This window comes from Marinobacter zhejiangensis, assembly GCF_900114775.1.
GTDB lineage: Bacteria > Pseudomonadota > Gammaproteobacteria > Pseudomonadales > Oleiphilaceae > Marinobacter > Marinobacter zhejiangensis.
In genome coordinates, this window is record NZ_FOUE01000004.1 from 1 (window position 1) to 56,888 (window position 56,888).

Here is a 56,888-nt window from a genome sequence, read left to right on the forward strand (position 1 = left end):
CCCTTCCAAGATGAGATCTCCCTAAGGCCTCGAGCCTTCTTAAGAGCCGTTCAAGACCAGGACGTTGATAGGCTGGGTGTGTAAGCGCTGTGAGGCGTTGAGCTAACCAGTACTAATTGCTCGTGCGGCTTGACTATATAACACCCAAGACAATTGCGGATAACGCGAAATCGCTAAGCTCTTTCTCATCCTTACCCAGTGATCATCAGTTTTGCCTGACGACCATAGCGGTCTGGAACCACCTGATCCCATCCCGAACTCAGAAGTGAAACAGTCCTGCGCCGATGGTAGTGTGGCGTTGCCCATGTGAGAGTAGGTCATCGTCAGGCTCCTAATACCGAAACCCCAGTACAGCAATGTGCTGGGGTTTTTTATTTTGGATCGAGGTCCAACTGTCCACTACCTCGGCCCCCATGTGACCAGCCTGCCAACGGCAGGCGCAGGACGTCGGAGCCTAGCGACACTACGGAGTGCAACCCTTCAGGGCTCCTTCTCTATAAGCTCGACCATGCCAGCAACAATTCGATGTAGCAGGCTCATTTGTTCATCAACCTGGTCTTCTAACTGGGACACATGGTCTTCAAGCTGGGATAGATGGCGCGACTGCCAGACCACCAGCGAGAGCAGCAGTACAACGCTTGCGAAAGAGGCGAAGCTGATCATGCGGAGTTTGGCTCGTTGACTGTGAAGCTCTTCATGAAACTGCTTTTGAAGGGCAGACACGGAGTGTCGCAAGCTGGTCAGTTCCTCGTCATTTTCCTCAAAGGCAACTTCAAGGGTGGACATCCGTCCAAACAGGCTGTTGGCACTTTGTTGGGACACGTCAGCCAACCAAGGGGCAGGGGATGTTGCTGAAAGCTCGGCGGCTGGCTCGGTGAGCGCGGCGGAATCCAGGATGCCGTCCAGAGTACGAAGAAGCTGAGCCCTATCAATCTGTTTGCCGACAACTCCTGCCGCACCCAGTGTTTTGGCTTCCCGCCGATAGCGTTCAGCATTCTGAGAGGTATACATGAATACCGGGATGCCTTTCGTCTCCGGCTGCCCCTTCAGCTTTTTCAGCGCCTCGAAGCCGTTCATGCCGGGAAGGAGGTGGTCCAGAAAGATGATGTCGAACGAGTTCTTTGCCAGCAGAGGGAAGGCCTCTTCCGCTGATGCCACACTGCTCGTGGTGAGATCTGCCCGTTCAAGAAGCCGGGACAGCATAATTCGGGCCGTGGATGAGTCGTCAACAATCAGAGCGTGACCGCGTGACACTATTCATTTCCTCCACCAAATCACGGCAACACCGGAACATCCGTGTTTTGTACTGTAGTTGATAGCACGGGTATCAGCACCAAGGGTGCTGTTTCCTGGGGGGCAGACTAACACCCCCGACCCTGACTTTACACTTGATGGCTCCACCGGTCCCGGGCAAACGCGGGAATGTGTGAGGGAGTTCCTTTTGGCGCTATGAGCGTTCTCCCCTTAGGGTAGCCATATCTCAAAGATGCCGCCCCCAAGCTCGCCACCGTTACGTACGCGGATGAATCCACTTCTATCTCCGTCGCGGTGAAGGCTGGCGACGGAAGATGCGAAGAACAGACCCAGGCTGGTACTGCCGCTGGCGAAGTTGAGTGACCTGAAGCTCACGGGGCCATCTTTCTGCATGTGTTCAGGATACCCCTCCCCATCGTCCTCAATCCCAATGACCAGATACCCATCCTGTTCCCGTGCCGTCAGTCGAACCCGGGTACGGGTATAGCGAATGGCGTTGTTCACTGTGTTATTGAGTACCCCAATCAATAAATCATCATCGAAGTAGCCATTGATATCGTCGGCAACGATGTCATACGCGATATCGTGGCCTGTGAGGAGAGGGCGGTGGCGTGCCAGTTGGCTGGCGAGAAAGTCGGGGACAAAGTGCTCTTCGATGTGCGCTGAGAGGGTTTGTTCGCCGAGTCGATAGATTCCCAACAGCTGAACCAGGTCACTGTGAACTCGTTCTGCCTCATATTGAAGAGTGTTGAAGCTACGGCTGTCCGAAAGGCTTTCCGAGTGCTCGTGACGGAGTTCGTCCAGCGAATTAAGCAGCATACCCAGGGAGTTTTTCATGTCGTGAACGGCTGAAGCGATAACCATGGAAAAGTCGATGGCTTGCTCTTTCGCTTCGGCTCGTCTGTTGTTTGAAACGTTGTCGGTCATGGCTGTAGAGACTCCAGCTTTTTCACCAGCGCCTTGTAGCGAGGGTATTGGCGGTGTTGCTCGGGGAGGTTGGCTACCCTGGCAAGACAAGTCTGGCACTCGGTGAGGCAAGCCTGACGATCGCCCCCGCTGTGGTACTGCTTCATAAGCACCTGAACCAGGTTAAGGTTCAGGGCCGTGTGAGAAGGGACAATGCTTAACGCCCTTCGAAATGCGTCGGCAGCGCCGTCAAGGCTACCTTCTTCAAAGGCCTGGATGCCGGACTTGTTTAGGTTCCGGGCCTCCATTTTCTGGCGGAACCCGACTGGCTCGTCAAAGAGGGCTTCAATTTGCTGAAGAACCTGATTGTCATGCTCAAAGCGTTGGGCCAGTCTGCCCAGAATCGATCTCGCCTTGTCGGCGTGGTTTATTCGGAATAGGGTCCGGGCGTAGTCGAGGCTTACATCGGCCGACAGTTCGTCCAGGTCGGCCAGCTCATTGGCGATTGACGACAGCGCTTGCTCTGCCTCCGTGATCTGTCCTTGGCCAGCGGACAGTCGCGCATCAATCAACTGGCTCCTCACGGAAGCTTCCGGTACATCAGGGAATCGTTGTTGCATCCTGGCGAGCGCGGATCGGGCTTCGTTGGCCTGTGCCTGGCCGGTGTCACTGGTGTCGCCATCACTCAGCTCGCACAGTACCGAACCGAGTGACAGGTAATGGCTGGCCTGGTCATGGATGGAATGAGCACCGAGCTGGACGGTCTTGCGCCAGGCCTGGGATGCCGTCGTCATATCGTGATTGGCTTGGGCTACCGTCGCCAACTGTTTTTGCCGAAGCAGTGCATGGGGAGAGAGTTCCGTGGCCTTTTGCAGGGTCTTCTGGGCGGGAGCCAAACGCCCCTGCTGGGTCTGCGCTTCAGCCAGCAGATCATACCCTTCCATATAGTCGGGATGATCCTCCACCAGCGCTTTCAGTACCTCTATTGCGTCATCAAAGCGTTGATCTGCGAGCAGGACTTTGCCTTTTCCGAGGCGCGCCCAAGACAGGTCCCGTTGTGCCAGAACGTCGGCATAGATCTTTCCCGCATGGCTAAGATCGCCCACCCGTTGATACAGGTCGGCCAGGGTTTTCAGCAGCCAGGTCTTATAGCGGGGAAATCTGGGTATCGATTGCAGGCACAGGGTAATGGCTTCCGGGTAGTTCTCCAGGTCAATGGCCCGGTTGATCGGAAGCAGGGCGCGGCGTTGTTCCACCAGACTGACAAGTCGCTTTTCCAGCATGGCCCGGTTGATTGGCTTGGTGAGGTAGGCGTCCGGCTGGTATTCCCGTGCGCCCATCACCATTTCCTTTGAGGTTTCCGCGGTAACCATCAGGAAAAGAGACGCTCGTTTCAGCAACTTCTTATGCCTCAGCTCCTCAAGAATGTGTTGACCATTCTTGCCTTCGCCGAGGTTGTAGTCACACAGGACAACGTCAAAATGCTCATAGGTGCAGCGCTGTATGGCGGCGGCGGCATTGTTGGCGACGTTAATGTGTTCGGCGCCAAAAGAACGGAGCATCTGGCGCATCGACAGCCGGAAACTTTCGAAGTCATCAATGATGAGGTATCGAAGTTTCTTGAATGGGTTGTCGTGTATGTAGCTTGACGATCCGGTCATGGTCTTCGCTGTTTCAGTAACTTGTTGACCAGCGCTCTTAGAGCCGCTGGTTTAACCGGTTTATATAGAACCTGATAGCCACGGACAAGTGCATCCTCCTTAACCTCTGCCCCCAGGTAACCGGTAATGAGAATGCCTGGCAAGTCTGGCTTCAGGGTGGAGCGGATGGCATCCATGGCATCGAGGCCATTCTTGTCATTGTCCAGCTGGTAGTCCGCCAGGATGATGTCGGGGGCTGTGTTGCCCAGCTTGGATTGGGCGTCTTCAAGGCTTTCTGCGGCCGTCACGCGGCATTCCCAGTTTGTCAGCAACGCCTGCATGCCTTGAAGTATCTTGGCATCGTTATCAATGCAAAGTACGTGCAAGCCCCTGAGCGTAGAGACGCCTCGTGGAGGGGCCTTCTGGCTAGGTTCGGCGGGTTTCTGGACATCGCAGGGCGCGATAGGGACGGTAATGCTGAAAACGCTTCCTTTGCCCTGTATCGAATGCACATTCACCGGATGATCCAGCATTCCGCTGATACGGTCGACAATGGCCAGCCCCAACCCCAAGCCTTTGCTGTCCTGGCCATGCTGCAGTCGCTTGAACTCTTCAAAAATGTGGGCCAGCTGGTCTTCGGGAATGCCGGGGCCGGTATCCCAGACTTCAATTCGCAGGAAGCCCTTCAATCGCCGGCAGCCCAGCAGAATTTTTCCTGTGGGTGTGTAACGAATGGCATTGGACAGTAGGTTCTGGATTACCCGCCTGAGTAATTTGGCGTCTGAACGGACCCAGGCGCTGCTGGTGACGACGTTCAGTTGTAGACCCCGGTCGGCAGCAATGGCTGAGAAGTCCGTGGTCAGATTTCGCAGCATATCGCTGATTGGAAAGCGGCTGATCATCGGTTCCAGGGCGCCGGCATCCAGCTTGGATATATCAAGCAGGGTACTGATGATTTCTTCGGCAGCGCTCAGTGAACTGTCGATATGCTCTACCAATTCCGCTGTTTCCGGGTTATGGGTTTTTCCCGACAACGCTGAGGTAAACAGGCGAGCGGCGTTGAGTGGCTGAAGCAGGTCATGGCTGGCCGATGCAAGAAACCGGGTTTTACTCTGGTTGGCCTGTTCAGCCACCGATTTCGCTTTGAGCATCTGTTCATTAATGACCTGCAGTTCCTGAGTACGCTCCTTGACCCGTTGCTCCAGGTAAATGTTGGTTTCTTTCAGGGCCAACTCGGTACGACGCATGGCGGTAATATCCTGAAATGTGGTCACGTAGCCTCCCCCTGGAATCGGGCTGCCTTCGACCTTGATGACCGTTCCGTCGGGCCTTTCCCGCTCGTAAGAAACCCGCTCGCCGTTGCGCATGCTTTCACTGCGGTTCTCGATAATCTCGTCGATCTTGCGCGCAGGCAGGTTTGAGCTGGTGAGGTTGTAGCGCATCAGCTCCTCAATCGGGCGCCCGACCCGGACAAACCCTCTTGGATAGGAGAATAGTTGCAGGTAACGCTGGTTCCAGACCACCACCTGTTGCTGATGATTGATCACCGCGACGCCCAGGCTGATGTTTTCAATCGCGGACTGTAGCAGTTCCCGGCTGAACGTCATGGCCTGAGAGGCTTCGTCAACAATGCTGACGACGTCCTCGATCTGCATGTCCCGGCCGGTGAGGGTGGACTCCAACACTACCCGGGCGGTGGACGCGCCAATAACTGAGGCCAGTTGCCGCTCAATGTATTTCATGAGATGGGTGGAGGCCGGCCGTTGTGGTGACAACCGAATGGCGTTGCGGCGCTCATAGTTACGAAATAGCGCGTCGGCCTTTTCTTCACCCATGAAACGGTCGGCCAGGGCTTGCAGGTCTGAGGTCAGGATCTCGCCTTCCCAGGCCTGGTGCTGTGGGGTTTCGGCCCGTGGCTGTGGGTCGTGGAAGAACGAAGCAATCTGGATTTTTTCCCGGACCCGCTGCCGGGTGACCAGGGAGAGGAAAACATAGATCGCCGTATTCAGCCCAAGGCTCCAGATAATCCCGTGGCTGATCCGGTCCATCTCCAGTCCCATCAGCGCGGTGGGGCGGGTCCACTCCAGGCCCAGGATGCCGTTCTCAATCAGGTTGACGTTGAGCCAGCCTGTGGACTCAAGCGCAGGAATCAACATGGTGTAAAACCACATCAGGAAGCCAATCAGCAGTCCCCAGAAAGCACCAGTGTGATTTCCGTTACGCCAGAGTGTCCCGCCGACGAGTGCCGGGCCAAACTGCGCTGCAGCGGCGAACGAAAGCAGCCCGAAGGCTGTCAGGCTGTAGTCTGCGCTTGCTAGCCGGTAGAACCCGTAGGCTGTCAACAAGACCCCGACAATGGCGATGCGGCGAATGCTCAACAGCAGGCGGCTGAGGTCGTCGCGCTGATTCATGCGTGGCCTGAAGAATTTCAACAAGGCCGGCATCACAATTTCGTTGCTCACCATGGTTGCGGTCGCAATGGAGCAGACGATAACCATGGCTGCAGCGGCTGAAACCCCGCCAAGGAACGCCAGGATGGCAAGCCAGTGCTCACCAGCAACCACGGGGAGGGTCAGAATCAGTGTGTCCGGGTTACTGCTTTCGGCGCCAGGGGAGAGCAGGCCTGCTGCAGCGATGGGAATGACAAAGGCGCTGGCAATCAGAAGGTAGGCGGGCATGGCCCAGCGCGCCACATTGAAGTCCCGGTGGTCGGTATTCTCAACCACCATGACATGAAACTGTCGGGGCAGGCAGAGAATGGCAAGACTGGCTACCAGGGTTTGGGTGAGGAAAGCGGTGGAGTCAAAGGTGCCTGTCGTGAGCTGGCTGGTGAACCCTGCCAGGGATACCTGGTGAAAAAGGTCACCAAAACCGTCGTAGAGACTGAAGCCGACAAAGAGCCCGACGGCGACAAAGGCGAGGAGTTTGATGAACGACTCAAAGGCGATAGCCTGGATCATGCCCCGGTGGTGCTCGGTGGACTCCAGGTGCCGTGTTCCGAACAGGATCGTGAAGGCGCCCAGAACCAGAGTGACATACCAGGCAGAGTCGGCCCAGGGCAATTGGCGCAATGTATTGTCGGAGAGGTCTGGGCTTGAGAGGACATTGAAGCCCATCGATATGGCTTTCAGCTGGAGTGATATGTAGGGCACGCTGCCAATCAACGCCACCAGGGCAATCAGCGCTGCCAGGGATTGGGATTTTCCGTAGCGAGAGGCAATGAAGTCAGCGATGGAGGTGCTGTTGTTGCGTTTGCTGATATAGATGATGCGCCGGATCAGTGGGGCGCCGAACAGGAATACAAGCAACGGCCCAAGATAAATCGGCAGAAAACCAATGCCTTCCTGCGTGGCCCGTCCCACGGCGCCGTAGAAGGTCCAGGAAGTGAAGTAGACGGCCAGGGACAGGGCGTAGATATTGGTTCGGGCAAAACGCTTACGGTAAAGCCCCGGGTGGCGGTCGCCCGCCCAGGCGATGGCAAACAACAGCGAAATGTACGTGATGGAAATGAGGACTAACAGCCAGCCGCTGAGCATAGTGGAGCGATCTCGTTACCCTGTCAGAAAATACGGAAGCCGGCCAGGGCCGGCAGGTTGTCAGAAGCAGGCTGCGATAAATAGCCGGTCGTCATCGGCAAGCTTTCGAAGCTGCTCTACCTGGGGGTTGCCTTCGTTGTCCAAAGGAATCAGTTCCTGGGTTGCGCAGTTCAGCAAGTGAACCTGCTTGCTTACCGCATCAGTATAGGACTGTTCGAAACGGTACAGGTAAAACATGTGAACATCACGATCGTTCGGTGATGTTTCGATGCTGTTGGTATCGATCACGGTAAATCCGGTCACTTGGGGGACCACGTAGGTCCAGGGGCGTAGGGGATTCTTCAACTGCTCCTGCCCGACGACCAGTGCTTCCGGGGGAAGCTGGGATGTCTTGTGCTCAAACCAGGTGTACTCCCCATGAACCAGGTAACCCAGCATGCCGAGCCCGGCAAACACCGGGATAAGCCACTTTGGGGCTCGTTTGCCTGTGATTGAGCGGATACCAAGTGCAATACCGGCAGCACCCAGGCCGGCAAACACCGTTGCCACAAATGTCCAAAACATAGTGATAACTTCCTTAAAAAAAACGGGCCTCCTCACTGAGGAAGCCCGTTTGGGGTCAGCAACTTATAGAGTGAACTCTAATGGATGCTGCATTATTGCTTAGTGATCGACTGCAGTGCCAGCCCCGCGGGGGTAGCGAACACTTTCGACCAGATCCTGAATTTCCTTAGGCGGTTCCTTGGTCATTGCGGAGACGCCGAAGGCGATCGCAAAGTTGACGACGGCACCGACTGCACCAATAGACAGCGGGGAAATGCCCAGGATCCAGTTGTCCGGGGTATCTGCCAGGTTGTTGGTGCCAGGAATAAAGAGCCAGCCTTTGTACATGAAGATGTACACCAGTGTGAAGATCAGACCGGACAGCATACCGGCTGTTGCTCCCACGTTGTTCACCCGCTTGGAGAAGATACCCATCATCAGGGCAGGGAACAGCGACGCTGCGGCAATACCGAAGGCCAGGGCAACCACCTGAGCCGCAAAGCCCGGCGGATTGGCACCCAGGTAAGTCGCAACCACGATGGCTACACCCATGGATATACGGGCAGCCAGAAGTTCGCCCTTATCCGAAATGCTCGGGTTGAAGCGTCCCTTGATCAAATCGTGACTTACCGCGGACGATATCGCCAGCAACAGGCCTGCTGCGGTGGAGAGCGCGGCGGCGAGACCACCGGCGGCAATCAGGCCGATGACCCAACCTGGCAGGTTGGCAATTTCAGGGTTGGCCAGTACCAGGATGTCCCGGTTCACAGTCAACTCATTGCCATTCCAGCCACGTGCCTGGGCTTCTGTTTCGAAAGCAGGGGTATCGTTGTAGAGCTGGATACGACCGTCTGCGTTTTTATCTTCAAACTTGATCAGCCCCGTGACTTCCCATTCTTTGACCCAGTTTGGACGGTCATCGTACTGGATCGGTTCGGCGCTCGTTCCGTCTGGGTAGATGGTGGTCATCAGGTTCAGACGTGCCATGGAAGCAACAGCCGGCGCAGTCAGGTACAGCAGGGCGATGAAAACCAGGGCCCAGCCGCCAGACCAGCGAGCGTCAGCTACTTTAGGGACGGTGAAGAAACGGATGATGACGTGGGGAAGACCGGCAGTACCGATCATCAGAGACAGCGTGAACAGGACCATGTTCAGTTTGTTATCGACGTCAGCGGTATATTCGTTGAAGCCGAGGTCTGTAATCACCTGGTTGAGTTTGGCCAGAAGCGGAATGCCGGACTCGGTGTGGGTGGAGAACATGCCCAATCCCGGAATCGGGTTACCGGTCAGTTGCAGGGAAATGAACACGGCAGGGATGGTGTACGCCACGATCAGTACGCAGTACTGGGCAACCTGAGTATAGGTGATGCCTTTCATGCCACCCAACACGGCGTACATGAAGACGACGACAGCGGCGATGATCAGGCCCATGGTTGAATCCACTTCCAGGAAGCGGGAGAACGCAACACCGGCTCCAGCCATCTGACCGATAACGTAGGTCACGGACGCTACGATCAGACAGATCACCGCAACCAGGCGGGCATTACTGCTGTAGTAGCGGTCACCGATAAACTCGGGAACCGTGAACTTGCCGAACTTACGCAGGTAGGGAGCCAGCAGCATGGCGAGCAGTACGTATCCCCCGGTCCATCCCATCAGGAAGGTTGAGTTTGCGTACCCACCGGCAGCAATCAGACCGGCCATGGAGATAAAGGATGCGGCTGACATCCAGTCTGCACCGATGGCCATTCCGTTAGTGACGGGGTGAACACCGCCACCGGCCACGTAGAAGTCCTTGGTGCTTCCGGCCTTCGCCCAGATCGCGATGCCGATGTAGAGGAGGAACGAGCCTCCAACGAACATGAGGTTAATGGCAAATTGACTCATTCGTACTTACTCCTCATGCACGCCGAATTTTTCGTCGATCTTGTTCATACGCCAGGCGTAATGGAAGATCAGTACGATAAAGGCCAGGATGGATCCCTGTTGCGCGAACCAGAAACCCAGGTCGGTTCCACCGACATGAATCCCTGCAAGCATGGGGCGAAGGAGAATGGCAAATCCATAGGATACGAGTGCCCAGACAACCAAGCTGCCTATTATTAGGCGAAGATTGGCTTTCCAGTACTGCTCGGAATCGTAGCTATGACCAGACATAACAGTAGTCCTCTCTTGTTGTTGTTAATACCGTTTTTATAGAGTTGTGCTACAGCGGCTAGCGGTTTTTATCTATTGATTATTTTCCACCGTTGACAGTTTCAGACTTTACCGGTCAACCGCCAGATCGGTATTGGCAAAAGGTCTAAACGCCGTAGCAGCGCCGGTTTGCGGGCGTTGACTAGTACTGCTTCATGCGGGAAAGCTTGCGCCAGTGACGCAGTTTTTCGTCAAGTTGGGAGAGTGTGAAGATGCCGTCTTTTAGCGCCTTATTGAGGACGATAAGCGTCAGTTCGGCGGTAACCATCGCATCGGCAGCGGCATGGTGACGGGTACTGGCCTGCAGTCCGAAGTGCTCCGACCAGTGATCGAGACCGCGGCCGCCGGTTTCTGCCTTGGGAAAAAAAGCGGGCAACAACTCGGCGACATCCAGCCAGGCGTGTCCCATGCTATAGCCCAGCTGCTGGCGAAGGGTCTTTTCCAGGAATTTTTTATCAAAGGCCGAGTGGTAGGCCAGTACCGGGTCGCCATCCAGCCATTCAATAAGATGGAGCAAGGCATCTTCGGTTTCGTGGCCTTTGGTGAGCGCCTCAGGGCCAATGCCGTGGATCAGCACGGTTTCCGTGATATCGAGTTCCGGGCGGCGCAGGATCAGGTCGAACTGGTCTCGGAGGTCGATGGCATTGCCGCGAATGGCGACCGCGCCAATAGCAATGACCTGGTCTTTGGCCGGGTTAAGCCCCGTAGTCTCAAGATCCAGAACCACCAGACGAGCCTGTTCCAGCGGTTGCTGCTGCAGTGCCTTCGGCTTAGGCATTTCGCCATGTTCAGGGTGAGACTGACGATAGCGGCTCAGCCAGGTCTTTACAGAATTCAGCATCGGGGCGTCCTACAGTTGGTATGTGACTTCCAGCTTTTGCTGGAGCCGCTGTGCCTGGCGGAAGGACTCCCGCAGAATCCGACGGTCCAATGGGTTCAGGTGGTCGGGGTTGATGTAGTTTGAAAGTGGCTGTTGTTTATCAAGCAAATCCTGGTGAGCTCGCATCCTGATGGCCTGAATCAGGCTGTATGCTTCTTTCCAGGCGTTTGCATCTTTGGTATCGAAAACGCCTTTCTTTGCCAGCTGATCGATCCTCTCAAGTGTATTTGCTGCGCCAACGCCGTGAGCCAGGGCGAACACCCGCACAGACTCCACGAAGGGCGAGAGCCCCTGGCGCTTGAGGTCTAGGGTGTGAGGCTCGCCGTCTGGTGCATAACGGAAGCTCCGGAACATGGTAAGTGGCGGCCGTCGGTTGAGGGCGTTCTCAGCCAGCATCTTTTGGAACAAGGCATTTTTCTGGATGCGGGTGAGCACTTTATCCAGCAACTCCGTCAAGGGCCCCATGGGCCCGTAAACCGCCCGCATATCCAGGAATATGGATGAATACACCAGGTTCTGAGGGGTGGATGCGTCGATGAAGCGGATAAACCAATCGTCCCATTCACGCCCGCTCAGGCATAGCTTGGGGTTGCTGGCCATGATGTTGCCTTTGCAGAGCGTAAAGCCGCATTCGGCCAGGTCCTTGTTAACGGACTCGGCGAAGGGCAGCAGTCTTTCGCGAACCTGATCCTCGGTCATTCCATCCGGCACGGAGAACAGAATGCCATTGTCCTGGTCGGTCAGCAGCGTCTGCTCCTGTCGACCCTCACTGCCGAAGGTCAGCCAGGTAAAGGATATTTCCGGGTCATGGCGCTGGCGGTTCAGCTCCAGCACCCGTCGCACCGTCACATCGTTCAGCGTAGTGATGATCTTGACCACCTGACCCGAATCCGCGCCATGGGCGAGCATGGTGTCCACCAGTCTGGACACATCGCTGCGCAGGCTTACCAGGGTCCGCAGGTGAGTTGCTGTGCCGATGGTGCGCGCCAGGTGAACCAGGTCGACTCGTTGCAATGAAAACAGGTCGCGTTCTGAGACCACGCCAATTAGCCGGTTCTCGCTGTCCTTGATGCAGACGTGTGCAAAATGATGCTCGGCCATCTTCATGGCGGCCTCGAACGCATCGGCGTGGGCAGGAAGGCAGGTGGGCTTGGCAGTCATGACCTGGCTAATGGGGGCTTCCAGCGGGGCGCTGGCCTCTGCCACAAGGGTTCTCAGGTCTCTCAACGTGAAAATGCCGATGGGCTTACGCTCGTCGTCGGTGATGATGATGCTGCCCACGCTGTTTTCATGCATCAACGCCACGGCTTTCCGGATTGGCGTGTCCGGGGAGCAGACAATGGGGTTACGCAAGGCAAAGCGGTCCAGTGGGGCATCCAGGGAGTGGCTGGTGCCGATCGACTCCATGGCTCCGCTGCGAATGTGTTGGTTAACCCGGTCTAGCAGGCTGCTGACGCCGCGCAGGCAGAAGTCCCTGAACGGGTCGCTTTCAGAAAACAGGGTGACAAAACTGTCATGATCCAGGCTTAGACAGAACGTGTCCCCGCTGGCACGGTGTAGGGTCCGGGTGGGGCGTTCACCGATCAGCGCGGCCAGCGGAAAACATTCACCCAGGCTGATTTCGAACGTGGTTTCGGCCTGGCCGTTTTTGGGGTTCGTACGCTCGCCCCTGATCCGGCCCTGCTTGACGATGTAAAAGTCGGTGACGGTGCCATCGTCCGGTGACAGGACTACATCGTTGTCGGCGTAAAAGCGCAGCGCGGCGTGTTCGGCAAAGTGAGCGAGGTGGGCCTCGTCCATGAATGAGAAGGGGGCATGCTCGCGCAGGAATCCCATGATCGCCCGGGTATTCTGCGGATGTTGATTGTCTGGAGAGTGAGTCATGGCCGGATCCATTGTTTTTATGATTGGGGTCCTCGAGCCCCAGTTTAGACCAAGGTCGGCCTGCACTGTCTTGGCCTTTGGTCGTATCGGGGGGCAGTCACCCCTGTTTCTTTATAGCCCCGTTACCCGGTGGTAAAGTGCAGGGGACACAGTATTCTGACCGGTTATTGTCATGACAACGAAAGAAGAGCGAATGACCTTCCTCCAAGAAATGGAAGGTGTACGGAAAATTCGCAAAACAAATCGTGCGGATGTCCGAAAGACCACGGAATTGACGCCCGGCCATTTGGAACGCCAGCGATCAGCGCAGGCTCAACCCCTGGTTGACCGTAACCCATTGACCGCTGATGTGGTGGAGCAACTGACCAGCCATGACGTATTGAGCTGGCAACGACCGGGTGTCCAGCACGGTGTATTTCGCAAGCTGCGATTAGGCCAGTATCCAATTGAGGCCAGATTGGACCTCCACCGCATGACCGTTGAAGATGCCCGGCGAGAGGTGTACCGGTTCATCCGGGACTGTGTGTATTATGGCGTCCGGTCTGCGCTGATCCTTCATGGGAAAGGGGAGCGCAATCCAGACGGTATTGCGCAGCTGAAAAGCTATCTTGCCAAGTGGTTGCCAGAGCTGGATGAGGTGTTGGCATTTCACTCCGCCCAGCGACACCACGGTGGTACCGGTGCGGTTTATGTAATGGTTAGAAAAAGCGAACGGCAGAAGAGCGAAAGCCGTGAGCGTAATACGGGGCGCTGACTGACGGCGGCTTGTGCCTGAGTATGAAAGATTGACCAGAAGATGGAGAAACGTGTGAGAAAAATTCTGATCGTTACCGTAGCGATGCTGGCCCTGGCTGGTTGTAAGGATCGCGTGCTTTGGAATAGTAACGGAGCCTATGACAACGCTGGCAACCAGGAGGTCTGGCAGACCAACGGGCAGGTGAACAATGGCGATAACCGGGTTATCTGGCGGCGTACCAATGGTGAGGATGTGATCAAGTAATTCAGGTCTGCAACGCCGGGTCGTGCATTCGGTGCATAAAAATACCAAGAACAAGCTGAGGGAGAAAATCCATGGCCATAAGCCTGATGGTAAACGGGCAGTCTCGTTCGTTTGAGATCGAGGCAGACACCCCGCTGTTGTGGGTTATCCGCGACGAACTGGGTCTCAAAGGTACGAAGTTTGGGTGCGGGGCAGCCTTATGTGGTGCCTGCACGGTGCATTTGAACGGTACCCCCATACGGTCGTGCTCCACCCCCGTCAGTGCTGTGGAAGGCCAGGAGATAACCACCATTGAGGGCATCAGTGGTTCCACCACGTTGCACAAGTTGCAGCAGGCCTGGGTTGATCATGGTGTGCCCCAGTGTGGTTACTGCCAGTCAGGTCAGTTGATGACCGCCGCTCACCTGTTGTCTTACAACGCGGCCCCGACCGAAGATGAAATCGCTGCGGCCATGAGCGGCAATATTTGCCGTTGTGGCACCTACAGCAACATGGTCGCTGCCATCCAGTCCGTTGCTGGCTCGCAGGGAGAGGCATGACATGACCATGAACCGACGTGATTTCCTGAAAGTTGCAACGGCCAGCTCTGGTGGCCTGTTGGTGTCCCTGAACCTTGCCGCCTGTGCCGGAACACCCACGGGATTCAGCGAAGACAGTGGCAGCTGGCAGCCAGACGCCTGGCTTGAGCTGAGCCAGGACAACCAGGTGTACTTCACGCTCGCCCGCGTCGAAATGGGGCAAGGCGCTTACACCGGGCTGACTACGCTGATTGCCGAGGAGCTGGGGGTTGCTCCTGAGCACATTCAGGTGCGCTTCTCACCCGTAGGTAAGGACTACATCAACCCGGCTATCGGATTACAGATGACCGGTGGCAGTACCAGTCTCGCCACCAGTTGGCAGCCCTTGCGGGTAGCCGGTGCCAGCGCCAGGGAGATGCTGGTGAGTGCCGCCGCCCGGGTCTGGAAGGTTGCTCCTGGCGATTGTTCGGTCAGCAATGGGCAGGTGCTGCACCCCAATGGTAGTGATGCCCTGAAGTTTGGTCAGCTGGTTGAGCTGGCGGCCAAAGAAACGGTTCCCGACGAGCCAGCACTCAAGCCGGCAGAAGAGTGGCAATACATTGGCAAGAGTCGCGGCCGCCTGGATGCAATGGCCAAATCAACCGGCACCGCCCAGTATGGTATTGATGTTGAGTTGCCTGGCATGGTTTACGCCGTGGTGACGAGGCCGCCCCGTTACGGTGCCAAGTTGGCATCGTTTGACGCGACACAGGCACTGGCTATGCCTGGGGTGCTGGATGTGTTTGCCATCGACCGTGGTGTTGCCCTGGTCGCTGACAAGTATTGGCGTGCCCGCAAAGCACAGCAAACGCTGAAGATCGAATGGAACAATGAGGAGGCGCTGGCTGTATCCAATGCCTCGGTTATGGAGTTTTATCGCAAGGCTGCTGAGGAAGACCCCGGCGTTAACGAGCGTGAGGAGGGGGATCCTGAAGGGGCTATCGAATCGGCTACTCGGGTTGTGGAAGTTGCCTACGAACAACCATACCTGGCCCATGCTGCCATGGAGCCGATGAATGCAACGGCGGTGTACCATGGCGACCGGATGGAGGTGTGGGCCCCGACCCAGGCGCCTGACCTGGGGCGTATCGCCGTTGCCCGGGTAACCGACCTGTCTCCTGGCGATGTGGATATTCATACAACATTCATGGGTGGCGGTTTTGGCCGACGGCTGACCCAGGACTTCATCGAAGAAGCTGCGGCGGTGGCCTATCAGGTCCGGAAGCCCGTTAAGCTGATCTGGTCCCGGGAAGAAGACACCCGTCACGGGCTCTATCGCCCGGCAATGCTGCATCGTATGAAAGCGAGCATCTCCGGTGACCAGTTAACAGGCTGGCACCACCAGATTGTTGGTCCCCAGATTCTGGATTGGTATGTGCGCAATGCGGCACCAGCCCAGTACCCCTGGGCCCCCAAGTTCCTCTACGACACCTTGGGTAAAGTTGGCCTTATGGCGGAAGGCATGGCCACGCCCAAGGACGTGTCGGCCATTGAAGGTGCGGTCGATTACCCCTATCAGGTTCCCAACATTGAGGTTCGGCATACCCATGTTGACCCCGGTGTGCCGATCACCTGGTGGCGCTCGGTTGGCTATTCTCACAATGGTTTCGCAGTAGAGACCTTCATGGATGAACTGGCCCATGAGTTGGGTCAGGATCCTTATCAGTTCCGTCGTGGGCTCCTTCAAAATGAGCCTCGCCACCTTGCGGTACTCGAGCGGGCTGCCGAGCTGGGCAACTGGTCAGCGCCAGTGCCGGAAGGGCGTGCCCGAGGCATTGCCGTGCACCGGAGCTTTGGGACCTATGTCGCCCAGGTGGTTGAAGCAAGTATTGAAGGCGGCAACATACGGGTTCACCGGGTTGCCTGTGCCGTTGACTGTGGTGAGGTCGTCAACCCCGATATCGTCAAGGACCAGATCGAAAGCGGCGTGATCTTTGGTATTACGGCCGCGCTCTATGGCAACGTGACGTTCGAGAATGGCGCGGTCAAGGAAAGCAACTTCCATGACTACCAGGTGTTAAGGAATCACCAGCGTCCTGAGGTCGAAGTGGCCATCATCGAGAGTCGCGAAATGCCGACAGGCGTTGGTGAGCCCGGTGTACCGCCGGTTATCCCGGCTCTGGGCAACGCGCTTTTCGCATTGACGGGGCAACGTCAGCGTGCGCTGCCGTTGAAGGCGTAATCGGGTGGTTGGATGCCCGCATCAGGCGGTGCTGTCGTCCATTCAGCAGTGGCTTGATGACGGCCAGCGGGTCTGGCTCAGTACCATTGTCCAGACCTGGGGCTCGTCACCCAGGCCCGCAGGGTCATGGTTGGCGGTGAATGAGTCAGGCCATTGGAGTGGCTCCGTCTCTGGCGGATGCCTGGAAGAGGATCTTCTGGCTCGCTGTGTTGAGCAGCGGCCAGAGGCGCCCGCGCTGCTGGATTATGGGGTGACCGATAACGACAGGGCGGCGTTTCAGCTGCCCTGCGGCGGTCGCATCCGCCTTTACGTTGAACCCCTGTTTCCAGGCCGCCACCAGGCCCATATCCGGGAGCTGCTGGCGGCGATGGAGGCGCGTAAGCCGGTATACCGGAGGATTGAGCTGGCCACCGGCGATGTGAGTTTGGGGGGAAGTGACACCAGGGAAACTGGCGAAACCCTGGGCCGTGGTGACCGCAGCCGGATTGTCGAGGACGAAGGGCATCTGCTCCACGCCTTGACGCCCGCCTGTAAACTCCTGCTGGTGGGCGCCGGGGAGGTTGCCCGTTATGTGTCATCCTTCGCTTTGGCGGCCGGGTTTGATGTGACCCTGTGTGAACCGCGGGAGGCCTTTTCACGGGGCTGGCAGGGTGAAGTTCCTCTGGTGAGGGCTTTGCCTGACGATCTGGTCAATGAACGCTTCAGTGACACCTGGAGTGGTGTGCTGGCACTGGCCCATGATCCCCGGGTTGATGATATGGCCCTGCTGGCCGCACTTAATAGTGATGCCTTTTATGTAGGGGCCATGGGGTCGGTACAAACGTCCCGAGCGCGGCGCGAACGGCTGGCTTCGCTGGGGCTTGGCGAATCCCAGTTGGCGCGTCTTCATGCCCCTATTGGTGTGAAAATTCCCAGTAAGACGCCGGCAGAAATTGCGATCGCCATTGTTGCCGATCTGATTCAGGCCCGGTGGGATATGCTGGCGTCGAAGCCCGCTTTATAATGGTCGGACTTATTCCGAATCATTCAGGGGACTCCCTTTGCCTGACTCCATGCCGTTTGATGTCACCCGCTACGCCAAGGCCGCTCAGTCCATAGTGGACGCAGGGCGTTTCCTGTACGCGCAGGGCTGGTCGCCAGCCACCAGCAGCAACTATTCCGAACGTATCGACTCACAGCACGTTGCCATTACCGTATCAGGGCGCCATAAAGGCCAGCTGGGAGCCGGCGATGTGATGGTGGTTGACCTTGCGGGGCGGCCAGTGCAGAGCCGGTGCCGCTCATCCGCTGAGACCCTGTTGCACACGGTCGTTTACGACCTGTTGCCGGACGTCGGCGCGGTATTGCACACCCATTCGGTCAAGGCGACAGTGCTGAGCCGTCTGTTACCTGGGTCTGAACCGTTGGTGTTGTCCGGTTATGAGCTGCAAAAGGCGTTTCCCGGGTTTGAAACCCATGAGTCCGAGCTGACTGTCCCGGTTTTCGAGAATACCCAGGATATGGATGAGCTGTCCGCCAAGGTGCGGCAGTGGCTGGAGGCAAACCCGGCGCAACCGGGCTATCTGATTCGGGGGCACGGTCTGTATACCTGGGGGGCGACCATGGCAGACTGCCTGCGCCATGTGGAAGCCTTCGAGTTTCTTTTTGAATGTGAACTGGAAACCATGAGAATTCGCTGATGACTACCCTGAGTATTTTTAACCAGAATGAGCCCCAAACTGCCCTGAGTGTGACCAATGACGCCGGAGAAATTCAGCGTCTGCTGGCGGAACAGGGGATTCGCTTTGAGCAGTGGTCGACGCGGGACCTGCCTGCGGATGCTTCCCAGGATGAGATTCTGGAGGCCTATGCCAACGAAGTGAGCCGATTGAAGTCGGAATGTGGTTTCCAGACAGCGGATGTGGTTAGCCTGAACCCGGATCACCCGGATAAGGATGCATTCCGTAAGAAGTTCCTCGACGAACATACCCACAGCGAAGACGAGGTTCGTTTCTTTGTGCGTGGGCAGGGGCTGTTCTACCTGCACCTGGGGGAGTTGGTCTATGCTGTGCTGTGTCAGCGAAATGACCTGATCAGCGTGCCGGATGGTACTCGTCACTGGTTCGACATGGGGCCGGAACCAGAGTTCACCTGCATTCGCCTGTTTTCCAACCCGGACGGTTGGGTGGCGGAGTTCACCGGAGAGGCCATTGCCAGTGAGTTGCCTCAATACGAGTCACTGGCGGGAGTTGCCTGATGATTCGGGTCATTCTTACCGATATTGAAGGAACCACCAGTTCCATTCGTTTTGTCCACGAAGTGCTGTTCCCGTACTCTGCAGAGCATATGGCGGAATTTGTCCGGGAGTACCATGACGATGACGTTGAGGTACGTGAGCAGTTGAAAGCCATCTCCGATAGCACGGGCGTGGCTATGGATGATGTAGATGGCTTGGTTGAAGTGCTCCAGCAATGGATCAAGGATGACCGCAAGGAAACGCCTCTCAAGGCGTTGCAGGGTATGTTATGGGAGCAGGGTTACCAGCATGGGCATTTCCACGGCCATGTGTACCCGGATGCCGCACACTACCTGAAGGTTTGGAGTGAGCGGGGGCTGCGTCTCTACGTCTACTCCTCCGGGTCAGTGAAAGCTCAAAAGCTGATTTTCGGATTCAGTGAGGAAGGGGATCTGACGCCTTGCTTCAGTGGTTATTTCGATACGCGGGTTGGCGCCAAGCGTGAGCCGGAAGCCTATCAGGCCATTATCGAAGAACTGGGTGTTGACCCAAAGACGGTGTTGTTCCTTTCTGACGTGGAAGCCGAGCTGGAAGCAGCCGAAGCGGTCGGTATTCGTACCGCATGGCTGGTCCGGGAAGGGGAAGCCCCAGAGGGTGGCCGCCCTGCCATGAGCAACTTTGACGACGTTGATACCTTGCTCCGGGAGTGTTTTCCTCTGTAAGGAAAGGTGATGGAGGTTGTCATGCTGACTATGCTGCGAACCCTGACGTCCGTCCTGGTCGCGGTCAGCATGGTTCTGCTCAGCGGCTGTAATCCGTTTTCCGAGGCTCAGCCGATGATGGATGAATACGTCGAGCGGGTGGCCCGGGTTCTGGAGCTGAACTATGAGCTGGATCCCGTCACCATCGGGCAGCAGATCCCGCGCCGACGTTACCGTCGCCTGGACCTGCCCGAGCAGGACATCAACATGCTGGATTTCCTGTCACTCTACGGCTGCGATCTGCAGTATGTCGTGGGTGAAAGAAATTCGGTAATGGGGAAAGTCATGCAGCCCCTCAACCGCTTGCGTTACGAGCAGCGGTTCATCGTCGCCGCGCGAGCGTGTTTACCTGAGATTGAGGCGGAAGATCTTCAGGTGGCGGTGCAGGCGGCCATCGATAGCAAAATTGCCAACCTACCACTGGCGTACTGGAATGCCAGTTGGGGCACTGAGGGAATGGAGTCCCTGGTGACGTTTGCCAAGGGGCCTTTGCCGGTTGACGCCGAACCCGATGCCATGGCCCAACTCGTCAGTGACCTGAACCTGGTGGCTGAGCGCCTGGAAACTATCCAGGATGGCGATTACCTCCAGCCTCTGGATGATTTGGGCGAGGTGCACCAGCGCTGGCAGAACACCCACTCGGTAGGCCAGCTCATTGTCAGTGCCTACCTCCTGATCCACCGCCTTGATGATGCGAGTCAGCTGATTGATCAGCGGGTTGACGGACAGCCGTTGTGCTTTCAGGGCAAAGCCGGAAGTCAGGCGAAGCTGGCGCAAGGGGTGCTGTTCAATGTCTATGGCAAGGAAGTTCAGCCCTACCTGGCCCGGGTACAGCGCTTTCGGGATGCGGTGATACCGGCGATGGCGAGGTTGGCGGACATGCAGTCACCGGTGATGCCTCAGGAAGTTCGCAACTGGTACCAGCGGTATCTGATCGTTGATCAGCCGGGCAGCCTCTGGGGAGACCTGGACGCGGCCATGGCGCGTCATACCAGAAGCTGGCAGACCCTGATGCAGCAGTGCGGTTTGATGCCGGCTAGCGCTGACTTTCAGGGGTAACCCTCAGGATTTCCTCAATGGTGGTCTGGCCTGATGCGACCTTCTGGGCGCCGCTCAGGCGCAGGGATTTCATGCCTTCCCGGTACGCTTTCACCCGGATCTGCTCCAGCTCACAGTGTTCGGTAATCTGGCTGGCCAGTTTGTTGTTCAGTGGCAGAATCTCGTACACCCCAATGCGCCCCATATAGCCAGTATTGCGGCACTCAAGGCAGCCCACCGGGTGGTAGATCTGCTTGGGTGCTGGTGCCTTCCATGGGCGGGTCAGGCTGTTCCATGCCTGCTCGTCCACTGGCCCTGGCTGCTTGCAGTGGGGGCAGAGGTTGCGAACCAGGCGCTGGGCCATGATGCCAAGTACGGTTGCACGGATGAGATAGGGCGGTATGCCCAACTCCAGCAAACGGGTAATCGCGCTGGGTGCGTCGTTGGTATGCAGAGACGAGACTACCAGGTGACCCGTCAAGGCTGCCTGGACGGCCATTTCCGCCGTCTCCAGGTCACGGATCTCCCCGATCATGATGATGTCCGGGTCTTGGCGGAGGAGGGCGCGAACACCGGACGCGAAGGAAAGCTCAATGTTGTGTTGCACCTGCATCTGGTTGAACATCGGCTCAACCATCTCGATCGGGTCTTCGATGGTGCAGATATTGACTTCCGGTGATGCCAGCTGCTTCAACGTTGAATACAGCGTTGTGGTCTTACCGGAGCCGGTTGGGCCCGTCACCAGGACAATGCCGTGGGGGTGGCTGGTGATCGTTTGCCAGCGCTCCTGATCGTCTTTTGAAAACCCCAGCTGCTCGAATGACTGCAGTAGAACATCGGGATCAAAGATGCGGAGCACCATCTTCTCGCCAAAGGCCGTTGGCATGGTGGCCAGACGCAGCTCGATTTCGCTGTTATCGGGTTTGCGGGTCTTGATCCGGCCGTCCTGTGGGCGACGCTTCTCGGCGACGTTGAGCCGGCCGAGGATTTTGAGGCGGCTGGTGACGGCAACGCCTACCTGGTCAGGAAATTCATACACATTGTGAAGTACCCCGTCGATCCGGAAGCGAACCTGGGTAATGGCCCGGCGCGGTTCGATATGAATGTCGCTGGCACGCTGGTCAAACGCATACTGCAGCAGCCAGTCAACGATACGAACCACATGCTGGTCGTTGGCGTCCGGGTTTTCGTTGCCCCCCAGATCCAGCAGCTGCTCAAAATTCTGGGCACCGTTGGTCGCGCCCTGGCCACTACTGGCTTTACTGACAGAACTTGCAAGCTGGTAGAACTCCACCGTATACCGGCGCAGGTCTTCCGGGTTGGCAACGACCCGCGTGATGTCCTTTTGCAGGACATGGCGGAGGTTGCTTTCCCAGTCACCCTTGAACGGCTCCGCGCTGGCGATCAGCACTTCGGCCGGGTGGATTTCCAGGGCAAGGATCTTGTGCCTTTGGGCGAACGCGTAGGACATCACCCGGGCAATAGCCGGAGTGTCAATTTTCAACGGATCAATGTGGTAATAAGGCTGGCCTGACCAGTCGGCCAGCCACTGGGTCAGTGACTCCAGCGTCAATGCCTTGCCCGATACCAGGCTTTTCAGGCCAGCCTTGGCGACCAGTTCCAGCGGGTGGTGGGCAGAGAGGTCTGCCCCCAGATTGGCCGTCAGCACCTGCTCGGCATCGTCCTGGTTGATTTCGCGGCTGCTCACCAAAGCGGAGCAGACATCGCGAAGGCTGAGTTCAGAGCGATGGGGGGCGGGAGGAAAGCTGTCGGCCATGGCAGGGTCCTGTTATCCGGTGCAGGCGTTTATTCAGTGGACGGTGCGGGTGCGCGGTTCACCTTGAGGTGCCACATTGCGAAGGTGAACAGCAGGAACGATTCAATCGTCAGCAGAACCTGGAGCCAGTCCCCTTCGGTCAACCAGCTGCTGACGACAAAGCGGGTAAAGTAGAACAGTACGACAAACCCGAGCCAGATGTAGCCGCGGTTATTGCCGCTCAGAACCGGCAGGGCGAGCAGCAGCAGCGGAATCAGTTTGACGCTGAGAATCAGGGCGATGGATACCCCTTCCACCGGGGCAGGGTAGAACGTGGTGATCACCAGGGTGACAACCAGTGCCAGGTAGCTGGCGATGGTCAGTAGGGCCGTGGTGCGGGCTTTTGGCGTGTTCAGTGCTTGCAGCATGTTAAACCTGTTTAACGAAGTTTCAGGGCCAACCCGGCGAGCCGGTGGCCAAAGGTCTGGCAGATCGTTCTTTCCTGGTCCGACAGCGGTTGTAGTTCCTCGCTGCCAGCCCAATGGGATGGGCCGTAAGGAGTTCCCCCGGATCTGGTGGTGTTCAGTGCGCTCTCGGAATAGGGCACGCCGCACAGCACCATGCCATGGTGGAGCAAAGGCACCATCATGGTCAGCAGGGTGGCTTCCTGTCCGCCATGAAGGCTTCCGGTGGAGGTGAACGCGCCTGCCGGCTTGCCGCTCAAGGCACCGCTCAGCCAGAGGTCGCCGGTACCGTCCAGGAAATGTTTCAGTGGCGCCGCCATGTTGCCAAAGCGGGTCGGACTGCCAAGCGCCAGGCCGGCACAATTCTTCAGGTCGTCCCGGGTGGCGTAGGGCGCGCCCTGATCTGGCACAGCCGGTAATGAGGCGTCGGTATCCGGTGAAACTGGCGGAACCGTGCGTACGCGGGCTTCAATGCCAGCCTGGCGGGCAATACCGCGAGCGATCTGGTTCGCCATTGCGGCGGTCTGGCCGCCACGGCTGTAGTAGAGCACGAGGACGTAGGGTGAGGCTTCAGGCATGGTGTGGTCTATCCGTCAGAGGATCTCAAGAACGTTTTCCGGCGGACGGCCCAGGACTGCTTTGCCGCCGTGAATCACGATGGGACGCTCGATCAACTTCGGGTTCTCGGCCATGGCCTGAATCAGTTCTTCCCGGCTGAGTTCCGGGTTAGCAAGGTTCAGTTCAGCGTACAGGTCTTCCTTAGTCCGCATCAGTTGCCGCGGCTCAACGCCCAGGAGGTCAAGAATGGTGTTCAGTTCCGCTTCGGTCGGAGGTGTTTCCAGGTAACGTATAATCTCCGGCTGAAGTCCTTTTTCTTCCAGTAGTGCGAGAGTTTGCCTGGATTTTGAGCAGCGTGGGTTGTGGAAAATTCGGGTCGGTTCTGTCATGGTTCCCTGTCTTTTCTAAGCTGTTTAGCACCCGTTTCAGGCAGAGGATGTTTGCGTCATCGCAATAGGATGCGCGGGTTCCTGTCCTGCGGGATGGTATACCGGGCAGGTAGTCTAACAGGAGGTCCCGTTGTGAAATACCCCGAAGCCAAACAAGTAAACCACCGGTCGGTTCGAGGGCTGCTGGTTGCTGGGGCACTGTTACTGGGCGGCTGTGGCAATTCACAGTTGCCAGTAGCCGAAGGCGGTAGTGTGGATTGGGATGATTTGCGGGGGCAGTGGGTCCTGGTCAATTACTGGGCGGAATGGTGTAAGCCGTGCCGTGAGGAAATTCCTGAGCTTAATGCGTTGGACGCCGACGCTGGTGTCACCGTGCTGGCGGTCAATTTTGATGACATTCAGGGCCAGGCACTGATTGACCTTGGCCAGGACATGGGTATTACCTACACCATGCTGACCCAAGACCCGGGCCCTGACTTTGGCTGGGACCTGCCGGTTGGACTGCCCGCCACCTTTATCGTGGATCCTCAGGGTGCGTTGGTCCAGGCCCGTTTTGGCCCCCAGACCGAAGAGCAACTCAGGGCGCTTATTTCCCAGTAAACCGGTAGAATGCCGCCACCACCCGACAAGCAGGAACACCCCGACGTTATGGCTCAGACTTTTGTACATCTCCGCGTTCATTCCGAATACTCAATGGTGGACGGACTGATTCGGGTAAAGCCGCTGATTGGCCGGGTGGCCGAGTTGGGGATGCCGGCGGTTGGCCTGACTGAGCAGTCCAACATGTGTTCCCTGGTACGTTTTTATAAAGCGGCGGTTGGTGCGGGAGTCAAGCCAATCATTGGTGCTGACCTGTGGCTGGACAACCCGGACGAACCGGAGAATCCGTTCCGGATCACGTTGCTCGCGCGCAACCAGGATGGCTACCTCCACCTGACGGAAATCATTTCCCGAGGCTTTACCGAGGGGCAGCGTTTTGGCAAGCCCATTGTTCAAAAGGAATGGCTGGAGGAAAAATCTGCGGGTCTGATTGCGCTCTCCGGCGCCAAGCTTGGGGACGTCGGTAAGGCGCTGCTGGCAGGTAAGGTTGAGCTGGCGCGTGAACGTGCCAGCTATTGGATGGCGCTGTATCCGGATTCGTATTATCTGGAACTTCAGCGTACCGGGCGGGCAGGGGATGAAGACTGCCTGCACCAGAGTGTGGCGCTGGCCCAGGATCTGGGCTGTCCGGTGGTTGCCACCAACGACGTCCACTTCCTCAATGCCGATGATTTTGAAGCCCACGAAGCCCGGGTCTGTATCGGTGAGAGCCGGACGCTGGATGACCCCCGGCGTGATCGACGCTTCAGTGAACAGCAGTACCTTCGTAGTACGGAGGACATGATCGAGCTGTTTTCAGATATTCCGGAAGCGGTCGAAAATACCGTTGAGATTGCCCGCCGCTGCTCGGTCAAGGTTCGCATGGGCGAGTACTTCCTGCCCAACTACCCCATCCCAGGCGGAATGGACATTAATGACTACTTCCGCCAGGTGTCTGAAGAAGGCCTGGAAGCGCGCCTCGAAACCATTCTCAACAAGGATGACCCCGAGTACGACAGCAAGCGCCAGGCGTACTTCGACCGCCTGAAATTCGAACTCGACATCATTATCCAGATGGGGTTCCCAGGTTACTTCCTCATCGTTATGGACTTTATCCAGTGGGCCAAAAACAACGGCGTGCCGGTGGGGCCCGGACGGGGTTCCGGTGCCGGCTCGCTGGTGGCCTATGTGCTGCTGATCACCGACCTTGATCCGCTTGAATACGACCTGCTGTTCGAGCGCTTCCTGAACCCGGAACGGGTATCCATGCCTGACTTTGACGTCGACTTCTGTATGGAAGGGCGGGACCGGGTCATTGCCTACACGGCCGAAAAATATGGCAGGGAAGCGGTTTCCCAGATCATTACCTTCGGAACCATGGCGGCCAAAGCGGTTGTGCGGGACGTTGCCCGGGTGCAGGGCAAGTCCTATGGTCTGGCAGATAAGCTGTCCAAACTGATTCCATTTGAAGTGGGCATGACGCTCAACAAGGCTATCGAACAGGAACCTCAGCTCAAGGACTTCCTGGAACAGGATGAGGAGGCCCAGGAAATCTGGGAGATGGCCCTCAAGCTCGAAGGTGTTTGCCGTAACGCGGGTAAGCACGCCGGGGGTGTGGTCATTGCCCCCACCAAGATCACGGACTTCTCGCCGCTGTACTGTGACGATGAGGGCGGCAGCCTGGTGACCCAGTTTGACAAGGGGGACGTGGAAGAAGCCGGACTGGTGAAGTTCGACTTCCTCGGTCTGCGGACCCTGACGATCATCAAATGGGCGCTGAGCATGATCAATCCACGGCGGGAGAAGCTGGGCAAGCCGCCGCTGGATATTGCCACCATTCCGCTGGACGATGCGGCGTCGTTCGAAATGCTCAAGCGGGCTGAGACCACCGCGGTATTCCAGCTTGAATCACGGGGAATGAAAGACCTGATCCGGCGGCTTCAGCCGGACTGCCTGGAAGATATGATCGCACTGGTGGCGTTGTTCCGTCCGGGTCCGCTGCAATCGGGCATGGTGGATGACTTCATCGACCGGAAGCATGGGCGAGCGCCGTTGTCCTATCCCCACCCGGATTATCAGTACGATGGTCTGCAGCCGGTTTTGGAGCCCACCTACGGGGTTATCCTCTACCAGGAGCAGGTCATGCAGATTGCCCAGGTGATGGCGGGATATACCCTGGGTGGCGCGGACATGCTGCGTCGGGCCATGGGTAAGAAAAAGCCCGAGGAAATGGCCAAGCAAAAAGCTGGTTTCATTGAAGGTTGTGTGCAAAACAATATCGCCGAGTCATTGGCGGAAAATATCTTCGATCTGGTAGAGAAGTTCGCCGGTTACGGTTTCAACAAATCCCACTCCGCGGCCTACGCCCTGGTGTCCTACCAGACTCTTTGGCTCAAGGCTCACTACCCGGCTGAGTTTATGGCGGCGGTATTGACCGCCGATATGCAGAACACCGACAAGGTGGTGACGCTGGTCGAAGAGTGCCGCAACATGAAGCTGGATCTGGTGCTGCCGGATGTCAGTACTTCGGAATATACCTTCACGGTTAATGATGAAGGCCAGATTGTTTACGGCCTCGGCGCCATCAAGGGGCTGGGTGAAGGGCCGATCCAGAGTGTGGTGGAGAGCCGGGGGGATGACGGTCCCTATAAAGATCTGTTTGATTTCTGTCGCCGGGTGGATCTGAAGAAGGTCAACAAGCGGGCGCTGGAAGCGATGATCCGTGCCGGGGCGATGGACAAACTGGGGCCTGGGCGTGCCCACCTGTTTGCAAGCATTGATAAGGCGTTGCAGCAGGCGAACCAGCAGTCCCGCAACGAATCGGCCGGTATGATCGATATGTTCGGTGAGATGCTGACCGGCGGCGACGGTGAAGATCTGTATGCCGATGTGGCGAATGTCCGGGAGTGGCCTGAAAAGGAGAGGCTGAAAGGCGAGAAGGATACCTTGGGCCTCTATCTGACCGGGCATCCGTTCGACGAGTACGAGAGGGAGGTGCGACGTTTCGTTCGCTGCTCCATCGCTGACCTCAAGCCAAACAAATCACCGCAGCGGGTTGCCGGATTGGTGGTAGCACAGCGCACCATGAAGACCAAGAGTGGATCGACCATGTGCTTTATCACCCTGGACGATCGAAGCGGCCGAATCGAGGCCACTCTGTTCTCAGAGGCGTTCTATGAAAATCGAGAGCTGCTCGGGTCCGACCAGGTGATCGTGGTGGAAGGGCAGGTCAGCCATGATGATTATTCCGGTCAGATGAAGATGCGGGTCAGTACGGTGATGGACGTCGCCACCGCCCGCCAGAAATTCAGCAAGGGGCTGAAATTGGCGCTGGTTTCAAGTCAGCTTCAGAATGGCATGCTGGACAAACTGGATGGTATCCTGCGCCCCTATCGCTGTGATGGCAGCCCGGTATGGATAGAATATCGAAGCGATCAGGCGCAAACGCGCATCGAACTGGGCGAATCATGGCGCATTCAGCCAAATGATGAGCTGTTACTGGAGCTAAAATACCTGGTGGGCGACCGGGCGGTCGAACTGGTCTATGATTGAGGGCGAGTTTCATTACGTTTTCATTAAGAAAAGCGTGAAACAGGCCGACTTATACCAATGTCCGCTTTAGGGGTGTCGAAGGCGCTGCTATCGTTAACGTAATTCTGGATTGAGGCGCATTCCCTCAGCAACATATTGATGGAACATCATGAATCCTAACTACCTGGACTTTGAACAGCCGATTGCCGATCTCGAAGCCAAAATTGAAGAGCTTCGCATGGTCGGTAATGACACCGACATCAACATCAGCGATGAAATCAACCGGCTTAAGAGCAAAAGCGTCAGCCTGACCGAGAGTATTTTTTCGGACCTGAAGCCCTGGGACGTTGCCCGTCTGGCGCGTCATCCGCGCAGGCCCTATACGTTGGACTACATCGACCTGATGTTCGAAGACTTCGACGAGCTGCATGGTGACCGCAAGTACGCTGACGATCTTTCGATTGTTGGCGGTACTGCCCGCCTGGATGGCAAGCCGGTGATGGTGATTGGCCACCAGAAAGGACGGGAAGTGCGTGACAAGGTCAAGCGTAACTTCGGCATGCCTCGTCCGGAAGGCTATCGCAAGGCCTTACGCCTGATGGAAATGGCTGAGCGTTTCAAGATGCCGATCCTGACCTTTATTGATACACCGGGCGCCTATCCGGGTATCGGTGCGGAAGAGCGCGGGCAGAGTGAGGCCATTGCCTTTAACCTGGCGGTCATGTCCCGGCTGAAAACCCCCGTCATTTCCACCGTAATCGGTGAGGGTGGTTCTGGTGGCGCTCTGGCAATCGGTGTCTGTGACCACCTGTACATGCTGCAGTATTCAACCTACGCGGTTATTTCGCCGGAAGGTTGTGCCTCTATTCTGTGGAAGAGTGCCGAGTATGCGGCCCAAGCGGCTGAGGCGATGGGGGTGACGGCTGACCGTCTCAAGGACCTGGGCTTGGCCGACCGAATTGTGTCTGAGCCCTTGGGTGGCGCGCATCGCAATCCTGAGGAAATGGCTCGCTCTCTGAAGGTGTCCCTGGCTGCTGGCCTGGATGAACTGCAACGGTTGCCCCTGGATGAGCTGGTAGCCCGCCGTTACGAGCGCCTGACCCGCTATGACACAGGGCGGTAAACGCCGTCCTGACGATCTCTCCTGGCCCGAAGCGCTGACCGAACCGGTTCAAGCGCTCCGGGCCGAACCTTCTCTTCTGGTTGCCCTCAGTGGTGGCCTCGATTCAATCGTGTTGCTTCATACCGTCCTGCATTGCCTGTCGGGTACGCAGGTTCGGCTCCGGGCTGTGCATATCAACCACCAACTCCAGGCCAATGCCGGTGATACCGAGGCATTCTGCCGTCAACTCTGCCAGCAGCTGGGTGTTGAGCTGGTAGTGGAGCGGGTAGCCGTGAGCGCGACTGACGGCCCCGCTGCTGGACTGGAAGCGGGGGCCAGGGCGGCCCGCTACGAGGTCTTTGAGCGTTTGCTTGCCAGCGGCGGCACCTTGTTGATGGCTCATCATCAGGACGATCAGGCGGAAACGGTCCTGTTTCGTCTTGTCCGGGGGAGCGGTTTTGGTGGCCTTGCCGGGATTCCTGCACGACGGCGTTTGGGTAAGGGGTGGCTGGTGCGGCCATTTCTGGCGGTGCCTCGTTGCGAGCTTAAACAATGGGCCGAAACGAGCGGGCTGGCCTGGGTGGATGATCCCAGCAATCAGGACCAGCGATTTGACCGAAACTTTCTTCGTCACGCTGTGATGCCGTTGCTGAAAGGGCGGTGGCCGAACCTTCTGGTACGCATCGGGCGGACCTCGGAAGGCTGCCGGGAAGGGGCTGAGCTGGCTCAGACTCTGGCGCAACTGCGCTTTGATCAGCTGTCGGGTGATGCTGGGGAGCTGAGCCTTGACGGCTTTAAGTCGCTTTCCCTGGCGGAGCAGAAAAACCTGCTACGCTGGTGGATAGCGCAATCTGGCTTTGCCGTTCCAGAGCGTGGAGACTGGGCGCAGGTGGTTTCGGAACTGGTGAATGCTGGCGCCGATCGAGAGCCGGAGCTGGCTGGCGCCGGTTTTGCCATTCGCCGCTTTCAATCAGCCCTGTATCTGGTCGACGAACGTACCCCGCCGCGAGGCGGTATCAGCACCTTGGTGCCGGAGCAGCCGCTGCGGTGGGGCGGGTATCGCATCACGCTTGTTCGGTGTGCTGGTGCGGATACGCAAATACCGAGAATTCAGGTTGGGGCCCGACAGGGCGGAGAGAGGCTCAGAGCACACCCAGAGGGGGTGTCGAAGCCCCTCAAGAAATGGCTTCAGGAGAAGGCCGTTCCGCCTTGGGAGCGGGCGCGGTTGCCACTTATGTCCCTTGACGGAGAGTTGATTGGCGTGGGCTTGATCTGGCTGTCCCCCCGGTTCCAGGGGGCGCTACCGGAGAGTGGCTGGCGGATCTTAGTGGAGCGGGAATTTGATTGAGAACGCAGCGCGGTTCTGGTAGTCTGGCGTCCCATCTTGAGATGACAATCTCCCTCCTTCACCGAACCAGATAAATCACACGGAATCTGCATGACGCGTTATATTTTCGTCACCGGCGGTGTTGTGTCCTCCTTGGGGAAAGGTATCGCTTCTGCCTCCCTGGCAGCGATCCTGGAGGCACGCGGCCTAAAGGTCACTATCCTCAAGCTGGACCCATACATTAACGTCGATCCCGGTACCATGAGTCCGTTCCAGCACGGTGAGGTTTTTGTCACCGAAGACGGAGCGGAAACGGACCTGGATCTGGGGCACTACGAGCGTTTCATTCGTACCCCGATGACCCGTCGCAACAATTTCACCAGCGGTCGTGTTTACGAAGAAGTCATCCGTAAGGAACGCCGTGGCGACTATCTGGGCGGTACAGTTCAGGTGATTCCCCATATTACCGACGAAATCAAACGCCGGGTGGTGGAAGGTGCGGCTGGTGCTGATGTGGCGCTGGTCGAGATCGGCGGAACCGTCGGGGATATTGAATCTCTGCCGTTCCTGGAAGCTACCCGCCAGCTCAAGGTCGAGGTGGGTTCCCAGCGGGCGCTGTTCATGCACCTGACTTTGGTTCCTTACATTGCGACAGCGGGCGAAATCAAGACCAAGCCGACCCAGCACTCCGTGAAGGAAATGCGCTCTATTGGCTTGCAGCCGGATATCCTGTTGTGTCGCTCCGAGCATGAAGTGGATGCCAGCTCCCGTCGCAAGATCGCGTTGTTCACCAACGTTGAAGAGCGGGCGGTGATTCCTCTCCAGGACGCCAAAACGATTTACGAAATTCCGCGCATGCTCCATGAGTTTGGTCTCGACCAGCTCATTATTGAACGCTTCAACCTGGAAGCCGGCGAAGCCGATCTGAGCGAGTGGGATGCTGTGGTTGACTCCCAGCTCAATCCGGAGCACGAAGTGACCATCGCCATGGTTGGTAAGTACATGGAGTTGCTGGACGCGTACAAGTCGTTGATTGAGTCGCTGCTTCACGCCGGTATCAAGACCCGGACCAAGGTCAAGATCAATTACATCGACTCCGAGGATATCGAACGCGACGGCGTTGGCGTCCTCGAATCCGCAGACGCCATACTGGTTCCGGGCGGCTTCGGTGAGCGTGGTGTTGAGGGCAAGATCCGCACGGTTCAGTATGCCCGTGAGAACAAAGTACCTTACCTGGGTATCTGCCTCGGTATGCAGGTGGCGGTGATTGAATACGCCCGTCATGTGGCTGGTCTTGCTGACGCCCACAGTACTGAATTCCGTGAGCACACCCCAAGCCCTGTGGTTGGCCTGATTACTGAGTGGCTTGACGCCAGTGGCGAGAAGGAAGAACGTACCAGCGAATCCGACCTGGGTGGCACCATGCGCCTGGGAGCCCAGGACTGTGTGCTGGCTGAGGACTCCACCATCGCCAAGTGTTACGGCAAGAAGGTGATTCGCGAGCGTCACCGTCACCGTTATGAAGTCAACAACCGCTTCCTGCCTCAGCTGGAAGAGGCGGGGCTGCGCATCTCCGGTCGTTCGACGGACGGCGCCCTGGTGGAAGTCGTGGAGGTTGCGGATCATCCATGGTTCGTGGCTTGCCAGTTCCACCCCGAGTTCACCTCTACACCCCGCGATGGCCATCCGCTGTTCCAGGGGTTTGTGGAAGCCGCCCTGGCTCGACGCAAGGGCTGACTTTCTGATAACGCCGGCACGGGAAACCGTGCCGGCGTTTTGATTGACCGGCAGGTGGCCGGAATCAGACAGGAAAACCGATAGTCATGGCTCAGAACCAAATTACCGTCGCCGATCTCACCATCGCCAACGACAAGCCGTTCGTTCTGTTTGGTGGTATGAACGTGCTTGAGTCCCGGGATCTTGCCTTTGAAGTTGCTGAGGCCTACGTCGAGGTCACTCGTAAGCTTGGCATTCCTTACGTCTTCAAGGCGTCATTCGATAAAGCAAACCGCTCATCCGTTACCTCGTTTCGTGGTCCCGGCCTCGATGAAGGCATGAAAATCCTTGCCGACATCAAGAGCCACTTTGGCGTGCCGATCATTACGGATGTTCATGAGCCGGACCAGGCCGCTGCTGCTGCTGAGGTTTGTGACATCATCCAGCTGCCTGCATTCCTGAGTCGCCAGACAGACCTGGTGGTGGCCATGGCGAAAACCGGTGCCGTGATCAATATCAAAAAGGCTCAGTTCCTGGCCCCTCAGGAAATGAAGCACATCATCCGCAAGTGCGAGGAAGCCGGGAATGACCGGATTATCCTCTGTGAGCGCGGAACCAGCTTCGGCTACAACAACCTGGTGGTGGACATGCTGGGCTTCGGCATCATGAAACAGATGAATGTGCCGGTGTTCTTTGATGTTACCCACGCCCTGCAGATGCCAGGCGGCCGTGCTGACTCTGCCGGTGGACGCCGTGCCCAGGTCACTGATCTGGCCAAGGCCGGGATGTCTCAAGGGTTGGCAGGATTGTTCCTGGAGGCCCATCCGGATCCCGAGCATGCGAAATGTGATGGCCCATGCGCCTTGCGGCTGAGCCAGCTTGAACCGTTCCTCAGTCAGGTCAAGGCCATTGACGACCTGGTGAAAAGTTTCCCGGCGATTGACACCGCCTGACCGGCAGTCACTATCCCCGGTTGCGAATATTATTGATTTGAATTGACAGCGTTGGAGAGTAAAAAGCATGACGACAATTGCCAACATCAAAGCCCGTGAAGTTCTGGATTCCCGTGGGAACCCGACGGTTGAGGCGGATGTGATCCTGCAAGACGGTACCGTTGGTCGGGCCTGTGCGCCGTCCGGAGCCTCTACCGGTTCCCGTGAGGCCCTCGAACTGCGTGACCAGGATGCCAGTCGTTACCTGGGCAAAGGTGTTACCAAGGCGGTAGCCGCCGTCAACGGGCCTATTCGCGAAGCCCTGCTGGGCAAAGATGCTGCTGAACAGCGCGTCCTGGATAACATCATGCTCGAGCTGGATGGCACTGAGAACAAGGCAAACCTGGGCGCGAACGCCATCCTGGCGGTGTCCCTGGCGGCAGCCAAGGCGGCTGCGATTTCACTTGGCAAGCCTCTGTATGCCCACATTGCCGACATCAATGGCACATCCGGTAAGTTCAGCATGCCGGTACCGATGATGAATATCCTGAATGGTGGTGAGCACGCTGACAACAACGTGGACATCCAGGAATTCATGGTTCAGCCGGTTGCTGCGAAGTCGTTTGCTGAAGCACTGCAGATTGGTGCTGAGATCTTCCACAGCCTGAAAAAAGTGCTGCAAGCCCAGGGCCTGAACACCGCTGTGGGTGATGAGGGTGGCTTTGCGCCAAACCTTCCGTCCAACGAAGCGGCTCTGGCTGCAATCAAGGAAGCGGTAGAAAAGGCCGGCTATGAGCTGGGTAAAGATGTGACCCTGGCTCTCGACTGTGCATCTTCCGAGTTTTATAAAGACGGTCAGTACCAGCTGTCCGGCGAAGGCAAGTCCTTCGATTCTACCGGTTTTGCTGACTACCTGGCGGGTCTGTGTGAGCGCTATCCGATCGTTTCCATCGAAGACGGTATGGACGAAAGCGACTGGGACGGCTGGAAAGTGCTGACCGATAAACTGGGAGACAAGGTCCAGCTGGTTGGTGACGACTTGTTCGTAACCAACACCAAAATCCTCAAGCAGGGCATTGATAAAGGGATTGGTAACTCTATCCTGATCAAGTTCAACCAGATTGGTAGCCTCAGCGAAACGCTGGACGCCATCAAAATGGCCCAAGATGCTGGTTACACCGCTGTGATCTCTCACCGCTCTGGTGAAACCGAGGACACCACGATTGCTGACCTGGCTGTCGCAACCTGTGCAGGGCAGATCAAGACTGGCTCCCTCTGCCGTTCCGACCGTGTGGCGAAGTACAACCAGCTGCTGCGTATTGAAGGCGAGCTGGAAGGCGCAGCTCCATATCGTGGCCTGAGCGAGATTAAAGGCCAGGGTTAAGCTAAGCATCGCCAAACGTCTAAGTCTACGCTAGACTCTTAGGGCTGCTGATTTCCCCGCAGGGATATGCCGGGAAATCAGTGGCCTTTTTGCTATTTCTGCTGGTGGGATAAACAGGGAACGCCAGCAACAGGGAAGTCAGTATAAAACGCACGAAGAGAAACGGGATGAAAGTTCTTTGGTCAGTGATGGTGGTGTTTATCCTCCTCCTGCAGGCACGCCTGTGGGTTGGTGAGGGTAGCTATGCCCAGGTATGGGGGCTACAGGAGACCATCGCTGAGCAGCGCGCTGAAAATGCGACGCTGGCCGTGCGCAATGAGCGCCTTTATGCAGAAGTGCGAAACCTCCGCAATGAGCAGGGAGCTATCGAGGAGCGCGCACGCATGAATCTCGGCCTGATCCGAGAAGACGAAACATTTTACTTGGTGGTGGAGCACTGACGCTCCAATCCCGCTCCCGGTTGAAACCAAAACCTGACTGATCTCTATGAATGACCCCCGTTTCTGGCTGGTGGTGCCTGCCGCCGGCATTGGTCAGCGTATGAATGCTGGCTGTCCCAAGCAGTACCTCCGTATCCGTGGCCGATTCCTTCTCGATATAACCCTTTCCCGATTGCTTGAGCACGACCTGTTCATTGACTGCGTGGTGCCTTTGCATTCAGCGGATACGTGGTGGTCAGACACTGAAGCTAGTCACAATGCCCGGGTAATAACCTGCAGAGGTGGCGGCGAAAGGATTGACTCGGTGTTGTCGGCACTTGTGACGATCGAAGACCGCGCCCAGGCTGGGGATTGGATTCTGGTCCATGATGTCGCGCGTCCGTGTGTAAGCCATGACGATTTGACCCGGCTAGTAACTGAGCTGGTTGAACACCCGGTTGGAGGGCTATTGGCAGCGCCGGTCACCGATACCCTGAAGGTTGCCGAAATGGGAGATCAGGGCGTCGACGTCTGTGGCACCCAGGATCGAAGCAGGCTTTGGCGGGCGCTGACGCCTCAGATGTTTCGCTATGGTGACCTGAAGCAGGCCCTGGAACAGGCGGTGGAAAACCAGTGCGTGGTCACGGATGAAGCCTCTGCGATCGAAATGGCCGGGGCCACCCCCCGGATTGTGGAAGGCCGGCCCGATAACATCAAAGTAACGCTACCGGCGGATCTTGCGATGGCTGAGTTTATTCTTGGTCAGCTTGAAGCCTGTCCGCAGGCGGCGACAGAGGAAAGGGGATAACACATGCGGATAGGGCAAGGGTTTGATGTCCATGCGTTCTGCGACGGAAATGAAGTGATCCTGGGTGGGGTCCACATTCCTCACTCCCATGCGCTTAAGGCCCACTCCGATGGTGATGTACTGCTCCATGCGCTGGCGGACGCGCTTTTGGGTGCCGTGGCGCTTGGGGACATCGGGCACCTGTTTCCTGATACCAGCGATGAATGGGCAGGGGCGGATAGCCGGGACCTGCTGCGTCGAGTGATGGCGCGGGTGGCTGAGCAAGGCTACCGGGTGGTGAATGTGGATTCGACGATCATTGCTCAGGCCCCGAAGATGGCGCCCCATGTCGACGCCATGCGCAGAAATATCGCTGAAGACCTGGGCGTCAGCCTGGAGCAAGTCAGCGTCAAGGCAACCACCACAGAGCGGCTCGGCTTTACCGGCCGAGGTGAAGGCATTGCCTGTCAGTCCATCTGCCTGTTGGAGCCTTCGTCCTGATGTCGGAACAACAGCGGTGGCGCCTCGACTGGCCGGTTCCGGCGCCGGGTCGCGTTGCAAAGGCCGTCCTCAAGGCATCACCTGAGACGTTTTTTGTTGATGAGGATCTCGGACAGGAGGGGTTCCCTGAGGAGATCACAAGCGCCGACGCACTCGTGGTTGGTGGTGACGGCGAGCACGTTTGTTTGCGGCTTGAGAAGACCGGTGACAACACTGATTATGTCGCCCGCCAGTTGGCGTCGTTGGCAGGGTGCCGCCATCACGACGTAGGTTATTGTGGGCTCAAGGATCGTCACGCGGTCACACGCCAGTGGTTCAGCCTCTACCGGCCGGGACAGGAAGCCAGCGACCAGACGCTTATTGAACAGGTGAGTCAGCGCTGGCCGGTGTTGTCTGCCCATCGTCATGCCCGCAAGTTACGCCGGGGCGACCATCGCGGTAACGCCTTCATGATTACCCTGGTGGACGTTGAGGGTGACCGGGAAGCCATCGATTCCGCCTTGCACCAGGTGGCTTTACAGGGCTGCCCGAATTACTACGGGCGCCAGCGCTTTGGTCATGATGGCGGTAACCTGGATCGAGCTATTGCGCTGGACTTCTCTCGCCCCCGACATCGAGGCCGCCGAGGGCAATCATCCCGCAACCGTGACGGAATGTATTTTTCAGCAGCACGCTCCTGGCTGTTCAATGAAGTCCTGGCTGAGCGTGTTGAGGTGGGGAACTGGCTCGAACGGTTTGAGGGGGAGCCCGACCCCGTTGCGCCAACCGGGCCACTGTGGGGTGACGGCGGTACCACTGCCACTGGCGATCAGGAGACGCTGGAGCGTCGGGTAGTTGCCGAACACCCGGAGTTGGCTCAGGTATTTTCAAGCACGCGGATGAAACCCGAGCGGCGGGCATTGGCCTTGATGCCCGGGGCTTTGGCGTGGGAGTGGCGGGACCAGCACACGCTGATTTTGCGTTTTCACCTGTTGCCCGGGCAGTTTGCGACCTCATTGATCGGCAGCGTTTTCGAGCTGACGGACGCCGGTGGCGGGGATTCCGGGGTCGCAGAAGATCGGTAAACAGGGCATATTAGGCGTTTACTGAAACTGTCTTTGAGTAGTATCCAGACCAGCAGGCCAAGACCAGCTGGCAATAATAAAGAACTTCAGACCTGAACATGGCCCTGGCCTGTTCACGGCTAGCGGAGAAAACTGTGCGTATTCTGTTGTCCAATGATGACGGTGTTCATTCACCCGGCCTGATTGCCCTTTATGAGGGACTAAAAGGGTTGGGGGTGTTGGAAGTGGTGGCTCCTGATCGTGACCACAGTGGGGCCAGTAATGCGCTGACCCTGAACCGGCCACTGACGGTCGAGCAACACCCCAATGGCTTCAAGTCCGTCGATGGCACCCCTACGGATTGTGTGCATCTGGCTGTTAATGGCCTGTTTGAACAACCGTTCGACCGGGTGATCTCGGGTATCAATACGCACGCCAATCTCGGTGATGACGTTATCTACTCCGGCACGGTCGCGGCCGCGATGGAAGGGCGTCACCTGGGCTTGCCGGCCATCGCTGTGTCGTTGGTCAATCAAGGTCACTACCACTACGAAACCGCAGCCCGGGTGGTCAAGCTCCTGCTGGAACAGAGCCAACCACTGGTCCTGGGTCCCCGAAGTATTCTCAACGTGAATGTTCCGGACGTGCCCTGGAACGAGTTGAGCGGTTTTCGTGTCACACGGTTAGGCCACCGGGGTAAAGCGGAAGGCGCGGTTCCGGTAACCTGCCCCAGGGGTAAATCACGCTACTGGATCGGTGCTGCGGGCGATGGTGGTGATGCAGGAGCTGGAACAGACTTCGAAGCGGTACGGGATGGCTTCGTTTCAATTACGCCGGTTCAAGTTGATATGACCCGTCACGAAGCGTTGGGATCGCTGAGCGACTGGGTAGGGGGGATTCACTAATGGTTGCAGAGCTTCAGGGCATCGGCATGACCTCCCGTCGAACCCGTATGCGGCTTATTCAGCGTCTTCGTGACAATGGTATTCAGAACGAGCAGGTGCTGGAGGTGATGGCTGACCTGCCGCGGCATATCTTCCTGGATGAAGCCCTGGCTCATCGAGCCTATGAGGACACCGCGTTGCCGATTGGACATGGCCAGACCCTGTCCCAGCCCTACATTGTGGCGAAAATGACGGAAGAACTGATTCGTACCCAGCCACGCAAGGTACTGGAACTCGGAACCGGGTCAGGCTACCAGACTGCGGTACTGGCAAACCTGGTTGACGAAGTGTACAGCGTCGAACGCATCAAGCCGCTTCAGGATCGTGCCCGTGAGCGTTTGCGGGCTTTATCGCTACGCAATGTGTTTCTCCGTCATGCGGACGGTGGGATCGGCTGGCCGGAAAAAGGTCCCTTTGATGCCATCATCGTGACCGCCGCACCGAAAGTGCTGCCTGAGGAGCTGAAACAGCAGGTTGTGGATGGAGGCGTGATTATTGCGCCGGTTGGGGAGTCCTCGCAGATGCTGGTACGAATTGAACGTCATGGCGATGAATTCCGCACGGAAGAAATTGAGCCCGTCAGATTTGTTCCGTTGCTTGGAGGCGTGGTGCGATGAATGAGCCGGATGAGACGGCGCGGAGCCAGCGATTGCCAGGGGTTTTTCTCCGTGGCATGGCCATGGGGGCGGCGGATGTGGTACCGGGAGTGTCCGGGGGAACAATAGCGTTCATCACCGGCATTTACTTCCGCCTGCTTGCCGCCGTCAATGCTGTTCCGGCGGCGTTTGTATCAGACTTGCTAAAGGGCCGGATCAAAGCGTTCTGGTCCGCGTGTGACGGAACCTTCCTGGTCTGTCTGCTGGCAGGGGTTATCACCAGTGTTGGCACTCTGGCATCCATCATTACCTTTGTTCTCGACGAATACCCGGTTTTGATCTGGAGCTTCTTTTTCGGGCTGATCATCGCGTCTGTCTGGCATGTGTTTCGCCAGGTTCGTCATCTGGACTGGCCACTTCTGATACCCATGGTTGCGGGCGCGGCTTTCGCCTGGTGGATAACTACGCTTCCGGCGGGGGAAGTATCGCCGACACCGATGGTGTTTCTTGGCGCGGGGGCGCTGGCGATCTGTGCGATGATCCTGCCGGGGATTTCGGGGAGCTTCATTCTGCTGCTGATCGGCATGTATGCTCCGGTTCTGGCCGCAATCAAAGGCTTGGAGCTGACGAGCCTGATGCTGTTTGTTGCAGGCTGTATCGTTGGTCTGCTCTCTATTGCGAGGGTGCTGACCTGGGCGATTCACCGCTATCACGACACGGTTCTTGCTGTTCTGACCGGTTTCATGGTGGGGGCGCTGAACAAGGTGTGGCCCTGGAAGGAAACTCTGAGCTGGCGTCTAAACAGCCATGGTGAACAGGTCCCGCTGATTCAAAACAGTATATCCCCAATGCATTACGCTGAACTGATGGGCGTGCCTTCTCAGCTGGCGCTGGCCATTCTCTGCGCCATTGGCGGGTTCGTGCTTGTGCTGGTTATTGAATGGCTAGGGCAGCAGGGGCGGGTGCCGTCTGAGTCGTAGACGCGGGCGCGGACCCTGACCTGGTTTTGGATATAGATGCATAAGCGAAGTGTTACCAAGGGGCATTTTGCCTGTTTCTTCAAGTAACAGACGTGGCGGCAGTGTAACTTGGTTTTGCACAAGAAATGTGCAATAAATTAGCAGCTTAGTGACAAGACTTTAGACAAGACCGTATTTTTTATACTGATTGGCAATAAACAGGGTGTTTTTATATTTGTGTTGTTGGAGCACCGGTTGGTTCAGGCCCCAGTAAACAGGCTGCACGCGTCGTCGCGTAGCGGCTCTCGCTCTGTTTTGCATTTTTCCCCCCAGTTCCCGTCCCTGGTGCGAATGGTAGTGATATTCGCGCTGTCTGCTTTTCTGTCTGCCTGTAATACCAGCGCGATCTATCAGGATGACTCCTACAACCCGCCCGTGTACTGGGGACAGCACGTGGTCAAACGGGGCGAAACCCTCTACAGCATTGCCTGGCGTTATGGACGAGATTACCGGGAGTTGGGTAATGCCAATGGCATAACGTCTCCTTATCTTATTCGGGAAGGCCAGGTTCTTCGGCTGGACCTTCGCGGAACTGTCACAACCACTGGTCAGACTGGGTCTGTCGCCAGTAGTAGCGGCAGTGCGGCGAGTAGGCCGGCCGCCAGGCCGCCCGTTAGTCGGCCGCCCGCACCGGTTCAGCAACCGGTCGTGACTCGCCCTCCGGTGAGTTCTGGGGCTCAGGCAGACCGGACCCAAGTGGTCTCCAACATTGAATGGCGGTGGCCACACCCTGGCACTGTAATTGCAGGTTACTCAACGACCGGCAAAGTCAATAAAGGCCTTGATATCGCGGGAAATAGCGGTGATCAGATCAGGGCTGCCGCATCAGGTAGTGTGGTTTATGCGGGAAGTGGCTTGCTTGGCTACGGCAATCTGATTATCGTGAACCATAACGAACACTTTTTGAGCGCCTATGCGCACAACCGAAACATCCTGGTGCAGGAGGGACAAAACGTCCAGGCAGGACAAGTCATAGCTGAGCTGGGTAGCAGCGGAACGGACCGCCCGAAGTTGCACTTTGAAATTCGCAAGAACGGCAATCCGGTCGATCCCGCCCAATATCTGCCACCCCGTTGAGAATGGCCGTCAGGCCTGTGATGGATCTATCTCAACAAGAATCACGCCGGTCGCAGGTGAGATGTTGTGGCCACAGGCGAATAAATGTTCCTGAATCTAACAAAAAGCTTAAACAGCAGGCGCTTACGACAAAAACAAATAGGTAAGCGAAAAATGCAGGGTCATTGAAAGGCGGGGCTAGCTATGTCAGCAGAACATGAAGAATTGATCATGGATCGTGAGTCGGACATTGAAGATGCGGAAGATGAGGTTGTTGACGCGTCTATCGAAGAAAAAGGCGACTCCGATACGGACGAGTCAGAATCCAAAGGGGGGTTCCCTACCCAAGGGCGTTACCTCAGTAACCAGAAACAACTGGATGCCACACAGCTTTACCTCAATGAAATCGGATTTTCACCGCTATTAACGCCGGAAGAAGAAGTCTATTTCGCTCGCCTTGCCAGAAAAGGTGAAGAATCGGGTCGCAAGCGGATGATCGAAAGCAATCTCCGTCTGGTGGTTAAAATTGCCCGTCGCTATGTGAATCGCGGGCTTACTCTTCTGGACCTCATTGAAGAAGGCAACCTTGGTCTGATCCGCGCAGTCGAGAAGTTCGACCCCGAACGTGGATTCCGCTTCTCAACCTACGCCACCTGGTGGATTCGTCAGACCATCGAACGGGCGATCATGAATCAGACCCGCACCATTCGCCTCCCAATCCACGTTGTTAAAGAACTGAACCTGTACCTGCGGGCAGCGCGGGAACTCACTCAGAAATTGGATCACGAGCCTTCCGCTGAAGAAATTGCCCGTATGGTGGACAAGCCGGTTGCAGACGTTAAGCGAATGCTCGGCCTGAATGAAAGGGTGGCCTCAGTCGATACGCCGATCGGTAACAGCGGTGAGAAATCGCTGCTGGATACTGTTGCGGATGAAGGGGCTATGGATCCGGCAGACCTGCTGCAGGACAACAACATGTGTTCCTGCATCGAGAGCTGGATGGATCAGTTGAGCGATAAGCAGCAGGAAGTGTTGTCCCGTCGTTTTGGCCTGCGGGGTTACCCAACCAGTACTCTTGAAGAAGTTGGGCAGGAGATTGGTCTCACCCGCGAGCGGGTTCGCCAAATCCAGGTTGAGGCGCTTCGCAGGCTTCGGGAGATTCTCGAAAAAGAGGGGCTTTCTGGTAATATGCTGTTCAAGTAAGTCGCTGCTGGCAGTCCTCGTTCAAGGGGGCGGCTAATCGGGAATGACAAAAAACCGACCTTCAGGGTCGGTTTTTTTATTGCGCCGCAAATGAGAACCAGGTTACGTCAGCTTATCAAAAGCACTTGATACAATCGGCGAGCCGGCCACGGATGTTTGAACTCCGGCAGCACAACGATAACTTTAATAATTCATAAGGAACGGACGATGAACAAGGCCTTATCAACATTTCTTACTTCCTGCATGCTTTCCGCTGCGCTTGTGGCACCAGCCTCTGCACTGACGGTCAACGGCGTTGACGTACCTGACACATACGCGGCCCAGGATTCCGAATTGACCCTGAATGGCGCGGGAATCCGCTCCAAGTGGTTCCTGGATCTGTACATTGGTGGCCTGTACGTGCCAGAAAAAGCCAGTGATGCAACTGCCATCATCAATGCGGATGAACCTCAGGCGATCACCCTGCACATTATTTCAGGCATGATCACCAGCGAGAAAATGACCTCCGCCACGCTGGAAGGCTTTGAAAGTGCCACCGGAGGTGACCTGAGCGCTATTCAGAGCGACGTCGAGGCGTTCCTCAACGTCTTTGCTGAAGAGATCAAGGAAGGTGACGTCTTTGACCTGGTGTACCTGCCAGGGGAGGGGGTTCGCGTACTCAAGAATGGTGATGTTCGCGCGACCATCGGCGACCTGACATTCAAGAAGGCCCTGTTTGGCATCTGGTTGTCGGATAACCCTGCTCAGGAAGACCTGAAAGAAAAGATGCTGGGCCAGAGCTAATCCCCAGTTGATCTGAAACCGTCAGGCCTGTTGCCTTTGGGCGCAGGTTTGACGGCCTTCCTGAAAAACGGGATCAGTCGAGATAATCCCGCTTCTGCTTGAATTCACACAGATCTTCAATCAGGCATATGCCGCATTTGGGCTTACGGGCGGTGCAAGTGTAGCGGCCGTGCAGGATGAGCCAGTGGTGGGCATCCAGCAGGAACTCCTTGGGCACCAGTCGGACCAATCGCTTTTCCACCTCAAGGACATTCTTGCCAGGGGCGATACCGGTACGGTTCGACACCCGGAAAATGTGAGTGTCGACAGCCATTGCTGGTTGACCGAACGCGGTGTTCAGCACCACATTGGCGGTCTTTCGCCCCACACCGGGAAGCGCTTCCAGTGCCTCACGGGTATCGGGCACCACACTTCCGTGTTGTTCAATCAGAATACGGCAAGTCTTGATGACGTTTTCCGCCTTGCTGTTAAAGAGGCCGATGGTTTTGATGTACTCCTTCAGGCCATCGACGCCCAAGGCAAGGATGGCCTCCGGTGTGTTCGCCACTGGATACAGTTTATCCGTCGCCTTGTTTACTCCAACATCGGTGGCCTGAGCCGACAGAATAACCGCGATCAGCAGTTCAAACGGTGACGAGTAATTCAGCTCGGTGGTCGGGTTGGGGTTCGCCTCCCGCAGACGGGCAAAGATTTCGGTACGCTTCTGTTTGTTCATCGCTGACTGTTCCTCAGGAAACCTGGCCGGTTACCCGTACCCGTTTGCTGCCTGCCACGACAGGTGCTTTTTCCTGTGCGGCCTGACGCTGCTTGAGATGGTTATCGATACCATTCTTGATGGCGATGAGCAGCCCGAGCCCCACGAAGGCTCCGGGCGGAAGGATCATAAACAGCACGTCAGGATAATTTTCAAGCGGACGGATGGCCCAGTCAGCAGCCACGGGGCCTAGTAACAGGTCCATATCGGTAAACAGCGTGCCCTGGCCAACCAACTCCCGAAGTCCTCCGAGCACAACCAACACCGCAAGGAAGCCCAGCCCCATCATTGCACCATCAAGAACCGCAAGCAGCGGGGGGTTCTTGCAGGCAAAGGCATCTGCACGGCCAAGTATTGCGCAGTTGGTGACGATCAGCGGGATGAAGATACCGAGGATCTGGTAGAGCTCGTAGGTGTAGGCCTGCATCAGCAGCTCTGCGCAAGTCACGAAGGAGGCAATGATCATCACAAACGCCGGCAGTCGTACCGAGTCACCGACAAAGTTGCGGATCAGGGATACTGCGAGGTTTGAGCCCATAAGGACCAGCAGTGTTGCAAGTCCCAGGCCAATGGCGTTAACAACGGTACTGGTGACGGCGAGCAGCGGGCAGAGCCCAAGAACCTGCACCAGGGCCGGATTGTTGATCCAGAGACCATCCTTGATGATCTCAAGCGGGGTCTTGGTGGCCATGATCAGGGGGACTCCTGTGCGATTGAGGTACCCAGAGCGGCTGCCAGGTCTGCTTGGTGGGCATTGAGGTATAGCAGGGTGTTTTTCACCGCACCGGTCACCGCCTTGGGGGTGATGGTAGCGCCGGTAAACTGGTCGAATGCGCCCCCGTTCTTGGCGACAGCCCAACCGTCCAGGGTCGGGTTGTCGAGAGAGCGGCCATTAAAATCCAGCACCCAGTCGGACTTCTTAAGTTCGACCTTGTCGCCCAGTCCTGGAGTTTCTTTGTGGCTGGTCACACGGACGCCCAGCACCTCGCCTTCGGGAGAAACGCCCACTAGGAGGTGAATGTCTCCGGAGTAACCGTCGGGCGCTACGACTGGAAAAATGAGCCCGACCGGGGCGCCATCCAGGCGTGCCACCCAGGCGGTGAATGGCTCGGGGAAACGAAAGCGCTCATCGGCAGGTAACTGGACCGAATCGTTGAGCATGTCGTTGTTATGATGGCTTTGCGGAATGATTTCATACAGCGCCCGCGCTTCAGCCCGGGCCATCTGGTCCTGGATGCGTTCAGCGGTCAGGGATTGGGTAACGGCAATGGTGCCGCCGGTGAAGATCGCGAAGAGCCCGAGCCCAATGGCACTGCGTCGAATTGACTGTCCTAGAGCTGCCATGGCTTATCCCTGGTTCCTGGTCGGTATGCCCCGGCGGGCCTTGTGGTGGCCATAGGTGCGCGGGGGGGTGTAATGGTCGATGAAGGGAACGGCAAAGTTCATCAGCAACACGGCAAACGCAACGGCATCGGGGTAATTGCCCCAGGTCCGGATCAAGTACACCAGAATGCCAATACCCGCGCCGTAGATCAGTTTGCCCTGATTGCTGGTGGCCGCAGACACCGGGTCGGTGGCGATAAAGAAAGCGCCGAGCATGGTGCCTCCCGCCAGCAGGTGGAGTGACAGGGGCGCATATTGGTCGGCATCGCTGCCAAAGGCCAGGCTCATGAAACCGAGGGCGGCCAGCATGCTGACCGGGATGTGCCAGCTGATGATCCGAAGCGCGAGCAACAGCAGTCCTCCGGCCAGGAAGCCGACATTGACCCATTCCCAGCCGAGGGCAATGCCATCGCCAAACACCGGAAGCACTGAGACTTCGTCGGCGGTATGGCTGACGATCTGGTGTTTGTAGGTATCCAGCGGGGTAGCGCCGGTAAAGGCATCGACGGCGGTGTGCTGGGCGGAGAAAATTGAGGTAAAGGTCTCACCGAGCGATGGTGCGTGCTCCCAAAGCAGGCCCGGTTGGGCCCAGTTGGTGGTCATGGCGACGGGGAAGGAAACCAGCACCAGTGCGTAACCCACCATCGCTGGGTTGAATGGGTTCGAGCCAAGACCGCCGTAGAGTTGCTTCGCGAGAACGATGGCGCTCAGTACGGCCACTGCGGATACCCACCAAGGGGCCAGCGGGGGGAGGGCGAGGCCGAGCAGCAGTCCGGTGACCGCTGCGGTATTGTCCTTCAGGAAAAAACTGACAGGGCGCCCGCGCAGTTTGAGCATCATCGCTTCGGCAACCAATGCAACCGAGACGCACCAAACGACGTTGATCAGGTTACCCCAGCCAAAGAACACGGTCTGGGCAAGCAGACCGGGTAATGTCGCCAGGATAACCCAGAGCATGACCCTGGATGTGGGCCTGGCTCCCCGGGCATGGGGTGAAGACTGTTGTAAAAGCGCCATGTGCGTTAGTGCCTGATCAAAGGGTTGCGACAAATCATCAATCGGTTGCCTGTGTTTCATTCGGGCGCTTGGCTTCGGCCAGGGCTGACTCCGCCCGCTCGACTCTGAGCTGGTTTTTTTCCACGGCACGCTGCAGTTTTTCCGCAGTGTCCGAGCCGCTCTCCCTGGCCTCGTCAAGCATCGCCTGCATGTTGTCGAGTTTTGCCTGGGCCTTGTCGAGCTGTTCTTGAAGCTCTGTGATGTCGGGAACGTTCTCGTTCACTGCTTCGACCGCCAGTGCTTCGGTCGTTTGTGTAGTGCCGTTGCTCGCTGGTACCACCGGTTGCTCGGCACCATTGGCTTCGGCCAAGGCTTCTTCCGCCCGCTGAACGCGCTCGCGGTTCTTGGCGACGGCCCGCTCCAGTTTTTCTGCGGTGTCGGAACCCGCTGCTCTCGCCTCGTCGAGAAGCCCCTGCATGTTGTCCAGTTTGGCGCGGGCTTTGTCGAGCTGGTCCTTCAAAGCATCAATGTCCGGCTGTTGCGCAGCAGCAGGCGCGGGCACTGGAGTTTCGGTTTTGGCCTTCTTGCGAGCGAGCGCTTCTTGCACCATGGCTGCTTTGGCGGAGCGGTCATCGCCGTCGGCTTGTTGTGCAGGCGCCGCCTCGGCGTTTGCCTTTTTCTGGGCCTGAGCTTCTGCGGCGGCACGCGCGCGCTCTTTGCGCTTGGCTTCCTTCTCGGCGGCCTCTCGTTCAAGCCTTGCCTGCCGGGCCTCGAACCGTTCCCTCGCTTTGTCGGCCTTCATCTGCTCGGCCTGTTGGGTGCGGATCTCGCCTTTGGCGTAGCGGTAGTACTGCACCAGGGGAATCGAGCTTGGGCAGACATAGCTACAGGCACCACACTCGATACAATCAAACAGGTTGATGTGTTCGGCTTTGTCGAACTCTTCTGCTTTGGCGTACCAGAAGAGTTGTTGGGGCAGCAAGTCCATGGGGCAGGCGTCGGCGCAACCGGCGCAGCGAATGCAAGGCTGTTCAGGGGCTGGGTCAGGAAGCTCACTGGCAGTAGCCGCAATGACGCAGTTGCTGGTCTTGATCACCGGGATACCGGTGTCACTCAGTGTGTAGCCCATCATCGGGCCACCCAGTACCAGTCGATGCAGCTGGTTGTTGTCGAGCCCGGCGCGTTCCAGCAGGTAGTTCACCGGGGTGCCTAGCAGTACCTCGACGTTGCCTGGTCTGGCAACCGCTTCACCGGTGATGGTGGTGACCCTGGAAATCAACGGCTCACCGTGAAAAATCGCCCGGCCAACGGCAATGGCGGTGCCAACGTTCTGACACATGACGCCGATATCCGCAGGGATACCACCGTGGGGGACTTCCATGCCGGTGAGGATCTGAACCAGCTGTTTCTCGCCCCCAGAGGGGTACTTGGTGGGAATGACCACTACTTCAATCTGGGTGCCCTGGCAGGCCGCTCGCACGGATGCTATGGCTTGAGGCTTGTTGTCTTCAATCGCAATGACACACCGTTCCGGACGGAGTATCCAGGCCATGACTTTCAGACCATCAATAATCTCTGCTGAGCGCTCCCGCATGACCATATCGTCTGCGGTGATGTACGGCTCACACTCCGCTCCGTTGAGGATCAGCGTGCTGACCTTGCGGTCCTTGGGCGGACGTAACTTGATGTTGGTAGGAAAGCCCGCTCCTCCCATCCCGGCGATACCGGCGTTGCGAATGGCGGCCAATACTTCATCACGGTCAAGACTTCGGTAGTCATCAATCGGGTTACGTTCGCACCAGGTCTCCTGCCCGTCTGGTTGCAACAGAATGCACCAATCACTCATACCAGATGGGTGTGGTACCGGATGCTGGCAAATCGCCTCAACGACACCGGATGTCGGAGCATGCACAGGAACGCCGACAGGGCCTTCGACCTGAGCCAGCAGCTGGCCTTTCAGTACGTGATCGCCGACAGAGACTATGGCTTGCGCCGGGGCACCAATGTGCTGCTGCAAGGGCAGCACGAGGCGATCGGGCAGGCCGGCAAATTCAATGGGGCGACTGGTAGAAAGTTCTTTTCGTTCAACCGGGTGGATGCCGCCAGGAAAGTCCCACAACTTGGTCATCAGGCGCGTACCTCTTGGCGGTCTGTGGCGATGATCTTGCTGGCGGGAGGAGCCCAGGTCCAGGTACGGATATCGGATTCTAGGGTGACCATATCAATGCAGTCGACGGGGCAGGGCTCAACACACAGGTCGCAGCCGGTGCATTCGCTTTCGATGACTGTGTGCATATGCTTCGCTGACCCAAGAATGGCATCCACTGGGCAAGCCTGGATGCACTTGGTGCAGCCAATACACTCGTCTTCGCGGATGACCGCAACCCGCTTTGCCTGCTCGATACCATGCTCGGCATCCAGAGGTTGGGGCTCTACGTCCAACAGGTCGGCGAGTGCCTTGATGGTGGTTTCTCCGCCGGGGGGGCACTTGTTGATGGCTTCGCCATCGGCGATCGCTTCGGCATAGGGCCGGCACCCGGGAAATCCGCATTGGCCGCACTGGGTCTGGGGCAGGAGGGCGTCAATTTCATCGACAATCGGGTTGCCCTCAACACGAAAGCGCTCGGCGGCAAACCCCAGCAAACCGCCAAACAGCACGGCCAGCAGAAGCAGCACGGCGACGGCAATCAAAATACTGGTCATCAGTCTTGTCCCTTGATCCTACACGCTGACCAGGCCGGTAAAGCCCAGGAACGCCAATGCCATCAACCCGGCGGTAATCATCCCAATCGAAGCGCCCCGGAAGGCTACGGGAACGTCGGCCACGGCAATGCGTTCACGCATCGCGGCAAACAGCACCAGCACCAGTGAGAATCCGGCGGCGGCACCAAAACCGTACAGGACTGACTCCAGGAAGTTGTTCTGCTTGTTAAGGTTCAGCAGCGCTACCCCAAGGACGGCGCAGTTTGTGGTGATGAGCGGCAGAAAAATTCCCAATACCCGGTACAACAGCGGGCTGGTTTTGCGAACAACCATCTCCGTAAACTGCACCACCACCGCAATCACCAGGATAAAGGTGATGGTCTTCAGGAAGCCCAGCCCGAGGGGAGCGAGCAGGTAGGTGTAGGCCAGATAACTGCACACCGACGCCAGGGTGAGGACGAATGTCGTGGCCAGGGACATGCCCATAGCCGTTTCCAGCTTCCCGGATACGCCCATGAAAGGGCATAACCCGAGAAACTGAACCAGGACAAAGTTATTGACCAGTATGGTGCTGACCAGGATCAGCAGGTATTCCGTCATCAAATCGAGCTCCGGCGGAACTTACATAATCCGCATGCCAGGGGTAGCACCTGAGTCCGGGGAAAGGATAAAAATTTCCTTGCCGCCCGGGCCGGCCGCCAGCACCATGCCTTCGGACATTCCAAACTTCATTTTCCGGGGTTTCAGGTTGGCGACCATCACCGTTAGTCGGCCTTCCAGATCTTCCGGTTTGTAGGCCGATTTGATGCCGGCAAACACATTGCGGTCACCATGGCCAATATCCAGGGTCAGGCGCAGCAGCTTATCAGCGCCTTCGACGTGTTCCGCTTTCACGATCCGGGCGACGCGAAGGTCGACTTTGGCGAAGTCGCCAAACTCTATCTCATCGGCAACCGGCTCGAGATTGGCTGTGGCGGCCGGTTTTGCGGTCTCCGTTGACACTTCTTCCTTGGAGGCTTCCAGCATTTTATCAATCTGCGGCATTTCAACGCGGCTCATCAGCGGCTTGAACTTGGCAATGCCGTGGTTTTCCAGCAGTTGGGCGCGGCTGTTCCAGTCCAGAGGGCTGTTGAGAAACGCCTCCGATGCTTCCGCAGTTTTCGGCAGCACCGGCGCCAGGTAGGTCATCAGCAGCCGGAACATGTTGATGGCATTGGTGCAGATGGCCTGGAGTTTGTCGTCCTGAGCTTCCTGCTTGGCGACCACCCACGGTTGCTCATCGTTGACATATTGATTGGCAATGTCTGCCAGTTCCATGACTTTACGCATGGCGCGACTGTATTCGCGGTTCTCGTAATACGTTTCAATTTCCTGGCCGGCTTCAATGAAGGCATTCAGCTTCTCGGTTTCCGTAACCTGTCCAAGCTGTCCTTCGAACCGCTTGGTGACGAAACCGGCGCTGCGGCTGGCGATATTGACCACTTTGCCCACCAGGTCAGAGTTCACCCGGGCGGCAAAGTCTTCCAGGTTCAGGTCCATGTCATCCACGCCGTTGCCGAGTTTGGCGGCGAAGTAATACCGCAGGTACTCCGGGTTCAGGTGATCCAGGTAGGTACGAGCCATGATGAAGGTGCCGCGAGACTTGGACATCTTCTTGCCGTTTACCGTAACGAAGCCGTGAGCCCAAACCGCGCTAGGGGTGCGGTAACCGGCACTGTGCAGCATGGAGGGCCAGAACAGGGCGTGGAAGTTGATGATGTCCTTGCCGATGAAGTGGTACACCTCGGCCTTGGAGTCGGCGTTCCAGAACCGGTCGAAGTCGATGCCTTCACGGTCGCACAGGTTCTTGAAGCTGGCGAGGTAGCCGATCGGGGCGTCGAGCCAGACATAGAAGTACTTGCCCGGCGCATCGGGAATCTCGAAACCGAAGTAGGGAGCATCGCGGCTGATGTCCCACTCCTGCAGGCCCGCATCCAGCCACTCTGCCAGTTTGTTGGCAATCTGTGGTTGCAGGGTGCCGCTACGGGTCCAGTTTTGCAGGAAGTCGGCAAATTCGGGCAGGCGGAAGAAGTAGTGCTCGGACTCCTTTTCCACCGGTGTGGCACCGGAAACCGCCGATTTCGGGTTGATCAGCTCAGCCGGCGTGTATGTGGCGCCACACACTTCACAGTTGTCACCGTACTGGTCTTCCGATTTGCACTTGGGACAGGTGCCCTTGATAAACCGGTCCGCCAGGAACATCTGCTTCTCAGGATCGTAGGCCTGGGTAATCTTGCGGGTGGCAATGTGGTTGTTTTCCTGCAGGCGCCGGTAGATATACTCCGAAAACGCCTTGTTCTCCTCTGAATGGGTAGAATGGTAGTTATCGAAGTGAATATGGAAGCCTGCAAAGTCGGCCTGGTGCTCCTGACGGATACGGTCGATCAGAGCCTCAGAGGTAATGCCTTCTCTTTCTGCCCGGAGCATAATAGCGGTGCCGTGGGCATCGTCGGCGCACACGTAATAACAGTTCTGACCACGCATTCGCTGGTAGCGGGCCCAGATGTCCGTCTGGATGTACTCCAACAGGTGGCCCAGGTGGATGGGGCCGTTGGCGTAGGGCAGGGCGCTGGTTACCAGGATGTCGCGCTGATTCTGTGCACTCGCTTGGGTCATGTTAAAAGTCCGAACCTTGATCAAGAATGGTTGTGGTCAGAAGCGGGCACAGATGATACCTTCCGGGCGGCAATTTTTCATCCGGAACGCCTTAATTTATCGAGTTTGAGGTGATGCCGGTCAAAATGGTGTGTTAGAGGCACACCCTTTGCGGAAATACCTGGTTTCAAATCCTGGAGAAAGGCATGAGCGAGATTTCACGGCAAGCCCTGGACGCAGCCATCAGAGAGTACAAGGACCCCTACCTGGAGCAGGACCTCTACGAACTTGAGGCGGTCAAATCGGTCTCGGTTGATGACAGTGGCAACGTTGAGGTTGTTGTTGAACTGCCTTACGCCTCTGAAGGTATTGCCGGTGCGTTGCGCCAGTTGGTGGGCAACGCGGTGGAGTTTGTCGATGGTGTTGAAGATGTGACTGTTACTGTGAGTCAGCGCATTCGTGCCCATCAGGCCCAGCGCGACCTGCAGTCCATTGCCGGGGTGAAGAACATCATTGCGGTGGCATCAGGTAAAGGTGGGGTTGGTAAATCCACCACGGCGGTGAATCTGGCGCTGGCGCTCAGCCAGGAGGGCGCCCGTGTCGGGATCCTGGATGCGGATATCTATGGCCCCAGTATTGGCATGATGCTGGGGATTGCAGAAGGTACCCGGCCTCAGACCCGGGACAACAAGTATTTTATCCCGGTTCAGGCACACGGCCTTCAGGCCATTTCCATGGCGTTCCTGGTAACGGATAAAACGCCGATGATCTGGCGCGGGCCCATGGTGAGTGGTGCGGTACAGCAGCTGCTGACTCAGACTCTTTGGGATGAACTGGACTACCTGGTGATCGATATGCCACCAGGGACCGGCGATATCCAGCTCACTCTGGCGCAGAAAGTGCCGGTGACCGGGGCGGTTATTGTAACCACGCCGCAGGACATTGCCTTGCTCGACTGCAAAAAAGGGATTGAGATGTTCCGCAAGGTGGATATTCCGGTGCTGGGTGTGGTCGAGAATATGAGTGTCCACATCTGCAGCAACTGCGGTCATGAAGAAGCCCTGTTCGGCCATGGTGGTGGCGAGCGGGTGGCAGAAGACTACAACACGGTGCTGCTGGGCCAGCTGCCGTTGCACCTGACCATCCGGGAGCAAACCGATAGCGGAAATCCGACCGTGGCGGCTGAGCCTGACTCGGAGGTTGGTCGGCGTTACCGGGATATTGCCCGCCGGGTAAGCGCCATCCTGTCGCAGCGCGAACGCAATCTCAGCGCCCCGATCCCGAGCATTTCCATCAGCGACGATTGATTTTGGCCTTGTCAGGCGCAGGAGGGTAAACTACTGCGCCAGATAACCTGACACCCGAATTCACCACGAGACAGAACCGATGAGCATAAAATCCGATAAGTGGATCCGCCGTATGTCCGAAACGGCTGGCATGATTGAACCTTTTGAAGCAGGCCAGGTACGGGAGTCAGAGAAAGGGCGGGTGATCTCTTACGGTACGTCCAGCTACGGCTACGATGTTCGTTGCAGCAGCGAATTCAAGATCTTCACGAATGTCCATTCGGCAACGGTCGACCCGAAGAACTTTGACGACAACAGCTTTGTCGATATAACCAGTGACGTCTGCATCATCCCGCCGAACTCGTTTGCCCTGGCGCGGACCGTCGAGTACTTCCGGATTCCCCGAAACGTACTGACCGTTTGCCTCGGTAAGTCCACCTATGCTCGCTGCGGTATCATCGTGAACGTGACGCCGCTTGAGCCTGAGTGGGAAGGTCACGTGACCCTGGAATTCTCCAATACCACCAACCTGCCAGCAAAGATCTACGCTAACGAAGGTGTTGCCCAGATGCTGTTCTTCGAATCGGATGAAGTCTGCGACACCAGTTACAAGGATCGTGGTGGCAAGTACCAGGGCCAGACTGGCGTGACGTTGCCGAAAACATGATGCGCGCTCTGTTGGCTTTGGGGAGGGGGTTGCAATGAATGCCAATCAGTTTTTCAAGGCGGTCGAACAATTGCAGGGCTGGCGGGAGACCACCTTCCTGCTGGCGCTGGCTGAGCGAGGCTTCCCGAACTACGCGCTTTTCGCTGAGGCTCTGGGCCTGAAGAGTGGCGCCAAGATGCGGCAGCTGCTGGATTTGTCGTGGGAGCAGTTGCAGGAACCGTCCGACGCGGTTATCCCTCAGCTGCTGACCAAGCTGGAGGCACTGAGCCCCGACGTGGACGCCTATGATGCCTACGGTGTGCATCCCGCCTTTGATTTCTGCCGACTATTGGAACAGGCGTTGCTCAGCCGACTGAATCCGGACCGGCACCGGGCCGGCGAAGCTGCGCAGTGGGCCACCGGTACGGTGATGTCGTTCATCGAAGTCTCCGAAGGTGAGGGCTTGGATGAGGATGAGCTGGTGCGGTTGCTGGACCAGCACCCGTTGATGAAAGACGATAAACAGTTTCAGCGGGAATTGGTGCTGTCCCTCAAGCGCCAGCGTGCACCGATGGATTCCTACCTTGATGAACTGAAGGCGTTGGCGGCAAACGACGGCGTCAGCAACATCGGTATCTCGCTTCAGGACTGATCCCCCCCTACACTCGAATAGGGGGCAGTTCCAATGACCTATTGATTTTCACCCGACAGCAACGGCCCAAAACCATGAAACTTTCTGCATTCGGCCGGAAATTTACCTCCGGCGCCGGTATTACTTCTTTGATGGAAGATCTCGGAAACGCGCTTGCTTCCGGGGACGACATGATCATGATGGGCGGTGGTAATCCCGGCCACATTCCGCAGGTCCAGGACCGTTTTTCTGAAATTCTGCAGGGGCTATCCGCGGATCAGGGCGCGGTACGCCGGCTGGTTGGGATCTATGACCCCCCTCAGGGTGAAAAGCAGTTCATCGCGGCGCTGGCTGACATGCTCAACCAGGAGTACGACTGGGGATTGAAGCCTGAGAATATCGCCTTGACCAACGGGAGTCAGGCGGCCTTCTTTATGCTGTTCAATATGTTTGGCGGCGATTACGGCGACGGGCGTCGTAAGCATATTCTGCTGCCGATGGCGCCAGAATATATCGGGTACGCCGATGCCGGTATCGAGTCAGGTCTGTTCAAGGCAGTGCGGCCGGAAATTACTTTTACCGGGGCTCATGAGTTCAAGTATCGGGTGGACTTTGATGCGGTGGAAGTCACCGGTGAAACCGGTGCCATTTGCGTATCCCGCCCCACCAATCCGACCGGCAATGTGGTGACCGATGAGGAGCTGGCCCGGCTTGAGGCGCTGGCGCGGTCCCATGATATTCCGCTCATTGTTGATGGTGCCTACGGGACGCCTTTCCCGAGCCTGCTGTTTGTTGATGCCACGCCACACTGGAATGACCAGATTGTCCTGTGTCTCAGTCTGTCGAAGCTGGGGCTGCCGGCGGCGCGAACCGGAATCGTCATTGCGGCAGAGCCGATCATTGAGGCGTTGTCGAGTGTGAATGCGATCATGAACCTCGCCACCGGCAGTTTTGGCGCGATGCTGGCTGAGCCGCTGGTGCGTAGCGGCGAGATTCTCTCCCTCAGCCGGGAAGTGGTCTGCCCGTTCTATAAGGGCAAGATGGAAAAGGCGGTGGCGGCGTTTTCCGAGGCCATGGGGGAACAGTGTCGTTGGTATGTGCATAAGCCGGAAGGCGCCATGTTTCTGTGGCTGTGGTTCCCGGAGCTTCCGATCAGTAGCCTGGAGCTCTATCAGCGCTTGAAGGCGCGTGGCGTATTGGTGGTTTCTGGGCACTATTTCTTTCCGGGGCTTCCGGAGGATGGCTGGCAGCATCGTGAGGAGTGCCTGCGGGTGACTTATTCTCAGGATGACGACCAGGTAGCCAGAGGGTTGCAGATTATTGCCGAGGAAGTTCAGGCCGTCTGGGCCGAAGCGGGGCAGTAACGCGCCCGCTTTGATCAGCCGTCCTGATTGAGGCTGGTATTTTCAATGTGAATTTCGTACGTGGTGCCGTCGGGCTCTCGCTGGGTCAGGCGGACCATCATGTGGTCCCACTCCGGGGCAAACCACATCAGTGTTTCCCGCTTGCTACCCTCGCTACGGACCTTCTCAACCTTAACGGTCCTGGCTTCCCCAAGGCGTGTGCTCAAGGTTTCTTCGCCTATAACTGCAAAGTGGTCTTCATCAAAGCGCCCCTTATCGATGACCTGGTAGGTCATCTCGGTCAGCCCGGCGCGAATATCCTGGTGCAACTGCAGCTGGTAGCCCAGCGGGTCCAGGCTGCCCTCCCTGAGTGGCAGGTTGAAGGTGCGGCCTTCATGGTCACCACGGGCGACGCCGTTGGTCCAGTCAAAGTCGATGGCGCGGGTCCGATCGCGAATGAATACGCCGGACAGTCTGTAGCGGTAACGCAACGGCTGTATCTGCTGCCCGTCCCAGCGGAAGATCACGCGTTCTTCAATGTCGGCTATAAAGGAATCGACATTGAAACGGTAGCTCCAGAGACCATCTTCCTGGCGCTGCAGTACCCGGGTTGCCTTGCCATCAATGGCAACACCTTTATCGAATGACGCCCGGAACGAAGCCGTGTAAGGAATGAGGTCGGGGTAATCCGAGCTGGCCTGGGGTATGGTATCGGGCGCCTGTTCTTCTGCGGCGCTGGCGATTAGCGGCATAACCAAGAAGAGACAGGCGGTGAGGGCTGCAAAGATTCCGTTAATCTGGCGTTCCACTGGCGGCATTCCAGAACTCCTGGCGCGAAATACGGATAACAATGATTATGTATTGCCCTGATTCTAGCTGGGTTTTGATTTATTGGTGTGACAAAACCGTTAGTTAGGAAATGTAACAGCTGGGTGAGAGGGAGTGGCCGCCAGGCTGGGCGGCCACAGGGCTAGTCGGCGGACAGGACCATGGGGCGGGGGATGGGGTGGCCATCAAAGCACGCCTGGTCACCCAATAGTTGCAGGCGTCCTTCGCAGAACCAGCGCAACACGATGGGGTAGAGGATGTGCTCCTTCGTTAGTACCTTGCCGGCCAGAGTTTCTGCCGTGTCATCACTGGCAATATTGACTTCGGCCTGGGCGATTACGGGGCCACCGTCCAGATCTTCTGTTACGAAATGGATGGAGACGCCATGTGTTTCGTCGCCTGCATCCAGAGCCCTTTGATGGGTGTTCAGGCCTGTGTATTTAGGCAGCAACGAAGGGTGGATGTTGAGCATGATGCCATGGAACGCCCTCACAAAGTCTGCAGTCAGGATGCGCATGAATCCTGCCAGTACCAGCACATCCGGGCTGTGACGCTCGATCTCGGCTTTGAGCGCGACATCGAAGCCTTCCCGCGAATCAAACAGGGTATGGTCCACGGTGAATGTTTCAATGCCGGCTTGCTTGGCCCGTTCCAGGGCATAGGCGTCGGGGCGGTTGCATCCGACGGCAACGATCTCCCCTGGGAAGTCCCTCTCCCGGGTCGCGTTAATCAATGCCTGAAGGTTGCTGCCGCTTCCGGAAACCAGTACCACGATTCGTGGCGTCGTGATGTCCTGGGCTGTCATCAGGCCAGGAACCCCGGTTCATAGCGAACGGCAGGCGCAGCGGCGGAATCGCTCTGGGTTTCAATAACGCCAACCTGCCAGGCGTTCTCGCCCATGCTGTTCAGTGCGTCGAGAGTCAGCTGGGTCTGGTTTGCCGGTACACAGATGATCATGCCAATGCCGCAGTTGAAGGTGCGGTACATTTCATTGCTTTCCACC

The 56,888-nt window shown here is 57.3% G+C and carries 54 protein-coding genes and 2 rRNA genes (1 of these 56 running past the window's edge); 32 read left to right on the top strand and 24 right to left on the bottom strand.

Features of this window, described 5'->3' with window-relative positions:
• Window positions 1-137: ribosomal RNA gene (locus tag BMZ67_RS12830) — 23S ribosomal RNA — on the top strand; the annotation flags it as partial.
• A 77-nt stretch (window positions 138-214) separates the two neighbouring features.
• A 5S ribosomal RNA gene (gene rrf, locus BMZ67_RS12835) occupies window positions 215-329 on the top strand.
• Between the two features lie 151 nt (window positions 330-480).
• Here the strand turns inward: rrf and BMZ67_RS12840 are convergent.
• The 9 genes from BMZ67_RS12840 to BMZ67_RS12880 form a co-directional block, all read right to left on the bottom strand.
• Window positions 481-1,254, bottom strand: a complete 774-nt coding sequence (locus tag BMZ67_RS12840; RefSeq protein ID WP_092023302.1) for a response regulator — start codon at window positions 1,252-1,254, stop codon at window positions 481-483.
• Window positions 1,255-1,464: 210 nt separating this feature from the next.
• Entirely contained in the window at window positions 1,465-2,181 is a 717-nt protein-coding gene (locus BMZ67_RS12845; protein WP_092023304.1) for a sensor histidine kinase, read from the bottom strand.
• Window positions 2,178-3,821: a response regulator gene (locus tag BMZ67_RS12850; RefSeq protein WP_092023306.1), complete on the bottom strand. Its 1,644-nt coding sequence runs from the start codon at window positions 3,819-3,821 to the stop codon at window positions 2,178-2,180. The genes BMZ67_RS12845 and BMZ67_RS12850 overlap by 4 nt, the downstream gene beginning before the upstream one ends.
• Window positions 3,818-7,336: a hybrid sensor histidine kinase/response regulator gene (locus BMZ67_RS12855; RefSeq protein ID WP_092023308.1), complete on the bottom strand. Its 3,519-nt coding sequence runs from the start codon at window positions 7,334-7,336 to the stop codon at window positions 3,818-3,820. Before BMZ67_RS12855 ends, BMZ67_RS12850 begins: the two co-directional genes overlap by 4 nt.
• 60 nt (window positions 7,337-7,396) lie before the next feature.
• Entirely contained in the window at window positions 7,397-7,900 is a 504-nt protein-coding gene (locus BMZ67_RS12860) for a hypothetical protein (RefSeq protein WP_092023310.1), read from the bottom strand.
• A gap of 99 nt (window positions 7,901-7,999) precedes the next feature.
• A complete protein-coding gene (locus BMZ67_RS12865) occupies window positions 8,000-9,766 on the bottom strand; it encodes a sodium:solute symporter family protein (protein ID WP_092023312.1) in 1,767 nt (588 codons plus the stop codon).
• Window positions 9,767-9,772: 6 nt separating this feature from the next.
• Window positions 9,773-10,036 carry a DUF4212 domain-containing protein gene (locus BMZ67_RS12870; protein WP_092023314.1) on the bottom strand — a complete coding sequence of 88 codons (264 nt, stop codon included), beginning with the start codon at window positions 10,034-10,036 and terminating at the stop codon, window positions 9,773-9,775.
• 181 nt (window positions 10,037-10,217) lie between these two features.
• Window positions 10,218-10,916: a 3'-5' exonuclease gene (locus BMZ67_RS12875; RefSeq protein WP_092023316.1), complete on the bottom strand. Its 699-nt coding sequence runs from the start codon at window positions 10,914-10,916 to the stop codon at window positions 10,218-10,220.
• 9 nt (window positions 10,917-10,925) lie between these two features.
• Window positions 10,926-12,839 carry a putative nucleotidyltransferase substrate binding domain-containing protein gene (locus BMZ67_RS12880; RefSeq protein WP_092023318.1) on the bottom strand — a complete coding sequence of 638 codons (1,914 nt, stop codon included), beginning with the start codon at window positions 12,837-12,839 and terminating at the stop codon, window positions 10,926-10,928.
• A 172-nt stretch (window positions 12,840-13,011) separates the two neighbouring features.
• On the opposite strand from BMZ67_RS12880, the gene smrA reads away from it, so the two are divergent.
• The 9 genes from smrA (at window position 13,012) to BMZ67_RS12925 (ending at window position 20,613) form a co-directional block, all read left to right on the top strand.
• A complete protein-coding gene (gene smrA / locus BMZ67_RS12885; RefSeq protein WP_092023320.1) occupies window positions 13,012-13,593 on the top strand; it encodes a DNA endonuclease SmrA in 582 nt (193 codons plus the stop codon).
• Between the two features lie 54 nt (window positions 13,594-13,647).
• A complete protein-coding gene (locus BMZ67_RS12890) occupies window positions 13,648-13,839 on the top strand; it encodes a membrane lipoprotein lipid attachment site-containing protein (RefSeq protein WP_245749972.1) in 192 nt (63 codons plus the stop codon).
• Between the two features lie 71 nt (window positions 13,840-13,910).
• Window positions 13,911-14,378, top strand: coding sequence for a (2Fe-2S)-binding protein (locus tag BMZ67_RS12895; protein ID WP_092023324.1), 468 nt, complete (start codon window positions 13,911-13,913; stop codon window positions 14,376-14,378).
• Between the two features lies 1 nt (window position 14,379).
• Window positions 14,380-16,578 (top strand): xanthine dehydrogenase family protein molybdopterin-binding subunit, encoded by a 2,199-nt coding sequence (locus tag BMZ67_RS12900; RefSeq protein ID WP_092023326.1) that lies wholly within the window; start codon window positions 14,380-14,382, stop codon window positions 16,576-16,578.
• Window positions 16,579-16,582: 4 nt separating this feature from the next.
• Window positions 16,583-17,581: an XdhC family protein gene (locus BMZ67_RS12905; RefSeq protein WP_245749973.1), complete on the top strand. Its 999-nt coding sequence runs from the start codon at window positions 16,583-16,585 to the stop codon at window positions 17,579-17,581.
• Between the two features lie 49 nt (window positions 17,582-17,630).
• On the top strand, window positions 17,631-18,257 hold the full coding sequence (locus BMZ67_RS12910; RefSeq protein WP_092023328.1) for a methylthioribulose 1-phosphate dehydratase: 627 nt from the start codon (window positions 17,631-17,633) through the stop codon (window positions 18,255-18,257).
• Window positions 18,257-18,814 carry a 1,2-dihydroxy-3-keto-5-methylthiopentene dioxygenase gene (locus BMZ67_RS12915; RefSeq protein WP_092023330.1) on the top strand — a complete coding sequence of 186 codons (558 nt, stop codon included), beginning with the start codon at window positions 18,257-18,259 and terminating at the stop codon, window positions 18,812-18,814. Before BMZ67_RS12910 ends, BMZ67_RS12915 begins: the two co-directional genes overlap by 1 nt.
• Window positions 18,814-19,515, top strand: a complete 702-nt coding sequence (gene mtnC / locus BMZ67_RS12920; protein WP_092023332.1) for an acireductone synthase — start codon at window positions 18,814-18,816, stop codon at window positions 19,513-19,515. The genes BMZ67_RS12915 and mtnC overlap by 1 nt, the downstream gene beginning before the upstream one ends.
• 21 nt (window positions 19,516-19,536) lie before the next feature.
• On the top strand, window positions 19,537-20,613 hold the full coding sequence (locus tag BMZ67_RS12925; protein ID WP_245749974.1) for a DUF3080 family protein: 1,077 nt from the start codon (window positions 19,537-19,539) through the stop codon (window positions 20,611-20,613).
• Here BMZ67_RS12925 and tfpB read toward each other — a convergent pair.
• The 4 genes from tfpB to arsC are packed head-to-tail and all read right to left on the bottom strand — an operon-like array spanning window position 20,591 to window position 23,759.
• Window positions 20,591-22,369, bottom strand: a complete 1,779-nt coding sequence (tfpB, locus tag BMZ67_RS12930; protein ID WP_092023334.1) for a type IV pilus assembly ATPase TfpB — start codon at window positions 22,367-22,369, stop codon at window positions 20,591-20,593. The two genes, BMZ67_RS12925 and tfpB, sit on opposite strands and share 23 nt — an antisense overlap.
• Before the next feature lie 29 nt (window positions 22,370-22,398).
• A complete protein-coding gene (locus tag BMZ67_RS12935) occupies window positions 22,399-22,776 on the bottom strand; it encodes a DUF2069 domain-containing protein (RefSeq protein ID WP_092023336.1) in 378 nt (125 codons plus the stop codon).
• A gap of 11 nt (window positions 22,777-22,787) precedes the next feature.
• Window positions 22,788-23,390 carry an NAD(P)H:quinone oxidoreductase gene (gene wrbA / locus BMZ67_RS12940; RefSeq protein WP_092023337.1) on the bottom strand — a complete coding sequence of 201 codons (603 nt, stop codon included), beginning with the start codon at window positions 23,388-23,390 and terminating at the stop codon, window positions 22,788-22,790.
• 15 nt (window positions 23,391-23,405) lie between these two features.
• Entirely contained in the window at window positions 23,406-23,759 is a 354-nt protein-coding gene (gene arsC / locus BMZ67_RS12945; protein WP_092023339.1) for an arsenate reductase (glutaredoxin), read from the bottom strand.
• 132 nt (window positions 23,760-23,891) lie between these two features.
• Here arsC and BMZ67_RS12950 point away from each other — a divergent pair, with 132 nt between their 5' ends.
• The 17 genes from BMZ67_RS12950 (at window position 23,892) to BMZ67_RS13030 (ending at window position 42,681) form a co-directional block, all read left to right on the top strand.
• Window positions 23,892-24,359 carry a TlpA family protein disulfide reductase gene (locus BMZ67_RS12950; protein WP_245749975.1) on the top strand — a complete coding sequence of 156 codons (468 nt, stop codon included), beginning with the start codon at window positions 23,892-23,894 and terminating at the stop codon, window positions 24,357-24,359.
• A gap of 48 nt (window positions 24,360-24,407) precedes the next feature.
• Complete coding sequence (gene dnaE, locus BMZ67_RS12955; RefSeq protein ID WP_092023341.1) at window positions 24,408-27,890, top strand: DNA polymerase III subunit alpha; 3,483 nt, start codon at window positions 24,408-24,410, stop codon at window positions 27,888-27,890.
• A 148-nt stretch (window positions 27,891-28,038) separates the two neighbouring features.
• A complete protein-coding gene (accA, locus tag BMZ67_RS12960) occupies window positions 28,039-28,992 on the top strand; it encodes an acetyl-CoA carboxylase carboxyl transferase subunit alpha (protein ID WP_092023343.1) in 954 nt (317 codons plus the stop codon).
• Window positions 28,976-30,319, top strand: a complete 1,344-nt coding sequence (gene tilS, locus BMZ67_RS12965; RefSeq protein ID WP_092023345.1) for a tRNA lysidine(34) synthetase TilS — start codon at window positions 28,976-28,978, stop codon at window positions 30,317-30,319. The genes accA and tilS overlap by 17 nt, the downstream gene beginning before the upstream one ends.
• Window positions 30,320-30,409: 90 nt before the next feature.
• Complete coding sequence (locus BMZ67_RS12970; RefSeq protein WP_092023347.1) at window positions 30,410-32,035, top strand: CTP synthase; 1,626 nt, start codon at window positions 30,410-30,412, stop codon at window positions 32,033-32,035.
• Between the two features lie 86 nt (window positions 32,036-32,121).
• On the top strand, window positions 32,122-32,967 hold the full coding sequence (gene kdsA, locus BMZ67_RS12975) for a 3-deoxy-8-phosphooctulonate synthase (RefSeq protein WP_092023349.1): 846 nt from the start codon (window positions 32,122-32,124) through the stop codon (window positions 32,965-32,967).
• Window positions 32,968-33,034: 67 nt separating this feature from the next.
• Window positions 33,035-34,330 (top strand): phosphopyruvate hydratase, encoded by a 1,296-nt coding sequence (gene eno / locus BMZ67_RS12980; protein ID WP_092023351.1) that lies wholly within the window; start codon window positions 33,035-33,037, stop codon window positions 34,328-34,330.
• A gap of 167 nt (window positions 34,331-34,497) precedes the next feature.
• Window positions 34,498-34,770, top strand: coding sequence for a septum formation initiator family protein (locus tag BMZ67_RS12985; RefSeq protein ID WP_092023353.1), 273 nt, complete (start codon window positions 34,498-34,500; stop codon window positions 34,768-34,770).
• A gap of 46 nt (window positions 34,771-34,816) precedes the next feature.
• Window positions 34,817-35,557, top strand: coding sequence for a 2-C-methyl-D-erythritol 4-phosphate cytidylyltransferase (ispD, locus tag BMZ67_RS12990; RefSeq protein WP_092023355.1), 741 nt, complete (start codon window positions 34,817-34,819; stop codon window positions 35,555-35,557).
• Between the two features lie 3 nt (window positions 35,558-35,560).
• Window positions 35,561-36,037, top strand: a complete 477-nt coding sequence (gene ispF, locus BMZ67_RS12995; RefSeq protein ID WP_092023357.1) for a 2-C-methyl-D-erythritol 2,4-cyclodiphosphate synthase — start codon at window positions 35,561-35,563, stop codon at window positions 36,035-36,037.
• Window positions 36,037-37,101 carry a tRNA pseudouridine(13) synthase TruD gene (gene truD, locus BMZ67_RS13000; RefSeq protein ID WP_092023360.1) on the top strand — a complete coding sequence of 355 codons (1,065 nt, stop codon included), beginning with the start codon at window positions 36,037-36,039 and terminating at the stop codon, window positions 37,099-37,101. The genes ispF and truD overlap by 1 nt, the downstream gene beginning before the upstream one ends.
• Before the next feature lie 134 nt (window positions 37,102-37,235).
• Window positions 37,236-37,985 carry a 5'/3'-nucleotidase SurE gene (gene surE, locus BMZ67_RS13005; RefSeq protein WP_092024123.1) on the top strand — a complete coding sequence of 250 codons (750 nt, stop codon included), beginning with the start codon at window positions 37,236-37,238 and terminating at the stop codon, window positions 37,983-37,985.
• On the top strand, window positions 37,985-38,641 hold the full coding sequence (locus BMZ67_RS13010) for a protein-L-isoaspartate(D-aspartate) O-methyltransferase (protein WP_092023362.1): 657 nt from the start codon (window positions 37,985-37,987) through the stop codon (window positions 38,639-38,641). The genes surE and BMZ67_RS13010 overlap by 1 nt, the downstream gene beginning before the upstream one ends.
• Window positions 38,638-39,600 carry a polyprenyl-phosphate transporter gene (locus BMZ67_RS13015; RefSeq protein WP_092023363.1) on the top strand — a complete coding sequence of 321 codons (963 nt, stop codon included), beginning with the start codon at window positions 38,638-38,640 and terminating at the stop codon, window positions 39,598-39,600. Before BMZ67_RS13010 ends, BMZ67_RS13015 begins: the two co-directional genes overlap by 4 nt.
• Before the next feature lie 330 nt (window positions 39,601-39,930).
• Entirely contained in the window at window positions 39,931-40,716 is a 786-nt protein-coding gene (locus BMZ67_RS13020; RefSeq protein ID WP_092023365.1) for a peptidoglycan DD-metalloendopeptidase family protein, read from the top strand.
• Between the two features lie 183 nt (window positions 40,717-40,899).
• A complete protein-coding gene (rpoS, locus tag BMZ67_RS13025; RefSeq protein WP_092023366.1) occupies window positions 40,900-41,898 on the top strand; it encodes an RNA polymerase sigma factor RpoS in 999 nt (332 codons plus the stop codon).
• 207 nt (window positions 41,899-42,105) lie between these two features.
• A complete protein-coding gene (locus tag BMZ67_RS13030; protein WP_092023368.1) occupies window positions 42,106-42,681 on the top strand; it encodes a chalcone isomerase family protein in 576 nt (191 codons plus the stop codon).
• A 73-nt stretch (window positions 42,682-42,754) separates the two neighbouring features.
• Here the strand turns inward: BMZ67_RS13030 and nth are convergent, their stop codons facing one another.
• The 8 genes from nth to metG are packed head-to-tail and all read right to left on the bottom strand — an operon-like array spanning window position 42,755 to window position 51,172.
• Complete coding sequence (gene nth, locus BMZ67_RS13035) at window positions 42,755-43,396, bottom strand: endonuclease III (RefSeq protein ID WP_092023369.1); 642 nt, start codon at window positions 43,394-43,396, stop codon at window positions 42,755-42,757.
• A 13-nt stretch (window positions 43,397-43,409) separates the two neighbouring features.
• Window positions 43,410-44,126, bottom strand: a complete 717-nt coding sequence (locus tag BMZ67_RS13040; RefSeq protein ID WP_092023371.1) for an electron transport complex subunit E — start codon at window positions 44,124-44,126, stop codon at window positions 43,410-43,412.
• Between the two features lie 2 nt (window positions 44,127-44,128).
• Entirely contained in the window at window positions 44,129-44,779 is a 651-nt protein-coding gene (gene rsxG, locus BMZ67_RS13045) for an electron transport complex subunit RsxG (protein ID WP_092023373.1), read from the bottom strand.
• Between the two features lie 3 nt (window positions 44,780-44,782).
• Window positions 44,783-45,835: an electron transport complex subunit RsxD gene (gene rsxD, locus BMZ67_RS13050; RefSeq protein ID WP_092023375.1), complete on the bottom strand. Its 1,053-nt coding sequence runs from the start codon at window positions 45,833-45,835 to the stop codon at window positions 44,783-44,785.
• A 37-nt stretch (window positions 45,836-45,872) separates the two neighbouring features.
• On the bottom strand, window positions 45,873-47,942 hold the full coding sequence (rsxC, locus tag BMZ67_RS13055) for an electron transport complex subunit RsxC (RefSeq protein WP_092023377.1): 2,070 nt from the start codon (window positions 47,940-47,942) through the stop codon (window positions 45,873-45,875).
• Complete coding sequence (rsxB, locus tag BMZ67_RS13060; RefSeq protein WP_245749976.1) at window positions 47,942-48,517, bottom strand: electron transport complex subunit RsxB; 576 nt, start codon at window positions 48,515-48,517, stop codon at window positions 47,942-47,944. Before rsxB ends, rsxC begins: the two co-directional genes overlap by 1 nt.
• Before the next feature lie 18 nt (window positions 48,518-48,535).
• On the bottom strand, window positions 48,536-49,117 hold the full coding sequence (rsxA, locus tag BMZ67_RS13065) for an electron transport complex subunit RsxA (protein ID WP_092023381.1): 582 nt from the start codon (window positions 49,115-49,117) through the stop codon (window positions 48,536-48,538).
• A gap of 21 nt (window positions 49,118-49,138) precedes the next feature.
• Window positions 49,139-51,172 carry a methionine--tRNA ligase gene (gene metG / locus BMZ67_RS13070; RefSeq protein ID WP_092023383.1) on the bottom strand — a complete coding sequence of 678 codons (2,034 nt, stop codon included), beginning with the start codon at window positions 51,170-51,172 and terminating at the stop codon, window positions 49,139-49,141.
• A gap of 185 nt (window positions 51,173-51,357) precedes the next feature.
• Between metG and apbC the strand changes: the two genes are divergently transcribed.
• The 4 genes from apbC (at window position 51,358) to BMZ67_RS13090 (ending at window position 55,078) form a co-directional block, all read left to right on the top strand.
• Window positions 51,358-52,458, top strand: coding sequence for an iron-sulfur cluster carrier protein ApbC (gene apbC, locus BMZ67_RS13075; protein WP_092023385.1), 1,101 nt, complete (start codon window positions 51,358-51,360; stop codon window positions 52,456-52,458).
• Between the two features lie 79 nt (window positions 52,459-52,537).
• Window positions 52,538-53,104, top strand: coding sequence for a dCTP deaminase (gene dcd, locus BMZ67_RS13080; protein WP_092023386.1), 567 nt, complete (start codon window positions 52,538-52,540; stop codon window positions 53,102-53,104).
• Between the two features lie 34 nt (window positions 53,105-53,138).
• Entirely contained in the window at window positions 53,139-53,735 is a 597-nt protein-coding gene (locus BMZ67_RS13085) for a YjaG family protein (protein WP_092023390.1), read from the top strand.
• Window positions 53,736-53,809: 74 nt separating this feature from the next.
• Entirely contained in the window at window positions 53,810-55,078 is a 1,269-nt protein-coding gene (locus BMZ67_RS13090; protein ID WP_092024125.1) for a valine--pyruvate transaminase, read from the top strand.
• 14 nt (window positions 55,079-55,092) lie between these two features.
• Here BMZ67_RS13090 and BMZ67_RS13095 read toward each other — a convergent pair whose 3' ends face one another.
• From BMZ67_RS13095 to purM, 3 genes are all read right to left on the bottom strand, one after another.
• On the bottom strand, window positions 55,093-55,875 hold the full coding sequence (locus BMZ67_RS13095) for a DUF3108 domain-containing protein (protein ID WP_092023392.1): 783 nt from the start codon (window positions 55,873-55,875) through the stop codon (window positions 55,093-55,095).
• A gap of 152 nt (window positions 55,876-56,027) precedes the next feature.
• Window positions 56,028-56,690: a phosphoribosylglycinamide formyltransferase gene (purN, locus tag BMZ67_RS13100; protein ID WP_092023394.1), complete on the bottom strand. Its 663-nt coding sequence runs from the start codon at window positions 56,688-56,690 to the stop codon at window positions 56,028-56,030.
• Window positions 56,690-56,888, bottom strand: the 3' portion of a protein-coding gene (gene purM / locus BMZ67_RS13105) for a phosphoribosylformylglycinamidine cyclo-ligase (protein WP_092023396.1). The gene runs 863 nt beyond the window's last position; only the last 199 of its 1,062 coding nucleotides appear in the window; its start codon lies off the right edge, out of view; its stop codon occupies window positions 56,690-56,692. The genes purN and purM overlap by 1 nt, the downstream gene beginning before the upstream one ends.

Bases quoted from the DNA above. Each gene is read 5' to 3' on its own strand.
- BMZ67_RS12845 (WP_092023304.1), bottom strand. From the start codon at position 2,181: ATGACCGACAACGTTTCAAACAACAGACGAGCCGAAGCGAAAGAGCAA.
- BMZ67_RS12850 (WP_092023306.1), bottom strand. From the start codon at position 3,821: ATGACCGGATCGTCAAGCTACATACACGACAACCCATTCAAGAAACTT.
- BMZ67_RS12855 (WP_092023308.1), bottom strand. From the start codon at position 7,336: ATGCTCAGCGGCTGGCTGTTAGTCCTCATTTCCATCACGTACATTTCG.
- BMZ67_RS12860 (WP_092023310.1), bottom strand. From the start codon at position 7,900: ATGTTTTGGACATTTGTGGCAACGGTGTTTGCCGGCCTGGGTGCTGCC.
- BMZ67_RS12865 (WP_092023312.1), bottom strand. From the start codon at position 9,766: ATGAGTCAATTTGCCATTAACCTCATGTTCGTTGGAGGCTCGTTCCTC.
- BMZ67_RS12870 (WP_092023314.1), bottom strand. From the start codon at position 10,036: ATGTCTGGTCATAGCTACGATTCCGAGCAGTACTGGAAAGCCAATCTT.
- BMZ67_RS12875 (WP_092023316.1), bottom strand. From the start codon at position 10,916: ATGCTGAATTCTGTAAAGACCTGGCTGAGCCGCTATCGTCAGTCTCAC.
- BMZ67_RS12880 (WP_092023318.1), bottom strand. From the start codon at position 12,839: ATGACTCACTCTCCAGACAATCAACATCCGCAGAATACCCGGGCGATC.
- smrA (WP_092023320.1), top strand. From the start codon at position 13,012: ATGACAACGAAAGAAGAGCGAATGACCTTCCTCCAAGAAATGGAAGGT.
- BMZ67_RS12895 (WP_092023324.1), top strand. From the start codon at position 13,911: ATGGCCATAAGCCTGATGGTAAACGGGCAGTCTCGTTCGTTTGAGATC.
- BMZ67_RS12900 (WP_092023326.1), top strand. From the start codon at position 14,380: ATGACCATGAACCGACGTGATTTCCTGAAAGTTGCAACGGCCAGCTCT.
- BMZ67_RS12910 (WP_092023328.1), top strand. From the start codon at position 17,631: ATGCCGTTTGATGTCACCCGCTACGCCAAGGCCGCTCAGTCCATAGTG.
- BMZ67_RS12915 (WP_092023330.1), top strand. From the start codon at position 18,257: ATGACTACCCTGAGTATTTTTAACCAGAATGAGCCCCAAACTGCCCTG.
- mtnC (WP_092023332.1), top strand. From the start codon at position 18,814: ATGATTCGGGTCATTCTTACCGATATTGAAGGAACCACCAGTTCCATT.
- BMZ67_RS12925 (WP_245749974.1), top strand. From the start codon at position 19,537: ATGCTGACTATGCTGCGAACCCTGACGTCCGTCCTGGTCGCGGTCAGC.
- tfpB (WP_092023334.1), bottom strand. From the start codon at position 22,369: ATGGCCGACAGCTTTCCTCCCGCCCCCCATCGCTCTGAACTCAGCCTT.
- BMZ67_RS12935 (WP_092023336.1), bottom strand. From the start codon at position 22,776: ATGCTGCAAGCACTGAACACGCCAAAAGCCCGCACCACGGCCCTACTG.
- wrbA (WP_092023337.1), bottom strand. From the start codon at position 23,390: ATGCCTGAAGCCTCACCCTACGTCCTCGTGCTCTACTACAGCCGTGGC.
- arsC (WP_092023339.1), bottom strand. From the start codon at position 23,759: ATGACAGAACCGACCCGAATTTTCCACAACCCACGCTGCTCAAAATCC.
- dnaE (WP_092023341.1), top strand. From the start codon at position 24,408: ATGGCTCAGACTTTTGTACATCTCCGCGTTCATTCCGAATACTCAATG.
- accA (WP_092023343.1), top strand. From the start codon at position 28,039: ATGAATCCTAACTACCTGGACTTTGAACAGCCGATTGCCGATCTCGAA.
- tilS (WP_092023345.1), top strand. From the start codon at position 28,976: ATGACACAGGGCGGTAAACGCCGTCCTGACGATCTCTCCTGGCCCGAA.
- BMZ67_RS12970 (WP_092023347.1), top strand. From the start codon at position 30,410: ATGACGCGTTATATTTTCGTCACCGGCGGTGTTGTGTCCTCCTTGGGG.
- kdsA (WP_092023349.1), top strand. From the start codon at position 32,122: ATGGCTCAGAACCAAATTACCGTCGCCGATCTCACCATCGCCAACGAC.
- eno (WP_092023351.1), top strand. From the start codon at position 33,035: ATGACGACAATTGCCAACATCAAAGCCCGTGAAGTTCTGGATTCCCGT.
- BMZ67_RS12985 (WP_092023353.1), top strand. From the start codon at position 34,498: ATGAAAGTTCTTTGGTCAGTGATGGTGGTGTTTATCCTCCTCCTGCAG.
- ispD (WP_092023355.1), top strand. From the start codon at position 34,817: ATGAATGACCCCCGTTTCTGGCTGGTGGTGCCTGCCGCCGGCATTGGT.
- ispF (WP_092023357.1), top strand. From the start codon at position 35,561: ATGCGGATAGGGCAAGGGTTTGATGTCCATGCGTTCTGCGACGGAAAT.
- truD (WP_092023360.1), top strand. From the start codon at position 36,037: ATGTCGGAACAACAGCGGTGGCGCCTCGACTGGCCGGTTCCGGCGCCG.
- BMZ67_RS13010 (WP_092023362.1), top strand. From the start codon at position 37,985: ATGGTTGCAGAGCTTCAGGGCATCGGCATGACCTCCCGTCGAACCCGT.
- BMZ67_RS13015 (WP_092023363.1), top strand. From the start codon at position 38,638: ATGAATGAGCCGGATGAGACGGCGCGGAGCCAGCGATTGCCAGGGGTT.
- BMZ67_RS13020 (WP_092023365.1), top strand. From the start codon at position 39,931: ATGGTAGTGATATTCGCGCTGTCTGCTTTTCTGTCTGCCTGTAATACC.
- rpoS (WP_092023366.1), top strand. From the start codon at position 40,900: ATGTCAGCAGAACATGAAGAATTGATCATGGATCGTGAGTCGGACATT.
- BMZ67_RS13030 (WP_092023368.1), top strand. From the start codon at position 42,106: ATGAACAAGGCCTTATCAACATTTCTTACTTCCTGCATGCTTTCCGCT.
- nth (WP_092023369.1), bottom strand. From the start codon at position 43,396: ATGAACAAACAGAAGCGTACCGAAATCTTTGCCCGTCTGCGGGAGGCG.
- BMZ67_RS13040 (WP_092023371.1), bottom strand. From the start codon at position 44,126: ATGGCCACCAAGACCCCGCTTGAGATCATCAAGGATGGTCTCTGGATC.
- rsxG (WP_092023373.1), bottom strand. From the start codon at position 44,779: ATGGCAGCTCTAGGACAGTCAATTCGACGCAGTGCCATTGGGCTCGGG.
- rsxD (WP_092023375.1), bottom strand. From the start codon at position 45,835: ATGGCGCTTTTACAACAGTCTTCACCCCATGCCCGGGGAGCCAGGCCC.
- rsxC (WP_092023377.1), bottom strand. From the start codon at position 47,942: ATGACCAAGTTGTGGGACTTTCCTGGCGGCATCCACCCGGTTGAACGA.
- rsxB (WP_245749976.1), bottom strand. From the start codon at position 48,517: ATGACCAGTATTTTGATTGCCGTCGCCGTGCTGCTTCTGCTGGCCGTG.
- rsxA (WP_092023381.1), bottom strand. From the start codon at position 49,117: ATGACGGAATACCTGCTGATCCTGGTCAGCACCATACTGGTCAATAAC.
- metG (WP_092023383.1), bottom strand. From the start codon at position 51,172: ATGACCCAAGCGAGTGCACAGAATCAGCGCGACATCCTGGTAACCAGC.
- apbC (WP_092023385.1), top strand. From the start codon at position 51,358: ATGAGCGAGATTTCACGGCAAGCCCTGGACGCAGCCATCAGAGAGTAC.
- dcd (WP_092023386.1), top strand. From the start codon at position 52,538: ATGAGCATAAAATCCGATAAGTGGATCCGCCGTATGTCCGAAACGGCT.
- BMZ67_RS13085 (WP_092023390.1), top strand. From the start codon at position 53,139: ATGAATGCCAATCAGTTTTTCAAGGCGGTCGAACAATTGCAGGGCTGG.
- BMZ67_RS13090 (WP_092024125.1), top strand. From the start codon at position 53,810: ATGAAACTTTCTGCATTCGGCCGGAAATTTACCTCCGGCGCCGGTATT.
- BMZ67_RS13095 (WP_092023392.1), bottom strand. From the start codon at position 55,875: ATGCCGCCAGTGGAACGCCAGATTAACGGAATCTTTGCAGCCCTCACC.
- purN (WP_092023394.1), bottom strand. From the start codon at position 56,690: ATGACAGCCCAGGACATCACGACGCCACGAATCGTGGTACTGGTTTCC.